The organism is Sinomonas atrocyanea, from assembly GCF_030811715.1.
Classification (GTDB): Bacteria; Actinomycetota; Actinomycetes; order Actinomycetales; family Micrococcaceae; genus Sinomonas; species Sinomonas atrocyanea_A.
In genome coordinates, this window is sequence record NZ_JAUSRH010000002.1 from 1 (window position 1) to 55,800 (window position 55,800).

Genomic DNA, 55,800 nt, shown 5'->3' on the forward strand with positions numbered 1-55,800 from the left:
CGGGTGCCGTGGCGGTGTTCTGTGCCTGGCCCTGGGCTCTGGGTGGGGTTGTGTGGGGGTGGGGGGGGGGGGGGGGGGGGGGGGGGGGGCCGGGCCCCCCCGCCCCCCCCCCCCGCCGCGGAAGGGTTTCAGGCGGCGGCCGGTGCCGTCTCGAGCTCGCCCTCCGGCCTCTCGGCGCGGGCGCTCCTGACGAGGAGCGTCGCGAGGGCCGCCACGACGAGCGGCACCGCGAGCGAGGCGAAATACCCGGACGGCCCGAGGCCGGTGAGCAGCAGGCCGCCGAGCGCGGAGCCGACGATCGAGCCGAGCCGGCCGATCCCGATGCCCCAGCCGGTCGCGGTGGCACGGAGCTGGGTGGGGTAGGCGTTGGCGATGAGGTAGTTCAGGGCCAGCTGCTGGCCGCCGACGCCGAAGCCCGCGAGGCCCATGAGCGTGAACACGAGCCCGAAGTTCGTCCCTGCGGCGCCGAGACCGAGGGCGATGAGGATGCCCGCGCCGAACATGCCCAGCAGCAGGGTGCGCGCGTTGACCCGCGGGAGGACGGCGGAGAGCGGGACGGCGAAAAGGATGAAGGCGCCGTTGACGGTCACCGTGCCCAGAGCGGCGGTTCCTGCGTCGAGCCCGAGGCCCTTGAGTGCCGTCGGCATCCACAGGAGCAGCAGGTACCAGGCGATCCAGTTGAAGAGGTAGATCGCCCAGACCGCGACGGTCGCGGTGCGGTACGCGGGGGAGAGGAGGGCCGCGACGGAGCCGCGCTTCTCGCCGGCGTCCTCGACCATGAGCACGGTGGCGTCGGGGACGGCCTGTCCGGTGGTGCGGGCGATGAGCGTGCGGGCGCGCCGGTCGCCCTCAGGCGCGCCCTTGGCGACGAGGAAGGCCTGCGATTCGGGCAGGAGGGCGATCACGGCGGCCAGGAGCACCACCGGGAGCGCGCCGCCGATGAGGAAGATGCCCCGCCAGCCGACCGCCGGAAGCCACGCCGCGGCGACGAGGCCGCCGATCATCGCCCCGCCGGGCAGGCCGAGGAGCACGAGCGTCATGAGGAACCCGCGGCGCCTGCGCGGGCTGAACTCGGCGGTCAAGGCGAGCAGGGCCGGGGTGGCGCCGCCCATGCCGAGGCCGATGAGGAAGCGCAGCGCCACCACCTGCCACGCGGTGGCGGCGAATGCGCCGGCCAGCGAGAAGGCGCCGAAGAGCGCGAGCGCCACGAGGATGGTGCGCTTGCGGCCGATCCGGTCCCCGAACGTGCCCAGCGTCATCGCTCCGACGGCCATGCCGATCGTGCTCGCGGTGATGACCCAGGTCATGTCGGTGGCGGAGAGCTTGAACTCGGCGGCGATGGCGGTGCCGATGAACGCGATCGACTGCGTGTCGAACCCATCCAGCAGCGCGACCAGGAAGCACAGGGCCACCGCAGCCCAGCGCCAGGGCCCCATGCGGGGATGGTCCATAGCGTCCTGGACGCTCAAGGTCTGTCTTGTCATCGTTGACTCCTCACAGCGGGGTGCGCGGAGGACGACGGCGTCCCCCGGGTTTGGCCTGCTGTGTGAGGCTATGGCGGGGGTCGGGGCGGAGAGAAATACCCGTTTGCGGGCTATTGATACGTGCCGACGATAGGTGCAAGACCTGCGCTAGTAAGCGGGGTGACCCTGGCGGTTCAAGAAGTCCGAATGGCTGACGGCACTGCTCTGAGGACCTCGGTCGTGGCGATGTTCATGCTTGCCTCGCGGTCGCGAAAGCTCTCCGCTCACAGGGCGCCTCTTCGCTCTAGCGGTTCAGCGTCCACGCCGGGGACTCCCAGGACGCCAACACCTGTGCGATTTGGGGGATGTCCTGCCGGCTAATGGCATTCGCTGACGAGCTCGACGCCTGCCGCTTTGAAGTCGCTCACATTGGTTGACCACAAATTCTCGATGAGCTGCTTCATTTTCGGGTCGGCATGATCAGCGACACCCATGAGCTGAGTCTGCAACGTGCGGAGCTTATCGATGTTGGCGGCGTCGGTGGCGTGACTCGAGGTAATCGTGCTGATGTATTGGTAGAGCGGCCCATCCTGCTTCGTCCCCGCTAGCTGGGCGCATGTTGCGAACGTCGATACGGTAAATGCACTCGGCGCGGGCGTTGGGGTCATAGTCGGCGACGGTGGCGCGCTTGTCACCGAAGACGTCGGTGAGGCGGCCGAGGTGGCGGTGGCGCTCGCGCAGGAACTCAGGGCGGCGGCAACGCCTAGGGCTGTCAGGCAGGCCGCAGTAGCCTTCAAAGCACTCCTCGCAGAATAAGAGGAAGCGTAGAAGGCTTCCGCAGATGAAAAAAGCATCTCATGCAAATGATGCTCAGGTGGTGGCGGCTCGTGGGTGAAGGAGCAACTCGCAGTCATTAGCCGACCTTTGTCCATGACGCACAGCCGGTAACTTCGAAGACCTGGCCATTTTCGAGGGTTGCCGTGGCAACACCAGACGTGATGTTGTTGTCGACTATGTCGGCTTTAGAGTCCGTCCCAGTCTTCCAAGCGTAGTAGCACCCTGCCCCGTTCGAGCCGTCTGGTCCGGTAGTCCTATAGACCCCGGGCTGGACGTCCCGGCCCACGACGTAGACGCCGCCGGTCATCTGGTTCTGAGAGACCACCGCTTGAGCCGACTTCAGCTCTTGTTCGCCTTGCGCGACCGCTGATTCTCGCGCCTGAATCGAAGCTTGCGCAGAGGCAATGGCGGCGCTCTGGGAAGCGGCAGCGTCCACTTGCAGCTGCAGGCTGTTCTGCTGCGATTCCAGCGAACCGATGCTTGCGCTCTGCGACGCGATCGTTGCGCTCTGGCTTGAGCTGGTGTCCCTCAGTGCAACATACGGCGTTGTAGTCGTGGGATCCGGCTGCACAGCCGCTGTAATGGCCCCGCCGATCGCCCCGCCCACGATAAGGGCACCGACAAGTGCCATGAGAGTTCGCGCTCCGAGGCGGTGTTTAGTGGCCACCGCATTGCCGATATCAGCCGCGTTGTAACCGAGTAGATCGGGGTCGTCAGCCGCAGGGGGAATTTCAAGAGCCGGATCGGGTTCGGGCAGGCGTGCGCTTTCCCCTGGGTTCTCTTCGTGGAGCTGGGTCATCTTCGGTTCCCTGAGTTCGATCGTGGTGCGCGGACGACTCGCATCTTGGTTCGCGAGCCCTCGACTGAGAGCATGATGTCAATTGGACATGTAAAATACAACCTTTGCGGAGGATCTTGCAGACTGCATCGCCCCGTCGGCCAGTGTGCTAGGGGAGCGCGGCGAGAGCGTTCTTCTCGATCGTGACCGCGTTTCCGTTTGCGGTCACGCCGAATACGTACGGTAGGTAAGTGGTTCCCCCGCTGGAGTTGGCGGTTTGAGGATCGAGGGTTAAGTAGTCGAAGTCCACACCGATCACCGCATTGCACCCCAACTCGTATGCCGCCTCTTTGAGTTCGGTTAGCGCCTTCCGCCTAATCTGGTCCAAAGAGGCCATCAGGCTCTTGCCCGTGTTCGTCGGTCGCCCAAACACGCCGTCCCGCCCGCGATCGATCTGCACCACCCCATCACCTGAGATGTAACCCGAATACTTCGTGATCGCGTAGCCCTCGAAGCCGAACCCCGAGGTCACAAGCATGCTGTCCAGCGACTGCTGCTTCAATTGCGCAGCTCGGTCCCGCTCCGCGTCCTCGCGTGCAGCGCGCTCTTGGTTCTGCAACTCGAACTGCTTGAAAGCGCCCACCATTTCTTCGATGCTCTGGGTGTCATCGACCTCAATGCCGCCCATCAGCCCGATCCTGTACTTGTATTCGGACTGTTTAATCCAGGTTTCAAACGAGGCGCCGTTGAGGTGGTGGTTCCTGACGATGTCTTTGGTCTTCAAGGTTGCCCTTCTGGGTGGGGGCCTGTTCAGTCAGGCCGAGTGCGGGTGCTGCGGCGAGCCGGCCAGAACCGAGGCGCCGGATGAGGAGCATGTCCCGCTCGCGGCCGAAGTCCGGCCTGGGCTGGGTGATCTGGTTGGGTGCCAACCTGCGCCGGTCTCAGTTGTACATGTCTATCAGAGGATGCCGACGCCAGCGCCGATGCTGTCGAGCCGGGCAGCGTGTCGCAGGAATGCGCGCGCAGTGCTGCTCGAAGAATCGAGTAATCTGCCTGTGGTGGCCTTGCATTGGGGGGCCCTTCACAGAAGAAGGTGGCAGCAGGAGTGGCCTCAGCGCGTCTGGGTTTCGAAGAGACCCTCATCGATCTCATCAAAGCCAGGAACCCCGTTCTTCTCGTGGAGACGCATGAGGCCGAACGAGTGCTGAAGCTGGTCCGGTCGGTAGCTCAGAACTCTGAAATCCGCCGCTCCCGGAGAGTCGCCACCTACACGCTCACGAACGGGCTTCAGGATGGTGTAGCGCCGGGTCGTCCTATGGCGCCCGACGCAGCCCTTTCGGAAGCAGCGAAAGTCACCGAGCCGACGATCTTTGTCTTCTTCGACCTTCATCACTATCTCGGTGCTGGCGGCCGTCCGGCGGAGCCCGGCGTCATCCGCTCCGTACTGGACGCGGCGCGCGAGTTCCGCGCCGGCCGGGTGCCACACACGCTGTTGATCGTTGCGCCTGCACTGCCCCTGCCCGCAGATCTCGAGAAGGAAGTGAGCGTCGTCGAACTTCCGCTTCCCGGCAAGGCGGAGATCGAGGCGGTGCTCGATGAAATCATCACGACCAACGCGGCCAACATCGTCGTGGACCTCTCTGCTGAGGACCGTGAGAGACTCCTCCAAGCGGCCCAGGGGTTGACCCTCGGCGAGGCGGAGAATGCCTTCGCGCGGGCGATCGCCTCGGACCGGCGGCTCGATGCCGATGACATCGACTTGGTCCTCGATGAAAAGCGGCAGACGATCAAGAAGTCTGGACTCCTCGAATTCATCGAACCCGCGGGCTCGATGGAAGACATTGGTGGGCTTGAGAATCTCAAGTCGTGGTTGGGGAAGCGCAAGGACTCCTGGCTGCCGGCTGCAAGCGAATGGTCGATCCCTGCTCCGAAGGGCGTTCTCATCACCGGTGTGCCGGGTTGCGGCAAGAGCCTGACTGCCAAGTGCATGTCTACGCTCTGGGGATTGCCGCTACTCCGGATGGATGTGGGCCGGGTCTTCTCGGGTCTCGTCGGTTCCAGCGAGCAGAACATGCGTGCTGTTCTGAAGCTTGCGGAGGCTGTTGCCCCGTCAATTTTGTGGATTGATGAAATCGAGAAGGGCTTTGGCTCATCGTCATCTGGCGACTCCGGGACCAGCCAGCGGGTCTTCGGCACCTTCCTCACCTGGATGCAGGAGAAGTCCAAGCCCGTCTTCGTTATCGCCACCGCGAATAAGATCGACGGTCTGCCCCCCGAGTTCCTGCGGAAGGGGCGGTTTGACGAGATCTTCTTCGTGGACCTCCCCACCCCCAAAGAGCTCAAGGAGATCTGGCGGCTCCAGCTCAGCCAGCGCTTGACTGATTCCTCGCGCGCCTCTGGCGGCCTTGTGTTGAGCGACGGCCTCCTCCAACGGCTGGCCGAGGAGAGCAACGGTTTCTCGGGTGCAGAGGTGGCTGAAGCTGTGGTGAGCGCGTGTTTCGACGCCTACTCACAAAGGCGCGCCGTGCAGGAGGCGGACCTCTTCCGCAGCATCCGCAATACGACGCCTTTGTCCAAGACCCAAGAGGAACAGATTCGACAAATTCGGGAGTGGGCAAGCGCACGTGCGGTTGCAGCGACTTCCCGGGAAGATTCCGGGGAACTCGCGCTCGTCGGTGCCTCGGCCGGACGTGACGTGACCTCATACCGCAGCGGCCGGCAGATCGAGTACTGACGATGAGCCTCGAAGTCCTCCTCATCCCACTGGGGATTGCCGCTATCGCGGCCATCAAGGAAGCACGCAGCAGCGATCTGTGCGAGAAGTGCAAGGCAACCCGGATCGAAGACCAGTCACTCCTAGTGGAAGCGCTCCAAGCACTCGGCGCGACGGACATCCAGCAAACCAACGGCAGACTGACAGCCAAGAGCCGGTTCGGGCAGCTCACTTTTGCCCGCGTGGGCAAGGCTTTTCTGGGGCGGGTGGATGGAGCCGAGAGTGCGACGCCGTCCATGCTGGCGGAACTCGATTCTGCGGTCGGTTCGATTCTCCAGTTCCGCACAGTCGAATCTGTGAGGGAACAGGCCGCGTCAATGGGACTGACCCTGATTACTCAGACTGCCCAAGACGGAACTGTCCAACTGGTCTTCGAGGAGCAGCGGTGAGCCGTCGCATCACAGTAAGCATCGGTCCAGACGGAACGATTAGCGCCGAGGTTTCGGGAGTGCCAGGGCCTGCGTGTCTTTCGTCTTACGACACGATCGGCAAACTCGTTCCTGGCGCCACAGTCGTCGACTCCAAGCTCACGAATGAGTACCACGCGACATCGATGGACTCCCCAGCGGTCCAGAATCGCATAACTGAGAACGAAAGGCTGTCATGACTCCCGAAGAGAAGCTCTGCTCGCGCTGGTGGCGCATCAGGAATTCTGCCGGGGTTCTCTGGCCCATCCTGACCGCCGGGGTCCTCGGCTGTGTGGTCTTCCTGTTCCGCGGCATCAAGTCAAAGACAACATCGTGGATCATCATGGGCGCCGTCTTCGGGCTGATCGATCTCGGCATCATGGTCGGGATGCAGTTCGTCGATATGGGGACCAAGAGCAACCCGGCCAAGACACCCGCCGCGAGCGTCATGTCCACCGTGGTGTTCGTGAACTGGGTGGCGAGCATGGTGATGGCCTTCGTGATCAACAAGAAGTGGCTTCTGTGGAAGGCCCGTCACGGTCAGCCGTGGTATGCGGGCACTCCCGCTGCACCAGCCGTCCGGACTACGTCGGCCGTCAACGCGGGCGGTCTGGCCAAAGCCTTTGACACTCCGACTGTTTCCGGGGGTCCCGCTCCTGTCGAAGTCGGACGTCCAGGCCCTGTCGACGTCAACGTAGCCTCATCCGGAGACCTCCAGCGGCTTGGCCTGGATGCACCGACCGCGGACCGCATCATTCTCACGCGGGACCAGAACCAGGGCTTTCCCAACTTTGAACAAATGGTCGCTGCCGTCGGCGTTCCGCCGCACCAACTCCTGGCTGTCCGTGAGCAGCTCGCCTTCGGTGCACGTCCCGCTGCATCCGAGCCCAGCCGTCGCCTGTTCGACTGACGATGGCAGTAATTAGGGTCTCCCGTATCCTCCACGCAACCACGGCGGAGGGGCCCGGGCTCAGGACTGCAGTTTGGTTCCAGGGCTGCAGCATCCGCTGCAAGGGGTGCATCAACCCGCACTTGTTCTCCGAACTCGGTGGCTTTGACATGGATCCTGAGAAAGTCGTGAGAGAAGCCGTAGGCCACAGGGTAGAGGGCCTCACATTCCTCGGCGGCGAGCCTTTCGACCAGGCGCCCGCTGCGGGAAATCTGGCGCGGTTGGCGCAGCAGGCGGGTCTGGGAGTCGTCTGCTTTTCGGGCTACCTCCATGAGGACTTGGCATCCCGCCCTGATGCGGACGAACTGCTGAACTGCACGGATCTCCTCGTCGATGGGCCCTACCGGGCCGACGAGCCAGAAGCGAACCGGGCTTTGGTCGGCTCGACGAACCAGCGCTTCATCCATTTCACGTCGCGATACGCAGACTTCGATCCCGTGCATACGCCTAACCGTCTGGAAATGCGGATTGCCCCGGATGGTTCGGTAGAGATGGCTGGCTTCCTGCAGCGGCGCGAACTTCAGGACTTGAGCGCCCGGCTGGGGACGAGTCGCGCGTGGCGGCGCAACACCGGCTGATCACACGTTCCGTCCCTACCCAGGGCCGGTGCACAGACCTCCCTCTTGGAAGAGGGAGCAACCGAGTTGGGGGAACACATTGAAGAAATCGCTTTCGGTTCTTGCCTTGCTGGCGATCATGGTGACTGGATGCTCAGCCACGAACCAGAGCGCGAAGCCTTCCGCCGAGCCGGCGGCGGCCACGTCTGCTCCGAGCAACGCTCCACTTCCTAATGAGGTCGGGAAGACTCTCGATAAGGCGAAGAAGGAGCTTGAAGGGCTGGGCTACAGGGTGAAGGCGACAGACACGGTCGAAGGCAAGGCGATCATCGTCAAGTCCAACTGGGAAGTCATCTCGCAGGACCCCGCAGCGGGGGCTTCCGCGCCTGAGGCCTCGACGGTCAACCTCGGAGTCAAGCATCTCAGTGCTACTCCGTCGCCGACGCCGACCCCCACACCCACCCCTACCCCCGACGTCGTGGTGGGCGTTGGCACGGGCGCGGACGTCGGAGCCGGCAACGGTTCGGTAGCGAACACCGGTGGCGGATCTGCTGAGGGGACCGGAACGTCCGGGGGCAGCAACCAGACCAACACTGATCCATACGTTGCACCAACTGTTCCGAAAGCCGGCACCATCATCTGCAAGGACGGCTACGTCTGGCCAGGGACAACACGCCAAGGCGCCTGCCATGGGCATAAGGGCATCGCGAACTAGATACGACGCAACCGCGACGCCGGTGACCCGCCCGCGTGGGCGAGTCGCCGACGTCGTGCGTGAAGCAGGAGAATTACGCCGCCGTCGACGCCCCGAGCAGCCCCGAGAGCGCGGCCGCGGAGGCCTTCAGATCGGTGACGTGCCGCCCGTCAGCCGAGGTGTCGAGGACGCCGACCGGCGCGACGAGGGCCAGCGTCGCGATGACGTTCCCGCCGGCGTCGAACACGGGGGCGGCAACGGCGGCGACCCCGTCGATCACGGCCTCGCTCACTGCAAAGCCTGCGCCAAGCGCCTCGGCGAGCTTCCGCTCAACGTCACCCCGCCCGGCGCCGAGCTTCGCCAGCGCCCGCTCCCGCGCCGCCGGTGAGCCCCACGCGAGGAACGCGAGCCCCTGCGCGGACTGCGGCCCGAGCGGCGCCCCGATCCGCACGGTCATGTTCACCGACTTCCCGGCCGGCTCCTTGGATGCGACGGCGACGGCGCTGGAACCGGTCCACAGCCCGAGCACCGCGGTCTGGCCCGTGCGCTCGGCGAGGGAGGCGAGGAGGGGCTCGGCCACATCGACGATCTTGGGCCCGGTCAGCATCGAGGCGGCGATGCCCATGATGAGGGGGCCGGGCCGGTAGTCGTTGTCGTTGATCCGCTGCAGGAAGCCCTCGGAGGCGAGGGACTGGAGGTAGCGGTGGGCGGAGGTCCGCCCGATCCCCAGCTCCTCGGCGACGTCGTTGATGCGCACCTCGTTGCGGTCCGAGCCGAACATCCGCAGGATCTGCGCGCTCCTGCTCACCACCTGCAGGCCGCCGGCCGGCGCGGCGTCGTCCCTCTCCGTTGGCATAGCCCACACTCTAGCCCGTGCCCCGCCCCGCACCGGCGCGGCCGTCACGGCTGACGCTCGACGGCGACCGTGTGCTCGGCGAGGTCGCGGTCCTTCGTCTCGGGTCCCCACAGCGCGCCGACGATGAGGCAGACGCCGCCGACGGCGAGCAGCACCGCCGGGGTGAGCTTCAGCGGCATGATCCCGGCGAGGGCGGCCATGTAGAAGGCGTAGAACGAGGGGATGATGAGCGCCAGGGAGTAGCCGACGCCGTAGCCGGTGGCCCGGATCTCCACGGGGAACCGCTCGGACATGTAGGCGCCGATGGCCCCGAAGGCCGGGATGCCGAGGAGCGCGATCGCGGTGACGGCCACGGTCGCGGCCCAGAAGCCCTTGACCGCCCCGGAGGCGAAGAGCACGAACAGCGGGATCGCGAGCAGGGAGCCGACGCCGCAGAGGACGAAGAACGCCCGGCGTCCGATCCGCTGCGAGAGCATCCCGAACAGCGGGTACGCCACGGACACCACGGCGAACGCGATGATCATCAGCGTCGAGGTCTGCACCGCGCTGAGGCCGGTGGTCGGGGCGATGGTGGGCGGCAGGATCACGATCGAAGCGTTGGAGGAGAACCACACGCCGGTCATGAGCAGGAACGCCTGCGCGAGCGGCTTGCGGTTGGGCCCGGCGAGGAGCTCCTTGAACGGGTTGACCCGCTTCGTGGAGGTGTTCTCCCAGGCCGGGCTCTCCTCGACGCCGCGGGCGTAGGCGATCGCGAAGCCGATCGAGATGACGGCGCCGACGATGAACGCGATCCGCCAGCCCCACTGCGAGTAGGCCGACGCCGGGCTGCCGGCCGGCGCGAACGTGAGCACGAGCAGGGTCAGCGCGGAGATGACCACGTAGGAGGACGGGAACCCGAGCGCGATCAGGCCCGCGTTGCGGCCCCGGTTCCGCTTCGCGGAGTGCTCCATCGCGAGCGGCACCGCGCCGGTGTACTCGCCGCCGAGGAACACCCCGCCGATGAATCGCAGCACGATCAGCGCGACCACCCCGGCGATCCCCACGCTCTGGTACCCCGGCAGCGCCGCGATGAGCCCGGTGGCCACCCCGGCGCCGGCGACGGCGACGACGGTCGCCTTCTTGCGCCCCACCTTGTCCCCGAGCCAGCCGAAGATCACCGACCCGAGGGGGCGGGCCACGAGGGTGGAGGCGAAGACGAGGCCGCCGAGGATCGCCGTCGTGGCCGGCCCGATCGAGGCGGGGGTGAAGAAGGCCATCGCCGGGGCGAGCGCGATCACCGGCAGGTAGATGTCGAACATGTCGATGAAGAAGCCGGCGCTCGCGCCGACCACCGCGCGGCGCTCGTGCCCGGATGCCGCAGTGCCCACGGCACCAGTGTGGCGGTCCATCGCGTGCGCGGTCACCGCTGGCCGCCCAGGGTGAGGGGCTCCTTGGCGCCCAGGTTGGCCACCCACGAGGTGAGGTGGGCGTAGTCGGCCCGCGGCGGGACGAAGATGTCGATGTTCACGCAGGGGCCGGAGGTCACGTCGATGTAGTGCTCCTTGCCGCGCTCCACCAGCATGAGGTCGTGCGGGCCCATGCGGTGCGCCACGCCGTCGACGTAGTAGTCGGCCTCGCCCTCGAGGATGAACACAAGCTGGTCGAAGTCCTCGTGCGAGTGGGGGCGGAGCTCGAGGCCCTTCTCCACGGTGTTCCACACGATCATGACCTCGTCCGTGGCGTAGGCCTTGCGGGTGATGCCCGGGCGGGCGACCTCGAGCGGGATGTCGTCGAAGCTGACGACTTCCGAGTAGAGCGATTCGTTGAGGGACACCGTGATCTCCTTTGACCTTGTGTTCCGATTTTCGGAACAGCTTGTGCGCAATGTGGAACGAGCGTAGCATCGTGATCACGGTCACTGTCAATGCCCCTCGAGGGGCAGAACTCCACGGAAGGACAGCAACGATGCTGAAGCCCGAAGGCCACGAGCCCGTCACCATCGACGACCCGGAGGTCGCCGCGATTCTGGACGGCGCCGTCGACCTGCACGTCCACCCGAGCCCCTCGCCGTTCCCGCGCCGGCTGCCCATCGCCGAGGCCGCATGGCAGGCGCACGAGGCCGGCTTCCGGGCGATCCTGGTCAAGAGCCACCACCACTCGATGGTCACGGACATCCGCGCCGCCTCCGAGGCGCTCGGCGGCCTGCCGATCCCGGTGCTTTCCGGGGTGGCGCTGAACAACTACGTGGGCGGCCTCAACCCGTACGCGGCCGAGCTCGCCCTCGCCCAGGGCGGCCGGATGGTCTGGTTCCCCACCATCTCCTCGCACGCCCACATCTGCGTGCACGAGGCCGAGGGCCAGAACATGCGCTTCCCCACCAACAACCTGGGTCTGCGCCACACCACCGAGATCGGCATCCTCGACGCCGAGGGCGCGCTCAAGCCCGAGGTTCTGGACATCCTCGAAGTCATCAAGGCGCACGACGCGATCATGTCCTGCGGCCACCTCGACGCCGACCAGACGGAGCGGCTCATCGAGCAGGCCTCGTCCATGGGGATCAAGCGGATCCTCGTGAACCATCCGAACTTCGTGATCGGCGCCGAGCCCGAGCGGGTGCGGCGCTGGGTGGGCCTCGGGGCGCGGATCGAGCACTCGATCTGCCAGTACGACGACCGCACCTCGTTCTACCAGTGGGGCCTCGACACCCTGCTCGGCTTCGTGAAGGCCGCCGGCGTGGAGAACACGCTCCTGGGCTCGGACCTGGGCCAGGCGAACAACCCGCTGCCGGTGGACGCCTACGCGCGCATGGTCCGCGGCCTGCTGGACGCGGGCGTGTCCAAGGAGGACGTGCGCCGGCTCATCGCGGACAACCCCGCCGACCTGCTGGGGATCTGATGGCCCTCCCTACCTCCCTGCGCGCGGTCATGGCCGAGCGCCCCGTCCTCGGCACGTTCCTGAAGATCCCGCGGTTCGAGATCGTGGACATCCTGGCCCTCTCCGGCTTCGACTTCGTGGTCTGCGACTACGAGCACTCGCAGATGTCGGTGGGGGAGGCGTGCGACGTCGTCCGTGCCGGCCGAGCGCGCGGCCTGCCGGTCCTGGTCCGGGTCCCCGCCCTGGACCGGGGCGACATCAACCGCCTGCTCGAGGCCGGTGCCGCCGGGATCCAGCTCGCCCGCGGCTCCGGCGCCGCGGCAGGGGAGCTGCGGAAGCTGGTGTCCTATCCGCCGCTGGGCACCCGGTCGGTGTCGCTGGCGCAGCCGGCGGCGGACTACGGGATGGGCGTGACCCTGGCCGGGCACTTCGAGCGGTCCAACTCGACCGTTCTGGCCGTGGGGCAGTTCGAGACCGCCGACTACGCCGACGGGATCGACGCCGCGATGGCGGCCCTGGACGTGGCGTTCATCGGGCCGGTGGACCTGTCCGTGGACCTGGGCACGCCGGGGGAGCTGGACTCCGCGCCCATGCGGGCCGCCGCCGAGGCGATCGAGGCGGCTGCTTCGGGCCGCGGGGTGCCGATGGGAATCTTCGCGGGCTCGGCGGAGGCCGCGGCCGACGCCGTGGCGCGCGGCTACCGCTATATCGTGGCGGGGTCGGACCTGACCATGGTCGCGGGCGGGGCGAGGCAGCTCAGCTCGCTGCTGGAGGCTGTCGGTTGAGCGAAGTCGGAACCGCGGACGACGGCGGGTGCCCGGCTCGCGTGGGCCGGGCTCGGCAGTTATATGGCGGGAGGGATAAACCGACGCAGATAGCTGCGAAGGGCGGGATCGCAGACGTAGACGTATGTGCCCCGCATTCCACGGGTGAGCAGAACGCCGTAGATATTGACGATGTATTCCAGTAGTTGCTCGTCTGAATACACGATGCCGAGACGAGGGTTGTTTTCCTTGCCTTTCTTGTCGTGATAGTTGCTGCGGTCGACCACGAAGCGCTGCATTGCAGGGTCATACGTCAGTTCGGGCCCAATGATCACACCCGCATAGTTGAGGTCGTACCCCTGCACCGTGTGGATTGATCCGACTTCGTTGACCGACTTCGGCGAGTTGATCCAGTCGCGGTCCGTCGAATTCCAGCGGAGCTGGCAGCCGTCAATCTCGATGTCGTAGGCTTTCGGGTTCTTCTTGCTCACCCATGGCCAGGCATACCCAGCTACTAGGCGCGCCAGATTGAACTCACGCTCCTTCTCGCGGATCTTCCCGAGCATGTCTGTCAGATCGTCGTAGAGCGCAAACTCATACTCGCCGAACCGCCGCGGCTGCGGCGCAGAATCAGTGAGCATCGACCTGACGTAGGCTACGTAGTCCTCACCCGTGTTGAGGCGCATCTGGGTCATCAGGCGGTACAGACGGTGGTCGTCCTTCGCCTCTGAGAGCAGCGATGTCATCCTCGCTCTAGGCAGGTCGGCGGGACGAACACTTTGGGCGGCGTCGACCAGGAAGATCTGGTGAGTGCTCTGCTTCCCGATCCAATCGAGCTGGGTGAGTGCGTCGTCGTCCGACCCGAACAGATGCTCGTTGATCGTCTGGAACTCCTTGTTGCGGACGCCCGAGGACTGATTCGCGCGCTGCGACAGTCGGTGGGCTTCGTCAACAATGAGCAGATCGTATGGTGTCTTGCTGGAGCCGACTTCGAACTGTGAGAGGACCATGTCCTTTGTCAGCCCAGGTGTCTTGGCGAAGACGTTCTGGATTGACTGGCGTAGTGATTGCTGAGGTACCACGAGTCCCACGCGGAAGTCGCGGAGAAGGTCGGGGTACCCTTCCAGAAAATACTCGGCGAAGATCGAGTCGCTCTCCACGACGTCTTCGTTGTGATGAGACCGGATGTCACTGAGCAGCTTCATGAGGTAGATCGCGACGATTGTCTTGCCCGTGCCGGGGTCACCTTGGATGACGGTAGTGCTCGGCCGACCATTCTCGAGGTCCTCGAAGAGGCCCTCGAGGATGTCGTTGACTGCGCCGGCCTGGTCTTGCGTCAGCGCCTTGAACGGCGACAGCTTAAAGAGGTCGCTGTTGACGATCTGAGGGATCGTCTGGCTGAACATGCCCTCCCTGCGGAGGGCCTCGAAGACCCGGTCGAATGTCTGCTGGTAGTGTCCCCGGTCGTAGTAATCGGCATCGGTGATGCCCTCGTTGCGGTTCTCCACCGTGAACTTGCCGTCGCCGGCGAAGAACCGAATGAGGTAGGACTCGAGATCGAGGCACGCTGACTTGTTGAAGCGGTCGTCCACGATGACTCGAACCGCATTGAGGGCGCCACGACCGTTCGCGATGTGTTGGTTCATGCGTGTTGCCGCGTTCAAGGACTCGCCGACGTAAATGCTGCTGTCGTTGCTGAGGGTGTAGACCACGGGCCAGTTGCGGTGGCGCGGGTCCCCGGCCGCCCAAACCTTGACGGACTCGTTTTCGAGCGTAAGGCGTTCGATCCTAAAGCTGGTCATGCTTGGTACTCCGCCCCCGGGAAAGCTCGACTGGATATCTGGCTCGAGTGATCTCGAGCTTCTCAAGCACGAGGGCCTGAGGGTCGAGACCGAGCCTGTCAGCTAGGAGCAAGCAGTAGGTCAGTACGTCGGCGAGCTCGTGACGCACGGAGGTGATCTCTTGCGGTGAGCCCCACTGAAAGCACTCGAGGAGTTCCCCAGCCTCGATGGAAATGCTCTTCGCGAGGTTCTCCGGTGAATGAAACTGCTCCCACTCTCGCTCGCGACAAACTCGCGGAGCTCCCCTATAATGCGTTCAATTCGATCTTGACTCACAGAGTCCACGCTACCAACGGCGTGCGACATTTCAGGCCAGTTGGAACACGTCGGTGCCGACTTGGGCTAGCTGAACAACCCGCTGCCGGTCGATGCCTGTGCGCGCATGGTCCGCGAGCTGCTGGACGCGCGTGCCCAAGGAGGACGTGCGCCGGCTCATCGCGGACAACCCAGCCGACCTGCTGGGGATCTGATGGTCCTCCCAACCTCGCTTCTCGTGGCCGGGTCGGCAGTTCGAGGCCGCCGACTACGCCGACGGCATCGACGCCGCCATAGGCGCACTAGACGTAAGCTTCATCAGCGTGCACCTCGGCACGCCGCGCGAGCTGCATCCCGCGCCACGCGCGCCGCGGAGGAAGTGACCGAGGCGGCCGTCGCCGCGCGCGAGGTGCCGACGGGTGTCTTCGCCAGCTCGGCGGAGGCCGGGGCCGACACCGTGGCGCGCGGCTACCGCTACATCGTCGCCGGCTCGCATCTGACGGTGCTCGCCAGCGGGGCGAGACAGTCCAGTTCGCTGCTGCCGCCGGCCCATTGGTGAGCGGAAGTCGGAGTCGCGGACGACGATGGATGCTCGGCTCGGGGGCCGGGCTCCGCCATCACGTGCCGCGCGGGATGAAGGGGCTTGTCAGGGGCTACTTGTTCACGACGACGTTGTTCAAGTAGGTGGAACAGTAGCTCAGAACGGACATGAATATGAATTTGTATCCTTGGTCGCGACCCCAGGCGCGTCGTGCTTCCTGGACCGTCGCCGCCCCGCCAGCAGGACCTTTGGAAACGGCCGGGCATGCGGATCGCGCTTGACTCAAGATGGCAGAGTCGGGATTGCCGGCAATGGTCGGAGCCACAGTTCGCAGCCTGTCGAGAATCGCGTCGTCACCGGTGCTTGAATCGGCCATAAATTCGGGACAAAACTCGACGGTCCCTGTACCGAAGATGAGCTGCAGGTCCGATTGGTACGCCTTGGGCAAGCCCTTGGCGGCAATATCGTAGGCCACCTCTTCGAAAAGCTCTCCGTCCTTCATTCGGTCGCACATTTTCTTCGCGGTTGAAATGACCTCGTCGTCGGTCTCTCGCGCCACGGTGCTTGTGCGACTTCGAACATACTCGACCCAGTCGGCCGATGCTGTGTTGGCTGTGGCAGCGGTTGTGATTCGCGGAGAGGGGCTGCTCGCGCTCGCATTCTCGGGCTGAACCGTCGGACTCGCGGTCGAGCTCGGTGGCGTCGAAGACGAGGTCGAAGTCCCAGCGCCGGCCGGTGCGGTCGTAACAGCGCCGGAGCAATTCGCCATGAGCGGCAGCAACACTGACATAGCGCAGATCGTCAGTGCTCGCCTTGCCCAGCTGCTCTCTTCGCCCCTCTTGCTTTCGCCATCTTTCTGGCCCACTGGCAGGACAATGCTGCCGTCAGCGTCGGACACTGTCAAAGCTCCGTTCCAAGAGTGTGGATTCCGACTTCATTTGACCTGATGCGAGAACCCGGAATTTGACCTGATGCGAGAGTTCGGATTCCAAGCATCATAGTGTCGCCCTACTATTCATTCTTCTCTCATGCCGCCTTTCAGTCACTTCTCGGGAACCCACGGTGCGTGCACCGGATCCCGAATCATCGCCGCCCCTTCTCGGGACATGGCGTCCAGGACTTTCCGCCGGGGGCGTAGCAGCGCGGCCCGACATAGCCGGGATATGGGTTGGTCGCAGTCGGTGCCTGCCCATAGCCCGGGGCCTTCTCGGGGCAAGGCGTCCAAGTCCGGCCGCCGGGGGCGTAACAGCGCGGACCGTAGTACCCGGGGTACGAATTTTGGGCTGGCGGCGCAACATTGCCTGGTGCCGAATACGTCGGTGCAGCCTCGGCACGGGCCCGGGCTTCCTCTTGGGCCCTCCTGGCCGCCTCAGTCGCGGCCTTGGCAGCCGCCTCCTCCGCCTTGCGCTTGGCCTCCGCGGCCGCCTTTGCCTTGGCTTCCTCGGCCCTGCGCTTCGCCTCGGCGGCGGCCTGTGCGGCACGCTTGTCCTCATCCGCCTTCACGGACGATGCACGCTTGACGAGGGCGTCGTGCCGGTCGTCTGCGGCGGCGAGTGCCCGCGTCAGCCGCCCCGTGGCGTCATTGAGCCCGTCAGCTCCGATCGCAGCGATGATGACCGCATCCCTCGCATCCTTCAACGCGCTCTCTCCGGAGCGCGCCGCAGTCACCGCGGTGAGCAGCGCGCCGGCAGCAGCCGTGATGTCCTTCGAGGATGCAGATGCCTCGGGATCGGTGGGGGCGGCGCTGAGGGTCGCGAGCTGTTCCTCGGCCACGGCCGCCGGGCTGCACGCGAGGTTATCCTGGAACAGGCCAACCTTGCGTGCCCGAGCCTCGTCCTGCGCGGCCTTCACCTGCTCGTAGTACTTCGTGTTGGGCGCGATCGAGATCGCGACCCCCAGGCCGGCACGGGCGATCGAGGCATTCACGAGCTCGTCGCCGAGGAACGTGGCCGCAAGCACCCTGTTGTACTTGTCAGTGCCCTCCTGGTCGAATCGCAGCTTGACCGTCTTCCCCGGGGGCAGCTTCTCTTCTAGGAAGCGGGTCGCCTCGGGCCCTTGGCATTCGACAATCTTGTTCGGGTGCTTCGTCTCCGGCGTGTCTACGTTCAGGAGGCGGACGGTCTTCGTCTGGCCGCCGTACTCGGCCTCGAAGGTGTCGCCGTCGACGACGCGGACCACCTTCGCATCGACGGAACCGTCAGACGAACAGGCGGCCAGCCCGGTCGCGGCGAGAAGGCCGACGAGGGCGAGCGGCAGGAGGGCGCGACGATGCGCCAGAGTGCGTAGCAAAGTGGATCCCCTAAGTGACACTTCGATCGGCCGCGGGTGCGAAGCGCAGCCGACATGACAGGTTCGATTGTACGTGCACAATCCGACAGCCCTTAGGGCTGAAAGACCCCTCCTGCGGCCCCACTGGGGACCGAGTCCGACCCCAAACCCGCCCAGACGCGCAGCGGGCCGCCCCTCCAAGGGGCGGCCCGCTGCGCGCCGAAAGGGGCGCAGCCTTGGCGGAGGCAAGAGCCCCGCTCAAACCCCCAGATAAACCGTCTTTCCCCACGTGTAGAACTCCACCGCACTGCGCCCCTGCTCCCGGAACGTGTTGGTCGAGGAGTCCTTCACCCCGCCGAACGGCACATTGAGGTCCAGCCCGGACGTGGGGCGGTTGACCTTCACCACGCCGGCCTGGGCGCGGGCCGCGAAGTCCGTCGCCAGCGCCAGCGAGTCGGTGCAGATCCCGGCCGTGAGCCCGTACCGGGACGCGTTCACGGCGGCCAGCCCCGCCTCGTAGTCGTCCACGCCGAGCACGGCGACCACCGGCCCGAAGACCTCCTCGGTCACGATCGGGTCGTCCTCCGCCATGCCAGCCAGCACGGCCGGCGGGAAGAAGAGCCCACCGGAGGGGTCGGCGTCGTGCGTCCCGGCGAGCAGCTCCGCGCCCCGCGAGACGGCGCCGCGCACCGCGTCGGAGTCCTGCGCGAACTGCGCCTCGCTCACCACGGCGCCCATCCGCGCCCCGTCGAGCCCGCCCCCGGGCGCGTACCCGCCGGCGAGCCGCACGAGCGCGGCCGTGAACGCCTCCCGCACGCCCGGGGTGACGTACACGCGCGAGGTCGCCGTGCACGCCTGCCCGGTGAGCCCGAACGCGCCGGCCGCGACCACCGCGGCGGCCGCCTCCGGGTCGGCGTCGTCGAGCACGAGCACGGCGTTCTTCCCGCCCATCTCGAGCTGCACCCGGGCCCGGCGCCCGTCCAGGATGCCCTTGAGGTGCAGGCCCACGGCCGTGGACCCGGTGAAGGACAGCCCGGCCACCCGCTCGTCGTGGGCCAGCGCCTCGCCCACCACGCGCCCGCGGCCGTGGACCACGTTGAACACCCCATCCGGCAGGCCGGCGTCCTTGAGGGCCCGGACCAGGTGCGTCGCGGACAGCGGGGTCAGCTCGGCCGGCTTGAGCACCACGGCGTTGCCGGAGATGAGCGCGGGCGCGGCCTTCCACGCCGGGATGGCGATGGGGAAGTTCCACGGCGTGATGAGCGCGAACACGCCCAGCGGCTCCCGCCGCGTGGTGATCGTGGTGCCCGGGGTACCGGAGGGCAGCACGTCCCCGGACGGGGCCCAGCCGAGCGAGCCGAAGAAGCGCAGCACGTCCGCGGCGCGCTTGACCTCGCCGCCGGCCTCGGCCAGGGTCTTGCCCTCCTCGCGCACGAGGTCCGCGGCGACCTGCCCGGCGCGCTCCTCGAGCAGGGTCGCGGCCTTGAGCAGGATCGCGCCGCGGGCCGGGGCGGGCAGCGCGGCCCAGGCGGGCTGGGCGCGCACGGCCGCGGCGACGGCGGCGTCCGCGTCCTCGGCGGTGCCGGCAGGGGAGAGGGCCACCACCTGGTCGGGGCGGGCGGGGTTGGTGCGCTCCGTGGTCGGGGTGCCGGTCCAGACGCCATCGATGAGGTGGCGGGCGACGGCGGGCTCGCGGCCCGCGCTCTCGGCTGCGGTGGCGCTGTGGTCAGTGGCGAGGGTGGTCATGGTGCTCCTTCAGAGAGGGACGTCAGGTCAGAGGCTGCGGATGAGGCCGCCGTCGCACCGCAGCGCGACGCCGGTGATGTACGAGGCGGGCGCGCCGCACAGGAACGCGGCGGCGGCGCCGAACTCCTCGGGCGTGCCGTAGCGGCGCGCGGGGATGGTCTTGCGGGACTCGAGCTGCACGTCCTCGACGGCCACGCCGCGGCGCTTGGCGGCCGCGGCGTCGAGCTCGGCCACCCGGTCCGTGGCGATGCGCCCGGGCAGCAGGAGGTTCACTGTCACGGCGTCCAGCGCCACCTCGGCTGCGAGGGTCTTGAGGTATCCGGCCAGGGCTGCCCGGCCCGTGTTGGAGACGGCGAGGTTGGGCAGGGGAGCGACCACGCCGCTGGACCCGACCGCGAGGATCCGGCCCCAGCGGCGCTCGCGCATGCCGGGCAGCACCCGGGAGACGAGGGCGTGCTGCGGGCGGACCAGGAGGTCGAACGCGCTCGCGAGCTCGTCCGCGCCCGTCGCCGCCGCCGCGCCGGGCCGGGGCCCGGGGCCGTTGAGCACGGCGATGTCCACGGGCGCCGCGAGCGCCTCCTCGGCCCGGTCCACGGCCGCGGCCGCGCCCTCGGGGCACGTGAAGTCCGCGGGGACGGCGACGGCGCCGGGCAGCTCCGCGGCGATCCGCGCGGCCTGCTCCTTGCGCCGGCCCGTGATGGCCACCCGCACCCCCTCCGCGGCGAGGGCCCGCGCGACGGCGAGGCCGAGCCCGCCCGTGGAGGCCGCGACGAACGCGGCCTTGCCCGAGATTCCGAGGTCCATCAGCGTCCTTCCGTCGAGCCGGCAGCGGCAGCCGAAACCGTGGCCATCAGGCGGCCCAGCTCCCCGAGCGCGGCGGCGAGCTCGTCCTGCAGGATGCCGGCGAGCTCCTCCGGGAAGGTAGCGGCGGGCGGGCGCACCGAGGCGTCCGCGATGAGGCCGCGCCGGCGGAACAGCTCCTTGCGCAGCGCGAGCGCGATGCGCGGCTGCTGCTCGAAGTTCACGAGCGGCAGGAACGGCGCGAAGACGGCGCGGGCCGCCTCCGGCCCGCCGTCGGCCGCGGCCCGCACGGTGGCGACGAGCGCCTCCGGCACCGAGAACCCGGTCATGGCCCCGGCGGCGCCGGCGGCGAGCTCGTCCAGCAGCCCCTGCCCGCCCAGCCCGCCGAACACGGGTACCGCGGCACCGGAGAGCCGGGCGATGTTCAGCGCAGTGGGCGGCGCCTCCGCCTTCACCGCGGCGATGAACGGGCACCGGCGCACGACGTCGGCGATCGCCGCCGCGGGCACGCTCACCCCGCTGGCGGCCGGGTAGTCCTGCAGCACGATCGCGGCGCCGGTGGCCCGGTGGATGCCCTCGAGGTGTGCGGCGAGGACGCCCGGGCTGGCCGTGTTCGCCTGCACCATGACCGCCGCGAGCCGGCCGCCGAGGGCCGCCCGGGCGGCGAGGACCTCGTCGATCGCCGGGCGGGTGCCCAGGGCCGTGACGCCGGCGACGATCGGCAGGGACGTCACCTCCGCCGCCGTCTCGAGGACGAGGGCCTTCTCCGCGATGCCGAGGGAGGCGGCCTCGCCGAAGACGCCGAGCAGGGTCAGGCCCACGGCGCCCACGGCCTCGTAGTGCTCCGCGAGCTGGGCGAGGCTGTCCGCGTCCACGTCCAGGGCGCTGCCGGCGAACGGCGTGGGGACCACGCCCCACACGCCGCGGTCCAGATGCTGCGTCATGTCCTTCTCCTAGTTCCCCGGCCACACGGGCGCGCGCTTCTCCTGGAAGGCGAGCACCCCCTCGGCCGAATCCTTGCTGTCCAGGGCCTCCATGAGGGCCGGCAGGCGCATGGCCCGGGCCTCGGCCGCGCTCAGGTGCGCGGTGCGGGAGACCATCTGCTTCACGGCCCGCACCGAGGTGGGGGCGCAGCTGCGGATCATGTCCAGCCACCGCTCCACGGCGGCGTCCAGCTCGGCGGCGGGGACCACCTCGTTCACGAGGCCCATCGCGGCCATCTCCGCTGCCTTGGCCTTGCGGCCGGTGAGCAGGAGGGACATGGCCTGCGTGTACGGGACGCGGCGCACGAGCTGGTGGATGCCGCCGTCGAGGGCGAGCCGGCCCACGCGCGGCTCGGGGAGCCCGAACTGAGCGCTCTCCGCCGCGACGACGATGTCCGCGCCCAGGACCATCTCCATCCCGCCGCCGAGCGCGTACCCGTTCACGCGGGCGATCACCGGGATGTCCAGCGTGGCGCGCAGGCTCAGGCCGCCGAACCCGTTCGGGTCCAGGTCCGCCCAGTACTCGAGCCCGGTCTTGTCCACCCCGGCGGCGGACATGTCCGCACCGACGCAGAACGCGCGCTCGCCGGCGCCGGTGATGACCACGGCGCGCAGCGACCGGTCGGCCTCGATCTGCGCCCATATCTCATTGAGCCTCGCGGTGGTGGGGCCGTCCACGGCGTTGAGCACGTGCGGGCGGTCGATCACCACCCAGGCGACGCCGTCGCGCACAGCCAGCCGCGCGCCGTCGTGCGCCGCCCCGCTGACCTCGGGAGCCGGAGCCTCGCTCATCGCAGGACCCCCAGCTCGCCCAGGCGCGCGATGGTCTCCTCGTCGAAGCCGTTCTCGCGCAGCACCTCCGCGTTGTGCTCGCCCAGCCGCGGGGCGGCGCGGCGCACGGTCGCCGGGGTCTCCGAGAGGCGGATGGGGGCGTTGAGCATGCGCACGGTGCCGGCGGTGGGGTGCTCGGCCTCGACGATCATGCCGTTGACCCGGGTCTGCTCGTCCGCGAGGGTCTGCTCGAGCGTGAACACGGGGGCGTTGAGCAGCCCCTCCTCCTCGAGCCGGTCCGTCCAGTACGCGGTGGACCGGGTCGCGAAGCGCTCGCGGAAGATGGCCTGCAGCGCGGGCTTGTTCTCGAACTGGTGCGGCAGGTCCGCGAACTCGGGCCGCTGCGTGAGGTCCTCGTCCAGGCCCAGGGCGCGGGAGATGTGCAGGAGCGGGTCCTTCGTGAAGCCGCCCACGAGGCACACCGCCCCGTCCGTGGTCTCGAAGACCCCGCTGAGCGGCATCGCGCCCCAGTTGACCTCGTAGCCGCGGTTGAGCTGCATGCATGCCTCCTGCATCTGCAGGTGCAGCATCGAGTCGTACATCGTCACCTCGACCTTCTGCCCGGTGCCGGTGGCCTCGCGGGTGCGCAGGGCGAGCAGGATGCCCTGGAGCAGGTGCATGCCGGTGATGTAGTCGCACAGCGTGGTCGGGTAGATCGAGGGCGGCAGGTCCTCGCGGTCGCGCCGCCACATTACGCCCGAGTAGGCCTGCGCGATCGCGTCCTGGCCGCCCTTGTGCGAGTACGGGCCCTCGGTGCCGAAGCCCGTGCCGGAGGCCCAGATCAGGCCCGGGTTGGTGCGGCGCAGCTCCTCGTAGCCGAAGCCCATGCGCTCCATCACGCCGGCGCGGAAGTTGCTCACCACCACGTCCGCGTCCGCGATCAGCCGGCCGATCACCGCCCGGCCCTCCTCGGTGCGGGTGTCCACGCTGATGCTGCGCTTGTTGCGGTTGATCGCCAGGAAGATCGGGTTGTCCTGGCCGTCCGGGTCCGGGAACGAGTTGCGGGAGATGTCCCCGGCGCCCGGCCGCTCGATCTTGATCACGTCCGCCCCGTAGTCGCCCAACAGCTGGGTGGCGCTGGGGCCCATGAACACCTGGGTGAAGTCCACCACCTTGATCCCGTGCAGGGGAGGCACGACGCCGGTGCCCGCCTCGGGCGCCTCGGCTGCGGCGAGCTTCTCGGCCACGGCGCTCATGCCCCGACCCCCGCGAGAGCCGCGGCGGACGCGGGGGTGAGGGAGCCGGCGTCGACCGTCGCGTTCGCGGCGGGGACGTCCCCCGGGTCGGCGCCGTGGCGGCGCATCCCGGCCTGGATGTCGCGGGAGTCCACGTCGCGGACGAGGAGGCCGTTCTCGGCGGCGAGGGCCGCGGCGACGCCCACGGCCTGGCCCATGGCCATGCACGGCGGGATCTCGCGGGACATCTTCTGCGCCTCAGGGGTGGCCGAGTAGTGCCGGCCGGCGACGAGGAGCTGGTCCACCTCGCGGGGGAGGAGGGAGCGGTAGGGGTAGTAGTAGTCGCGGCCGCGGGCCACGGAGTCCTGGAAGTGGCGGCGGGAGACCACGTCCTCCTTGGTCATGACGTACTCGCCCTGGAGCAGGCGGGTCTGGCGGACGCCCATCTGCGGGGCCGCGTCCAGGATGTAGGCGCCGGCGAAGCCGGGGAGGTGCTCCTTGACGTAGGCGACGGCCTCGGTGATGCGGTCGCGGGCGGCGAACTCGGCCTCGGTGAGGTCGGCCGGGTTGACGCCGTCGTAGCCGGACATGTGCGGGGCGTTGCACCACACCACGCCCTCGAGCGGGGTCTTGAGCCACCACAGCTCCCAGGCGCCGCCGAGGAGGCGCTTGATCTTGCGGTTGATGGCGCGGGCCTCCTTGGGGTTCTCCTGCTCGAAGCGCTCGGCCTCCGCGGTGTCCACGCCGCCGAGACGGAACACGAGCGTGGTGATGTAGGAGTCGTGGGCGTGGCTCGCGCCGGCGCGGGAGGCCACGTCGATGTCCCCGGTCGTGTCGATGACGATGTCGGCGAGGTAGGCCTGCGGGCCGGACTTGGTCTCGGCGACCACGCCCTTCATGACGCCGTCCTCGACGATGGGGCGGGAGAACCAGGAGTGCAGGCGCAGGGTCACGCCGGCCTCGCGGACCAGGTCGTTGGAGACGCGCTTCCAGCCGTCCGGGTCGAACGCGGCGGCGTAGCAGATGGGCTTGGGGGTCGCGTGGGAGTGGAAGTCGAAGGTGCCGAAGCGGCCCCACCGGTTCCACAGCTCCTGGGAGGCCTTCCGGTCCTCGGCCGGCGGGACCACGGCGAGGCCCAGGGCCTGCAGCCGCTCGACGTACTCGGAGACGATCCCGGTGACGGTGATCTCGGAGCCGTTGATCATGTCGTCCAGGACGAGGACCATGCCGCCGGAGGCCAGGCCGCCGAGGTAGGAGTAGCGCTCGAGGAGGGTGACGGAGGCGCCGGAGCGGGCGGCGGTGACGGCCGCGGCGACGCCGGCGGGGCCGCCGCCGACCACGAGGGCCTGGGAGCGGTTGACCACGGGGGCCGTGAGCTCGGAGGGATGGACGCGCAGATCGTGGGGGTGCATGGGGTTCCTTACTTGCCGACGTAGAGGCCGGACGAGCGGCGGGCGAGGACGTAGAACAGGACGCTGAGGGCCGAGAGGACGGCCACGTAGGTGGGGAAGATCCAGTCGGCGTGCAGGGACTGGAACCAGACGAGCAGGTAGGAGGCGGTGCCGCCGAAGAGGGCCACGCCGATGCCGTAGCCGAGGGCCACGCCCGTGCCGCGGATGCCCTTGGGCATCAGGGAGGTGCTGACCACGTTGTAGATGGTCATGTTCAGCACGAGGACGATCGAGCCGCCCAGGAGCACGGCCGCGAAGCCGCCGAGGCCCGGCTGGACGTAGAGCAGCATGAGGAAGACCGAGGGGATCGCGAGCAGGCGGGTGACCACGAACCAGCGGGACATCGCCTTGCCGTCCGTCAGCTTGCCCACGACCCAGCTGCCGAGAACGAGGATGGCGCCGAGCGCCGTCGTGAGCGCGAAGACCGCGGTGGGGTCCTCCTTGAAGTTGCTGCGGGCGGCGGTGGGCAGGCCGGTGTTCCAGGCGTAGTTGTAGGCCTGGGCGGCGCCGACCACGAAGATGATCGCGAGGACGGCGAGCCAGTGCTTGCGGATTCCGGTCCAGACGCCGGCGGTGGAGCTGCCGGCGATCTCCTCGGGCTGCAGGGTCTCGGGCAGGGAGCGGCGGAGGTAGAGGACCACGAGGCCGAACAGCGCGCCGATGACGAACGGGACGCGCCAGCCCCAGGTGCTCATCGCGGCGCCGCCGATCGTGAGGCTGCACAGGAAGCTCACGAGGGAGGCCATGAGGATGCCGAGGTTGACGTAGAAGCTCATGAGGCCGGCGACCATGCCCTCGCGGCCCTCGGGGGCCAGCTCCACCGCGTGCGAGGTGGACAGCGGGGCCTCGATGCCGGTGGAGATGCCCTGGATGATGCGGGAGGCGACGAGGATGATGCCGGACCACTGGCCGATCACCGCGTAGCTCGGGGTGACCGCGACGAGCAGCGTCGTGGCGGCCATGAGCATGATGGAGAGGAGCATGATCCGGCGGCGCCCGATCCGGTCCGCGAACGTGCCCAGGAGCACGCCGCCGAGGGGCCGGAACGCGAAGCCGACGGCGAAGACGGCGAGGGTGTTCAGCGTCGCCGAGAGCGGATCGTGGGAGGGGAAGAAGCTGGGCCCGATGTAGGCCGAGAGGAGGCCGAAGACCATCCAGTCGTACCATTCCAGGGCGTTGCCGAGGCCGAGTCCGAGGAGTCCTCGGCGGACTTCTGGGGTGAAGCGGCGGGAGGTCGAGGGGTCGGCGGTGACCACATTGTCGATCATGGGGGGTCCTTTGCTGCGCCGCTACAGGGCGCGCGAGGGTATGACGCATCGCGGGGCGGTGCGAAAGACAGGTGTGGAAGGGGGTCAGCCTGCCGGCGGCGTGCCCGGCTGTGCCGAGGGCGCCTAGGGGCTACCACGCGCGAGGGGCGCTGACCCAGATCGCTACGCAGGGCTCTTCGTAGCTGTTGGCGTACCAGTGGGGGATCTCGGAGTTGTAGGTGATGGAGTCGCCCTCACTGAGGCTGTAGCGGACTCCGTCCAGGTAGACGTCCTTCCGGCCCGAGATGACGAGGCAGAACTCCTCGCCGCTGTGGTGGAAGGGGGTGGCGCTCGTATCGTGGCCCGGCGGGGTGACGATCCACTGCACCTCGAGGGCGCCGTTGAGGCTCGGGGTGAGCAGCTCGTGCACTGCCTCGCCCACGGACTCGCGGGTGACGCCCTTGAGGTTGCGCCGTTCTGACTTCCTGACCACGGGGGACGCGCCGTCGGCCTGTCCTGCGAAGAACCGCCCGACGGGGATGTCCAGCCCGTGCGCCAGCTGCGCCAGGGTGGTGAAGGAGGGGTTGGCCAGACCGCGCTCGATCTGGCTGACGATCGCCTGGCTGAGGCCGGTGGCGTCGGAGAGCTGCGCGAGGGTCATGCCGAGCTCCTTGCGGCGGGAGCGGACCTTGGTGCCGACGGATGCCAGCAGTGCGCTCGTCGCCGCAGGGGTGCCGGGGATGCTCTCGGTAGTCATCTCTGCCTCTCCTGTGGTGACCTGACTCACACAACTATAGTGAAGATCTTCAGTGGATCAAGGGTTTGTCTTTATCTTCCTGAATTTCTTCACTCCGACCAGACGCAGCGACTCTAGTTGCACCCGAGAGCTGAGACATAGTCCATGCGGGCGGCTTCCGTGAGCCGGTCGCTCAGACGTAGGAGGACGGCGCCTGCCAGATGATGCTCCGCAGTGGTGCTCGGCCTGCCCGCCGCCCCGGCAAGGAGACTGGCTGAGCGGTCCTCGGCGTCCTCCGACGTGGCAAACACTTCAACGACCGCTGCGGGCGACTCCGGGTCACCGCCGGTGCGCAGATCGGTGATTCCGGCCGCGGAGGAGGGGATGAGGCGGGGTTCGACCGGGCGCGGCTCGGGATCGACTCGGACGACTTCCCTCGCCGAGTACACCGCGTTCTTGAGGCCCAGCGCGACACTCGACGCCGCATCGGCGGCGGCCGGGGCGGCGTACGAGCACGTGGTGCGAGCTGGCGAGGCCTGTGCGGCCCCAATGGTAGGCACAAGTGCGATCGTGCCGCCGATGACCAGCGTTCCGGCCGCCACAGCGGCCGTTATGGTCCAGTAGCCGGTGAGGCGCATGGGACCGTGTGGGTGGTTGTGGAGAAGGAAGTGGCGGGTCCGGGCAGACAGCGTCAGGCACAGCTTCAGCAGACCTGCTGAAACCAGGCACATGAGCGCGAAGGCGATCAGCGCTGTGCCGTCTGGGCCGCGGAAGATGCTGCCCGCACCCTGCCGCAGTCGCTCCGCACGCCAGCAGTGCGGTGAGTGCTGCCAGGAGCGTTTTCCACGCCATCCATGCCGTCGAGCCGGCAGCCAGGCGCATCGCGTTGCGCCGCACGCGGCCGAGTCTCGTTCCGCTGTTCGGAGAGCCGAATGCGGCCGCCCAAAGCCACCTCGCCTCTGGCGATAGGGCCCGCGCGTCACCATCGTCATCCAAGACGAAGAGCGCAACGGAGTCGGCCGAGGCACGCGACGCGAGTTCGTGAGCAGCGCTGTCCCGGACAAAGGCCACCGCGCGGGGAGCCTCGCCACGGAGAGGCAGGGAGCCGAGCAGGCCAACAGAGGCGGCGGATGAATCGGGCAGCACAATAGCAGGAACAACCGGCGTCGCCACCTTGCCTGCGCCGATCTCCTTGATATCGAAGGACCAGCGCACGCCGAGGTTCCTCAGCCACGTCTCAGCAACCCACTGTGCGTGCACCGGATCCAGAATCATCGGTTGAGCTCGTCTACTTCTTCGGGCATGGCGTCCAGGACTTCCCGCCGGGGGCGTAGCAGCGCGGCCCGACGTAGCCGGGGTAGGGGTTGGCCTGGGTCGGTGTCTGCCCGTAACCCGGGGCTTTTTCGGGGCACGGCGTCCAAGTCTGGCCGCCGGGGGCGTAACAGCGCGGGCCGTAGTACCCGGGGTACGAATTCTGGGCGGGCGGTGCAACATTGCCCGGCACCGAATATGTCGGGGCCTCCGTCTCGGCACGGGCCTGGGCTTGTTCCTGGGCCCGCTTGGCCGCCTCAGCCGCAGCCTTGGCAGCCGCCTCCTCGGCCTTGCGCTTCGCCTCCGCAGCGGCTTTGGCCTTGGCCTCCTCGGCCTTGCGCTTCGCCTCCGCAGCGGCTTTGGCCTTGGCCTCCTCGGCCTTGCGCTTCGCCTCGGCGCCCGCCTGTGCGGCGCGCTTGTCCTCATCCGCCTTCACCGACGATGCGCGCTTGACGAGGTCCTCGTGCCGGCCGTCTGCCGTGGCCAGTGCCCGCGTCAACCGTCCCGTGGCGTCATTGAGCCTGTCCGCTCCGACCGCTGCGACGATGACCGCGTCCCTCGCGTCCTTCAGCAGACTCTCTCCGGAGCGCGCCGCCGTCACCGCGGTGAGCAGCGCGCCGGCAGCAGCTGAGATGTCCTTGGAGGCGGCCGACGCCCCGGGATCCGCGGCGGCGGCGGCGTCGAGCGTGGCGAGCTGGTCCTCGGCGACGGCGGCCGGGCTGCACGCGAGATTGTCCTGGAACAATCCGGCCTTCCGCGCGCGGGCCTCGTCCTGCGCGGCCTTCACCTGCTCGTAGTACTTCGTGTTCGGAGCGATCGAGATCGCGACGCCGAGCCCGGCGCGGGCGATCGAGGCGTTCACGAGCTCGTCGCCGAGGAAGGTGGCGGCGAGGACGCGGTTGTACTTGTCCGTGGTCTCCTGGTCGAACCGCAGCTTGACCGTCTTCCCCGCGGGCAGCTTCTCCTCGAGGAAGCGGGTCGCCTCGGGCCCCTGGCATTCGACGACCTTGTTCGGATGCTTCGTCTCCGGCGTATCGACGTTCAGGAGTCGGACGGTCTTCGTCTGGCCGCCGTACTCGGCCTCGAAGGTGTCGCCGTCGACGACGCGGACCACTTTAGCGTCGACGGAACCATCAGAAGAACAGGCCGCCAGCCCGGTCGCGGCGAGAAGGCCGACGACGGCCAGTGGCAGGAAGACGCGACGATGCGCCAAGGCGTGCTGCAAAGTGAATCCCCTAAATATCACTTCTCGACCGGGCGCGGGTGCGAATCGCTGCCGGTAGGACACGTTGATTGTACGTGCACAATTCCTCGCGGCTTAGGGCTGAAAGGCCCCTCTGCGGCTGTACTGGGCGAGCCAGCGCGCAGGCGCCTTATCTGGAAGACGAAAACACTTGACGGCCGTCGGGTGCGGGTTCACTGTTGACTTTGCTCAAGCTCAATGGTGATCCCCGTGCAAGGTCTTCGGCGGCGTGAGTCTGCAAATAGCCAAGACTGCATCCATTGGGGGGAGCGATGAACGTAACGCGCAATTGGGGTCCGTCAACGTGGGTGGGTGCTTCGATAGCCGCACTGCTCCTCCTGCTGACCTTCTTCACCCCGGTACCGCTTGTATGGGTCTTCTTCCTTTTCGGCACCACGTTGGTGACGGCTCTCTACGCGCTCATCACGGGACGACATTCCTGGCTGCGATTCGGTGGCCGCAAAGTGGCGGCGATTGGGGTCGCCGCGTCCATCGTCCTCGGCTTCACGTCGATGGCCGCGGCCGCTGCCACCATGCCTGTACCGGCCGCAGTCAAGGCCTCTAGCAGCGATGCCAGCCCCCAACCCACTGCCAGCGCAGCCGCGGCACCCGCGCCCTCACAGACGATGCAACCGTTGCCCTCGCCGACGGCCACGCCTCAGTCTTCGACGATCGAGCCCACCACGACCGCGCCTTCGGCAGTGACCGCATCGCCTTCCTCGGTGCCGCAGATGGCCTATTCAGCCGCTGTGCGAGCTGCTGGCGGTGCAGTTCTTCCGGACAAGGCCACCACTCCTGGCGCCACAAACCCAGCGGTCACCCAATCCGCCATCGGCACAACCATCTGCGTGACGGGCTGGACGACGCAGGTCCGCCCACCTGAGGACTACACCTCGAGCCTCAAGGTCTCCCAGCTCGCCGGGGGGTACACGTATAACGGCGACACGAATCCAGCTGACTACGAAGAAGACCACCTGATTCCCCTCGAATTGGGCGGCGCTCCATCCGACGTCCACAATCTCTGGCCAGAGCCCTCCAACCTCGTCCCAGGAGGGGCGAAGTCGAAGGACGAGCTTGAGAACAAGCTCCACGAACTGGTGTGTGCCGGGACTCTGGGGCTCGGGACGGCCCAACAGGCAATCGCCTCGGACTGGTGGGCGGCTTACAACACCTACGTTGTGGCGCCGGCTCCGGCAGCACCAGCTCCAGCCGCTCCGGCCCCGGCTGCACCCGCTCCAGCGGCTCCGGCTCCGGCCCCAGCTGGAGGGCCGGCGGGAGCCACGGCACTGTGCGTAGACGGCACGTACTCGTATTCGGCGCACCACAGCGGAACGTGTTCGCACCATCATGGAGTCGCTGTCTGGTACAAGTAGCTCCGCGACCTACGTGGTCGAGGCCGCAATTGCCTCGCTCGGGCTCAGCATTCGCTCAGGAAAGCGTCAGAAAACGGGATCTGGGGGCGCACGCGCGAGCAGAATGGGGCCGACCACTCAGTCACCACCCGGGGGACCAAGACATGCCGCACCTGCACCGCCCGCGCTCAACCACCGCGAAGCGCCCGCTCGCGCTCTCCGCCTTCCTGGCTGCCTCCCTCGCCGTGGCGGGCCTCGCAGCGGCGACGGCCGCGCCCGCCCAGGCGGCCGGCGTGGTGCCTCAGACCACCACGACCACCTACACCGCCCCGAACCCGGAGCCGGCCTACGGCGCCGAGGCCGCGGCCCTCCTCGAGACGATCCCGGTCAAGGGCCGCGCCCCGAAGACCGGCTACGACCGCTCCCAGTTCGGACCGGCCTGGCTGGACGTGGACGGGAACGGCTGCGACACCCGCAACGACATGCTCAACCGCGACCTGACGGACATCACCTACGTCACGTCCGTCCCCTGCACGGTCGCCTCCGGCACCCTCGCCGACCCCTACACCGCCGCCACCATCGCGTTCCTCCGCGGGGTGGGCACGAGCGACGCGGTGCAGATCGACCACATGGTCGCCCTCTCCGACGCCTGGCAGAAGGGCGCCCAGCAGCTCACCTACTCCCAGCGTGTGGCCCTCGCCAACGACCCGCTCAACCTCCAGTCCACCGACGGGCCCACCAACGAGCAGAAGGGCGACGGCGACGCCGCCACCTGGCTGCCGCCGAACACCGCCTTCCGCTGCGCGTACGTCGCCCGCCAGGTCTCGGTGAAGGCCACCTACAGCCTGTGGGTCACGCAGGCCGAGCACGACGCCATCGCCGGGATCCTCGCCCAGTGTCCGGGGCAGCTGGCCCCCACGGACCAGTCCGACCCGTTGGCGCCGCAGGCCCCGGCCCCGGCGCCCGCGCTGCCCACCGTCACCCCCGGCGCGTACTGCAGCACCGCGGGCGCCCAGGGCGTGAGCTCCACGGGAGTCCCCTACACGTGCAAGACCTCGGCCACGGACACGCGGCTGCGCTGGCGGCAGTAGGGCGGGGCGCCGGAACGCGGGCGCAAGACGAGGGGGCCGCACGGACAACCGTGCGGCCCCCTCGTTCGGGAAGAAGCTACTTCACGTTCTTCGAGAAGCTCGCGTCCACGTACTTGGTGAGGTCGAGCGGCTTCGTGTACTTGATCGCCCCGGCGTCCATCCAGACCTTCTCCATGTCCGCCAGCTGGTCGGGCATAGGGGCGAGGTTGGGCAGCCAGGTGTAGAGCGGGACGGCCTTGACCTGTGCCGGCGTCTGGTTGGTCGCCTTCGCGATGGTCGCGACGTTCGCGTCCGAGTACCGCGCGTCGCCCTGGAGGTCCTTGGCGCCCTTGGCGAGCGCGTCGAAGAACTTCTGGGCCAGCGGCGAGGAGGCGAACTTGCCGCCGTAGACCACGCCGGTCCCGGAGACGCCCTTGGGCGGGACGGCGAAGGAGACGCCCGTGCCGTCCTTGATCGACTGCGAGGAGAAGGGCGCGCTCTCGAGGGCGGCGTCGACGCTGCCGTTCTTGAGCGCCGTCGGCATGTCCGGGTTGCCGAGGTTGACCAGGGTGACGTCCTTGAGAGTCAGCCCCGCGCCCTTGAGCGCGAGCGCCGTCAGGTACGCGCCGGTGCCGCCCGCGCCGCCGGCCACGGCGATCTTCTTGCCCTTGAGGTCGCCGATGCCCTTGACGGTGCCGGCGTCGACCAGCTTCTTGGCGACCACGAGGTCGGTGGGGGAGTTCTTCGTCCCGTCGGAGACGCCCATGGAGCCGACCACCTTGATGTCGAGCCCGGCCTCCATGGCGCTGAACATCCCGGCGGAGAAGCCGGCGACCACGACGTCGAGCTTCCCGCTCGAGGCGAGCGGAACGGCGTCCTGGCCGGACTTCACGTTCTGCAGGTTCAGCTTGATGCCCGCGTCCTTGAAGTAGCCTTTCGCGTCCGCGACGTACATCGGCGCGAAGATCGGCAGCTGCACCTGGCCCACGTTGACGGTCTGCAGCCCCGAAGCATCGGTGGCCTTCTGATCGGCTGCCGAGGATGCGCCGCATCCGGTCAGCGCGAGTCCTACAACAGCCGCGAGGGCCCCTAGCCTTGCCCTGATCATTTCTTGACCTTCCTGGTGGATCCGCCGGGCCGCCACGGAAGCAGCGCCCGTTCGAGCACGATGATGAGACCGGTGAGCAGCGCACCGAGGAGCGAGACGGTAATGAGCCCCACGTACATGTCCTGGGGCTGGAAGAGCTGCCACGAATTCCAGATGAGATAGCCGAGGCCGTCATTGGAGGCGACGAATTCGACCGCCGTGATCACAATGACGGACATGCCCGCGGAAACCCGCAGGCCCGTCATGATGGCCGGGATGGCGCCCGGAAACAGGATGTAGCGGAAGAGCCGCCAGCCCGTGGCCTTGTAGGCCCGCGCCGCCTCGAGGATGCGCGCGTCGATCTGCACGATGCCGGCCAGCGTGTTGATCTGCACCACGAAGAAGACCGAGATGACGACGGCGAGGACCTTCGGCGTCTCGGTTAGCCCGAAGATGAGCAGCAGGAGCGGCAGGATGGCGATCTTCGGCAGCGCGTAGAGGGCGGTGAACGTGGGCCCGAGCGCCGCCCGGACCGGGCGCCAGACGCCCATCGCGAGCCCGGCGACGACGCCGAGCGCGGAGCCGATCACGAACCCGGCCAGCAGGCGCGCCGTGGTGGACGCGATGTGCCCCCACAGCTCGCCGTCGGCGATCATCTGCGCCCCGCGCTCCACGATCTTCGTCGGCGGAGTGAACAGACGCGCATCGAGCAGGCCGCCGCGGGCCGCGGCCTCCCAGCACGCCAGGAGGACGATCGGCGTCAGGATGGACAGGAGCAGGTCGCGGGTGCGCAGCCGGCGCTCGCGGCGGTACTCGGCGGCGATGGCGGCCTCGAGCTCGGCCGAGGGCTGGAAGGCGTCGGTGCGCGCGGCCGGGGTGGTGGTGGGGGTGCTCATGAATACCTCAGAGATGCTTGGACTTCGTCGCGGAGCGACTCCCAGATGGCCTGCCGCATGTGCGCGAACTCCTCCGTGCCCTCGATCTCGACCTTGCGCGGCCGGGGGAACGGGACGTCGATGACTTCCTTGATGCGGCCCGGGCGGGCGGACATGACGACGATCTGGTCGCCGAGGAGCAGCGCCTCCTCGATCGCGTGCGTCACGAGGACCACGGTCTTGCGCTCGGCCTCCCAGAGCCGCACGAGCTGCTCCTGCATGAGCATGCGGGTCTGGGCATCGAGCGCCCCGAGGGGCTCGTCCATGAGGAGCGACGGCGACCCCGTGGCGAACGCCCGCGCGATGGCGATGCGCTGGCGCATGCCGCCGGAGAGCTGGTGGGGGTAGGCCTGCTCGAAGCCGGTGAGCCCCACCTCGGCGATCCAGTGCCGGGCGTGCTCCTCGCGCTCCTTCTTCCCGACCGCGGCCATCTGCTCGCCGAAGGCGACGTTCTGCAGGACATTGAACCAGGGGAAGACGCCGTGCTCCTGGAACACGAAGGCGGACTTCGGCACGGCGGAGGCGGCGAGATGGTTGGTGACGTGCCCCGAGGTCGCGGTCTCGAGATCGCCGAGGATGCGCAGCAGCGTCGACTTGCCGCAGCCCGAGGGCCCGACAATGCAGGTGAACGAGCCCGTCTTCAGGTCGAGATTGATATTCGCCAGTGCTTGGACCGGGGTCTTGCCGACGAACACCTTCGAAACATCGTTGATTTCGAAGGCATTGGTCCCGGTATTCACGGGCAGTGCGGATGTGGTCACATGAACTTCCTTTTCCCCAATGGCGGTCAACGCCACGTCGCGATCCTACTGGCGGGTTCACTGGGCTCTCGGCCCATATGTCAGCCTGTCGTCACATGCGTGACGGGAGGCGAGAACATCGGCGGCTCGGGGGAGGAGAAGACGCCGCCGATGCAGCGCCGGTCCCACTCGGATCCCTGGGCTGCCCCGGACGCGTCGGTGGGGAGCTCGCCGGCGTAGGCCTCGGCGTCGTCCTCGGGGAAGAAGCCGATCGCCCGGCCCCCGTCGGGGGAGAGATAGCCGCGCGTGTTGCGGGAGACGCCCCACACGATCCGGAAGCCCTTGGCCGCCTCGGAGAGGGCGGCCTCGAACAGGCGGCCGGCGTCGGCGGGGGAGAGCCAGGTGCTGAGCATGCGCTCGTTCTCGGGCCTGGCGAACCGCGAGGCGATCCGCAGGCAGATCACGTCCAGTCCGTGCCGGTCGGCGTAGAGGCTGCCGAGCGCCTCTACCGCGGCTTTGGAGACCCCGTAGAAGGTGTTCGGGCGGACGGGGACGTCGTCGGGGAGGAGGTCCCCGTCCGCGGGCACCGGGGTGTAGCCGGTGGCGTGGATCGAGCTCGCGAGCACCGCCTTGGGCACGCCCGCGGCGCGCGCCGCCTCGAGCACCGACTGGGTCCCGTCGATGTTCGTCCGGGAGATCTCCTCCCAGCTCGCCTCGAGGGGGATGCCGGCGAGATGCACGACGGCGGTGCAGCCGGCGAACGCTTCCCGGAGACGGTCGGCGTCGTGGATCGAGCCGATGACCCACTCGCAGCCCATCGGGTCCGCAGGCTCGGCCCGGTCGAGGCACACCACCTCGTAGCCGCAGCGGATCAGGTGGGGGATGATGTCCCGCGCGAGGCTGCCGGCGGCGCCGGTGAGGGCGATGCGGCCGCGGCGGGCGGGTGTTCGTGCAGTCATCAGATCAGGGCTCCTTGCTGGGAAAGCAGGTCGCGGACGGCGGGGAGGTCGTGCCGTCCCGAGTTCGCGTATACGGCCGCGGCGACGCCGGCCGCGTGCCCCGTCGCGAAGGCCGTGCCCATGACGCGCAGGGACGCGAAGGCGCGCCGGTCGGCGCTGACCAGTCTGCCAGCGGCCCACAGGTTCTCGAGGGAGGCGGAGCAGATGCTCCCGTAGGGGATGTGGTACCAGCCCTTGTCCCGGATGCCGTTGTACTCGGTGACGCCCGGAACAGCGTGGTCCTCCATGGGCCAGCCGCACCGGGCGATCCCCTCGGCGCCGCGCTTGCGTCCGGCCGCGACGTCCTCCGCCGCCACGGTCTCGCGGCCCTTGAGGCGCCGCCCCTCGCGGATGCCCAGCTGTGGGCCCGTGGCGGCCAGGACGGACGCCTCCCAGCCGGGGAGGAAGAGCCGGAACGCCTCGAGGTAGTGCCAGGCGAGGCGGCGCCCCTCGACCTCGGCCGCAGAGAGGTCCTGCACGTCGAAGACGTCGCGGTGCTGGTCGGCGAGCAGCAGCATGACCTCGCCCGAGATCGGCATGCGGACGGCGATGCCGTGGTCGCGGGTCAGGGCCGTGCCGGTCAGGGACTCGTACCGCCGGACGGCCTCCGCCATCCCGCCCGCCGAGAGGTCCGCCTCGGGGGGAACGCCGCCGACGCGCATGACGAGGGTGCTGGCCTGCCGCTCGTCCACCGCGGAGACGAGCGCCTCGGCGTCGGACGCGGCGATGAGCGCGCCGTCTCCGCTGGCGTCGACGAAGGCCCGGGCGTGGACGCGCACGCGGCCGCCGCGGTGGGAGACGTCGACCGCGTCGAGGCGACCGTCCCGCGTGGCCGCGCCGACGAGGTGGCTGTGGAGCAGCAGGGTGATGCCGGCCTCGGCGACGAGCTCGTCGAAGACGGTCTTGGTGGTCTCGAGGTCGAGCAGCACCACGGTGTTGCCCGATGCCTGGAAGGTCTCGGTGCGGTAGATGTCCCGCTTCTGCAGCGCGTCCAGGAACTGCTGGCCGACGCCGGCCACCACCTGCTCGCGCGTCTGGTCGAAGAAGCCGCAGTGGGTCAGCACAGAGCTCACGGTCGCGGCTCCGCCGAGGAAGCCGTACTGCTCGATGAGGCAGACCGAGGCTCCGGACTGGGCGGCGCCGACGGCTGCGGCCACCCCCGCCGCGCCTCCACCGACCACGGCGACATCGACGTGGAGGCCTTCATCGGCATTGAGGTCTTTCGATACTTGTGTCATCCCCCTCATCGTGACCCGGATCACGGCATGTCACAATTGCCCCTTGGGCTCGGGTCCCATGCTTGCCGGGCATACCATGGCCCCATGGAGCTCAGGAGCCTGCACTACTTCTCGACGGTCGCCGAGCTCGGCTCCATCAGCAGGGCCGCCGTCGCCCTCCACCTGACCCAGCCCTCGCTCAGCCGCCAGCTGGCGGCCCTCGAGCGGGAGCTCGGGCACGAGCTGTTCACCCGCACCTCGCGCGGCGCGCAGCTCACCCCGGCCGGGCGCGGCCTGCACACCCACCTCCGGGTGGTGTTTGCCGAGGTGGACAGGATCCCCGAGGTGCTCCGCACGGCGAGCGAGAGCAAGGAGCTGGTCCGGGTCGGGCTGCCGCCGGGGGTGCCGCACGGCTGGCTCTCCGCCGTGGTCCGGCGGGCGCAGGACGCCATCCCGCAGGCGGACATCTCCCTGCACGAGGCGAGCAGCGACGAGCAGCGGCTCATGCTCAAGGACGGCCGCCTCGAGGTCGGGCTGCTCCACCTCGCGCCCCCGGAGCACCCCTCGGAGCGGGTGCTCATCCAGAGGATCGGCGTGGCGCTCCCGCCCGGCTCCCCGCTCGCCTCCCGGCGTTCCGTCCGGTTTGCCGACCTTGCTGGGCTGCGGGTCATGGCCCACGCCAACGGCGAGGTCGCGGGGGAGGAGACGCGCCTCCGTGCCGCCTCCAAGGCCGCCGGCGTCACGACCGACTGGATCTTCCGGAGGTTCTCCCAGCACAGCGAGCTCATCGCGATGAGCTCGCGGGCGGACGCCGCGCTCATGACCGAGGCGTCCGCGACCCACAACATGCCCAGCTGGCGCTGGGTCGAGGTGAAGGAAGTCGATGCCGAGGGGCACCCGTTGACCGTCGAGACGTGGGCCGCCACGAGCAGCGGCGGCCACCCCTATGTGCAGCGGTTCATCGAGCTGCTCCGGGCGGAAGGGCTGGGCAGCCGTGGCTGAGCGCACGATCGTGCTCGTCGGCCCCACCGGGGCCGGGAAGTCCGCCGTCGGGGCCGCCCTCGCGCGGGTCCTCGGCGTGCGCTTCTTAGACAGCGACCAAGCGCTGGCCGCCGCGCTGGGCCCCGTCCCGGAGCTCTACAGGTCACTGGGGGAGGAGGCCTTCCGCCGGGCCGAGGCGTCCACGGTCGCCTCCCTGCTCGCGGACCCGGGCCGCGCGGTGCTCTCGCTCGGGGGCGGTGCCGTGCTCGACGGCGGTACGCGCCGCCTGCTCGCAGCCGGGACGGTGGTGTGGCTCGACACCGATCTGGCGACCGTCCTGCCGCGGATCGAGGGAGGGCGGCCGCTCTTCGGCGGCGACGTCGCCGAGGCCTGGCAGCGCAACTACGACCGCCGCCGGCCCCTCTACGAGGAGGTGGCGAGCCTCCGGATCGACGCGCGGACCGGGACGCCGGAGGAGCTGGCCGCCGAGATCGCCGCCGGTCTCCGCGACCGGGCGTGACCGCCCTCCCCGGCTCACGCCGCCTGCCGGAGGAACCCCTGGAACGCGGAGAGGATGGCCGCGGACGGGTGGTGCAGGGCGCCGTGGCCCGCGTGCGGGACGACCATGCTCGTGCTGCCCGGGAGCGACGCCGCGAGCCCCGCGGCGATGCTCCGGAAGTACGCGGGGCTGTGCGCCCCCGCGAGGAGCAGGAGGGGGATCGCGATGCCGGCGTACTCGGCGAGGGCCCGCCTGCTGTCCAGCAGCGCGAGCTCGTGCGCCAGGGAGGGGACCAGCTCCTCCCACGCGTGCCCGTCCTTCGTCAGGTGGGCCGCCGCCCACACGAGTGCCCGGGCGGCCGCATCCGGCAGCGGCACCCTCGCCAGCAGCGGGTCCATCTCCCGTGAGAAGACCGTGACCGCGCCGACGTGGTCGCCCCTGTCGGCCGCGGCCGCCAGCGCGGGGAGCGTGCGCGTGGGGAGGCAGCCGTCGATGTTGACGGCGGGATCGTAGACGGCCACCCGGCTCACCGCCAGGCGGAGCGCGGCCTCCAGCGCAATGCCCCCGCCGAAGCTGTGCCCGAGGACCACCGAGCTGCCCGTCGCCTCGAGGACCGCCTCGAGGTCCTCGAGCTCGGTCTCCATCGAGTAGCCGGCCGGCTGCGGGCCCGAGCCGCCGCGGCCCCGGCGGTCGTACAGGTGGACCGGGATGGTGGCCGAGAGGCTGCTGGCGAATCTACCGTAGGCGGCGGTGCGGGTCAGACTGCCCGCGGCGAGCACCGCGCCCGGCCCGGTGCCGAAGCTGTAGACGCGGAGGGAGCCGCCGTCTGCGGTCCTGATGGAGCGGAGCTTGATGGCGACCACGGCGGGCTTCTTCCTCGACTGCTGCGCCCCAGCCGCGCCTTTGTGTGGACATGGTAGGACTGGACGGCCGTGAGCCATAGAGCCGGCCGTCACCAGCCGCTGCGCGTGGGCGTGTGCCCCTCTCTGGCCTCGGCGGGCATGGCCAGCTCCGCCCGCAGCCCGAGGAGCCGGATCGGCCGGCCGGGCTCGATCGAGGCGGTGAGCTCGAGGGCGCGGGCGAGGACCTCGCCCTGGTCGGAGGTCTCGGGGATCTTCTTCCCGTGCGTCGTGGTGTCGAACGGGGCATACCGGACCTTGAGGGTCAGCCCCACCACGGGCCGCCCCTCGGCGGCGACGTCCTCGAGGACGCGCGCCGCGAGCTCCCGCACGGCACCGTCCACCTGGGCGGGGTCGGTCAGGTCGCGCTGGAAGGTGGTCTCGCGGCTGTGTCCGCGCGCCACCCACGGGGTGCTGTCCACCGTGCTGCTGCCGTCACCGCGCCCGAGCTGGGCATACCAGGGACCCATCTTGGGGCCGAACTCCGGGACCAGGTCCTGGGGGTCGGCCGCGGCCAGCTCGGCGACCGTGCGGATGCCGAGCGTGGCCAGCCGGGCCGACACCCTGGAGCCGACGCCCCACAGCTCCTTGGTGGGCCGGCCGCCCATGACCTCGAGCCAGTTCCCGGCGGTGAGGCGGAAGACGCCGGCCGGCTTGCCGAAGCCCGTGGCCACCTTGGCCCGGACCAGGGTGTCGCCGATGCCCACGCTGCAGTGCAGCCGCGTCCGCTCCAGGACCGCGGCCTGCAGCCGCCGCGCGTAGGCCTCCGGGTCCTCGCTCTCTACGCCCACGAAGGCCTCGTCCCAGCCGAGCACCTGCACGGTCGCGCCGGGCTGGGCGCGCAGGGCGGCCATCACGGCGTCGGACGCCTCGAGGTAGGCCTCCCGGTCCACGGGGAGGATGACGGCGTCCGGCACCTTCCGGGCGGCGATCCGCAGCGGCATCCCGGAGCGCACGCCGTAGGCCCGGGCCTCGTAGGAGGCGGTCGAGACCACGGCCCGCTCGGTGGGGTCGCCCCGGCCGCCGACGATGACCGGCCGGCCGGCGAGCTCGGGCCTGCGCAGCACCTCGACGGCCGCGAGGAACTGGTCGAGGTCCACGTGCAGCACCCACCGGCTTCCGCTCATCCCACCAGTGTGCCCCGGAAGTGCCTGGGCCATACTGGCGGATCTGGCGGACCGCAGCGCCAGATGGCGCCAGGGTTCATTTCTTCCAGGCCGGCCCCGGGGTCTTGGACAGGCCGGCGGCCACAGCCACCGCAACGGCCACCTGAGCCACCCCAATGAGCCGTGTCAGGCCCGGACGCTCCTTGAACCAGCCCATGAGCGGAGCCCACGGCCCGAACTCCCACCGTGCGCAATGCTCTACAGGGAACAACGCGGTCAGCACCCCGTCCCCGATCTCCGCCATGACCAGCGACTCCACGACCCGAACATCCATGAGATCCCCTCCCACACACCTGGTCCGATCCCGGCCGATAGGACCGTGGAAAAAGTGTGCCCTTCCCGACCACAGCGGCTTAGTGCTGAAAGCCCTCAGTTCACCGCCGAGGAGGTCCGGCGGCTTTGATGCGCCTCGGACAACTGCCCCGAGCCGACGGGAAGGTCCCCGAGCAGCTTTCGGAACTGCGCAGCACCTCGATGGAGCAGGCCGACGACGGCGGGCCGGCCCGCCGTCGTCGGTGTCGCCTCAGTCTCGCATTAGGCGCGGACCCACGCGGTCGCCTCGCCGGGGAGCCTGCCGCCCTCGACCGGGGCGCTGGCCAGGAGCACCTCGCCCTCGGGCAGCGCGACGGGCGCCTCGCCGAAGTTGGCCACGACGTGCCAGCCGCCCGGGCGCGCGAAGTGCAGGACGTCGCCGGACGAGGCCTGCCACTCGAGCTCCTCGGCCCCCTGGAGCGCCCGGCGCAGCTCGAGCGCCGTCCGGTAGAAGGACAGGGTCGAGCCGGCGTCGGCGGCCTGGACGCTCGCCGCGTAGTCCCGGAACCAGGCGGGCTGGGGGAGATGGGACCCGCCGGCGCCGAAGCCGAACGACGTGCCGGTGGGCTCCCACGGAAGCGGGACGCGGCAGCCGTCTCGGCCCACCTCGTTGGCCCCGTTGCGGAAGTAGATGGGGTCCTGGCGGTCCGCGGCCGGGAGCTGGCCCACCTCCGGCAGGCCCAGCTCCTCGCCCTGGTACATGTAGGCCGAGCCGGGCAGTGCGAGCATGAGCAGCGTCGCTGCCTTGGCCCGGCGCAGGCCCCGCTCGGCGTCCACCTGTCCAGGGTCGCCGCCGGCGAGGAGCCAGTCGAGGCCATCGGTGCCCTGCCCGCGGCGCCCGGTCCCGTTGGGCAGGCCGTAGCGGGTGGCGTGCCGCACCACGTCGTGGTTGGAGAACACCCAGGTGGAGGAGGCGCCCGACGCGGCCGCCAGCGCCAGGTTGTTCTCGATCACGGCGCGGAACTGGGCCGGGTCGAAGTCCGCCTTGAGCAGGTCGAAGTTGAATGCCTGCCCCAGGCCTTCCGCGGACGCGTATCGGGGGACCCGGTGCGGCGCGACCCAGACCTCGGCCACCGCCATGCGGGGCGGGGTGTACTCGTTGAACACCTTGCGCCACTCGGCGTAGACCGTGTGGACCTCGTCCCGGTCCCAGAGCGGGTGCTGGCCCCCGCGCAGGACCTCGTCGGGGTCCGTGGTCCACAGCCCGTTCTGCGCCGCGGCCATGTCCTTCTTCAGCCCGTGCGCGACGTCCACGCGGAAGCCGTCGACGCCGCGGTCGGACCAGAAGCGCAGGGTGGCCAGGAAGTCCTCGTGCACCTCGGGGTTGTCCCAGTTCAGGTCCGGCTGCTCCTTGGCGAAGAGGTGGAAGTACCACTGGCCGGGCGTCCCATCCGGCTCCGTGACGCGCTCCCAGGCGCTGCCGCCGAAGAGGGACTGCAGCCCGTCCGGCGGGAGTGCGCCGTCCGGACCGCGCCCGTCCCGGAAGATGTACCGGCCGCGGGCGGGGGAGTCCTTGGGGGACGCGAGCGCCTCCGCGAACCACACGTGACGGTTCGAGGTGTGGTTGGGCACGATGTCGGCGATGACCCTGATCCCCGCGGCGTGGAGGGCTGCGGCCATCTGGTCGAAGTCGGCCAGCGTGCCGATGCGCCGGTCCACGTCGCGGTAGTCGTCGACGTCGTAGCCGCCGTCGGCGAGGGCCGAGGGGTAGAAGGGGCTGAGCCAGACGGCGTCGATCCCGAGCGCGGCCAGGTAGGGGATCCTGGAGGTGATGCCGTTGAGGTCGCCGATCCCGTCGCCGTTGGAGTCGGCGAAGCTGCGCGGGTAGATCTGGTAGACGGCGGCCTGGCGCCACCAGTTGGGGTCTGCGCCGGCGAGCAGCCCGGCGTCGAAGGGCTGGGTCTCTGTCATGGGTCCTTCAGTGTGTGTGTCTGTGTGTGTGGGCGGGCGGGCTGGAGGTCAGCCCTTGACGGTGCCAGCAATCATGGCCTTGATGAAGTGGCGCTGGAAGAGGAGGAACACGAGGATCGTCGGCGCCATGATCAGCAGGGACCCGGCGTTCAGGAGCACGACGTCGGTGGAGTGGAGGCCGACGAAGTTCTGCAGCGCCCCGGCCATGGTGCGCTGGCTGGGGTCGTCGACCAGCACGATCGCCTCGAGGAAGGTGTTCCAGGTCCAGAGGAACAGCAGCAGGCACAGCGAGGACACGGCCGGGACGGCGAGCGGCGCCTGGATGCGCAGGAAGCTCTGCCAGGCCCCCGCTCCGTCAATCGCGGCGGCTTCGCCCAGCTCCTTCGGCATGGTGAGGAAGTGGGCGCGCATCCAGAAGACGGCGAACGGCATGAACTCGCCGATCAGCACGAGGGCAAGGCCCAGCCGGCTGTTGAGCAGCCCCATGTCCCGCATCTGGTAGTAGAGCGGGACGATCGTCGCCTCGCGCGGGAGGGTCAGCCCGAGCAGGAGCAGGACGAAGAAGACCGCGCCGCCGGGGACCCTGAGCTGGCCGAGGCCGTAGCCTGCCATGGTCGCGATCAGGGCCGCGGCGGGGACGACTGCCGCGACCAGGAGGAGGCTCGAGAGGAGCAGCGGCGTGACGTTCGCGACGTTCCAGGCGTCCACGAAGTTGTGCCACTGGGGATCCGCGGGCCATTCGATCCCCACCGGCACCGTTCCCTGTGGGTGCAGCGCCGCGGTGAGCATGCTCGCGAGCGGGATGACGGAGAAGAGCATGGCGGCCAAGAGCAGGACCAGGCCGGGAAGCCGTTCCTTCAGTGGTGCCCTCATGGTCAGTCCTCCGTCCTGAAGAGCCGCTGGAGGGGCAGGACCACGGCCAGGATCAGGACCGTCAGCACGAGCGCGAGCGCCGAGGCCAGGCCGACCTGTGACTCGGTGAAGCCGAGCTGGTACACGAGCACCCCCGGCACCATCGTGGCGTAGCCGGGGCCGCCCTGGGTGGACATGAAGATGATGTCGAAGCTTGCCAGCGCGGAGATGATCGTCACGGTGATGCACACCCCGAGTTCCTGCTTGAGCCCGGGGAGGGTCACCGAGGCGAGGGTCCGCCCGAACCCGGCCCCGTCAAGGCGCGCGGCCTCGTAGATGGAGGCGTCGATCTTCCCAATCCCGGACAGGAGCAGGATCATGCAGAAGCCGAGGTTGATCCAGGTGCCGATGAGCCCCACGGCCGGCAGGGACCAGGTGAAGTCTCCGAGCCACGCGCGGGCGATGCCGCCGAGGCCTACCGCGGAGAGGACCTGATTGGCGGTCCCGCTCGAGGAGAACATCCAGACCCAGGCGATGGCCGCGGCCGCACCGGGGATGATCTGCGGCAGGAAGAGGACCGTCCGGGCCACGGTCCCGAAGGCCTTGGCCCGGATCTCGCGCAGGAGCGCCGCCATGAGCAGGCCGCCGGCCACGGGCAGGACGGTGAAGAAGATGATGAGGAAGAAGGCGTGTGCAATGCCGGAGAGCAGCTGCGGGTCAGTGAGGACGCGGACGTAATTGGCGGAGCCGACGAAGGTCGCCACCGTGATCCCGTTCCACCGGTAGAACGAGTACTGGATCGCCGCGGTGAGCGGCTTGAGCACGAACACGCTGTAGAAGACGAGGGCGGGGAGGACGAACAGCCATCCGCCCCAGCTCCTGAGCGAGCGCCGCGGCCGGCGGGACGCAGCCGCCGCGGCCCCCGAGCGGGTCTCGGGGGCCGCAGTGCGGAGGGCGGTCACTTGTTCAGGTCCTGCTGGTACTGGGTCTGGACGGCCTTGAGCGCCTCGGCGGGCGAGGTCTTCCCCGCCGCGAGCAGCTGGATCTGGGCGGTCCAGACGCTGTTGGCGCCGCTGCTGGCGTTCTGGACGTACTGGACCTGCCCGTCGGCGGCGACGAGGGCGGAGAAGGCCTTCTGGATCTGGCCGGAGAGGGCGTTCTTCGTGGCGGGGACGTCCCCGGAGCCGCTGGGCGCGAAGCCGTTGTCCACCGCGATCTGACGCGCCTCGGGCGAGGTGAGGAAGTTCAGGAAGGCCGCAGCGGCGTCCTTGTTCTTGGACTTGGCGGGGACGCCGAAGTTCGACGCCGGATCGGACATGGCCAGGACCTTCCCGCCGGCCTGGGCCACCGGCGGGAGCACGAACCCGACGTTGTCCCCCATCTGCTTCTCGAGCGAGGAGGAGTCCCAGTTGCCCGAGGCGTAGAAGAGCGCCTCGCCGCGGGCGAACCGCCCGAGCGCGTCGCTGGCCTGGGTGCCGTTGGTGTCGGCATTGAAGTAGCCGTTCGCGGCCCAGTCGGCGACGCTCTGCGCCGCGGCGGTGGCCTCCGGGGTGGCGATGCTGGCGCCCGGCTGGTCGAAGATCCACGCGTTGAGCTGCTTCTGGCCCACGCTGTTGTTGAGCGCGAACTGCAGGGCCGTGGCGACCTGGCCGTTCTGGTTCCCGGCCATGATGCCGGTGATCCCGGCGGCCTTGGCCTTCTGCAGGTCCGCCTCGAGCTCCGAGGTCGTGGCGGGCGGCTGGGCGATGCCCAGGCGGGAGAGCAGGCCCTTGTTGTAGTACAGGCCGGTCACGGTGAAGCCGGAGGCCACGGTGTACTGCGCTCCGGTGCCGCGAACGCCCTCCGGCGTCGAGGTGTACTGCGCGAGCTGACCGCCGGGCAGCTTGTCCCAGTGGTACGCCGACGCCCACGGGCCCAGATCGGTGAGCAGTCCGTTCTTCGCCGTGTCGCCCAGAGCGCCGATGCGGGCGATGTCGGGCGGGGTGTCCGAGGAGAGCACCCGCGGGGCGTTGACCGCCTGGACATTGTCCGGGTCGAACCGCGTGGTGATCTTCACGTTCGGGTGCTGCTTAGTGAACGCCCCGATGAGCGCATCGTCGATCGGCTTGAGCCCGGCCCCGTCATAGAGCGTGAGCGTCACGGGCTGCGAGCCGAGGTCCGTGCTGGCTGTCGAGGGCGCGGCGGCCGCGGCGGAGCTGCTCCCCGGCGGGCTGCAGGCGGACAGGAGGCCGGCGGCGAGGGCGGCAGTCGTGGCGAGTGCGGCGGCCGCGGCGCGGGTGCGGGCGGGACGGGGACGGGACAGGCCCATGGGTAATTTCCTCCATTGGGGGGACTGGCGCTCCACCTTCGGAAGCGCTTCCGAAAGTGTTGTCGGAAGCGCTTCCGAAGTCAAGGGGTCTCCGGGGTAGGATCGCCCTGTGAAGTCCCAGACGGCGCCGAGCCTCGCCGATGTCGCCCGCCGTGCCGGGGTCTCGCTCTCCACGGCGTCGCGGGCCCTCAATGACGCCTACGGGGTCTCCGCCGCCACGCGTGCCCGGGTCCTGGACTCGGCCGCAGCGCTCGACTTCGTAGTCTCGCCCGACGCGCGCCGGCTGGCCATCGGGACCACCGGACGGGTCGCGGTGGTGGTGCCCCACATCGAGCGATGGTTCTTCGGCCAGATGGTCAGCGGGATCGAGCGTGTGCTCTCCGAGGCGGACTTCGACATCCTCCTGTACCACGTCGACGACGCCGAGGACCGCCGCGAGTTCCTGGCCAGGCTGCCCGCGCGCCGCAAGGTGGACGCCGTCGTCGTCGTGGCGTTCCCAGTCGGCGAGGCCGAGCGCGAGAGGCTCGAGCTTATCGGGGCCAAGATCGTCGCCGCGGGCGGCCAGTCGGCGGCCTACCCCTACGTCTGCATCGACGACTTCCAGGCGGGCCGCCTCGCCCTGGACCACCTGACGTCCCTCGGCCACCGCAGGATCGCGATGATCGCCGGGAGCGACCCCGACCAGCCCGGCTGGCCGGCGATCCCCGGCCGGTCGAGGGCCTACGAGAGCGCACTCGGGGCCCTAGGGGTCGACGTCGATCCCGCCCTCGTCCGGGACGTCGACTGGAACCCGGTCAACGCAGCCAAGGCCATGGCGGACATCCTCGATGCGGCGGGGGAGCCCCCGACGGCGGTGTACGCCCACGGCGACGAGCTCGCCTTCGGCGTCCTCCACACGCTCCGGCACCGCGGCTACCGGGTCCCCGAGGACATCTCCGTGGTCGGCATCGACAACCACCCCTTGTCGGAGCTGCTCGACCTGACCACGGTCGCGCAGGACGTCGGGGGGCAGGGGGCCGCGGCCGCGCGCCTCGTGCTCCAGGCCCTCGGACGCGAGCAGGACGAGCCCGGCGCGGACCCCGGAGCTGGCGTCGTCGCCCCGGTCCACCTGATCGAGCGCGCCAGCACCGCCCCTCCCAGGACCTGAAGCGCCTGGGCCATACTGGCGCCCATGCGCACACTCATCGCCTGGGTCTTCTTCTACTCCCTCGACGGGCTCCTGGCCGAGGAGGGCACCGACTTCTGGGACGTCCGCTTCCCGCTGCCCTTCGAGCCGGACCACCTCCAGGAGCAGATCGACCTCTACAGCAGCGCCGACCTCCACCTCATGGGCCGCTCCGCCTACGAGGGCATGTCCGCGAACCTCCCCGGCTCCGACCACCCCTTCGCCCGGTTCATGGACGCGGCGCCCAAGGTCGTCTTCTCGCGGACCATGGCCGGCGCCGGCTGGGCCAACACCACGGTCGTCTCCGGCGACACGGCAGAGGAGGTCCGGCGGCTGCGGGAGGGCGGCGACGGGCACGTCATCGTCTGGGGCGGCGTGCGGCTGTGGCGCTCGCTCCTGGAGCTGGACCTCATCGACGAGCTCCACGTGGACCTCCACCCCTACGTCTCCGGGAAGGGCACGCGCCTGTTCGACGGCGACCCTGCTAACTACGCCCTCGAGCTCGTGGGCAGCACCCCCTACGCGAACGGGACAGTCAACCTCCACTACCGCCGGCCCCGGTAGAGTCCACCCATGCCCACCTCCGAATCCACCGCGACCCTCGAAGCCCTCCTCCCGGAGGGCCGAGTCCTGACCTCGGAGGCGTCCTTCGCCGGCTACCTCCACGACGAAGGGGAGTGGGCCGTCTACGGCACCCCACGCGCCGTCGTGCGTCCCGAGACCGCCGAGGAGGTGGCCGAGGTGGTGCGCTGGTGCGCGCGGACGGGCACGCCGCTCGTGGCGCGCGGGGCCGGGACGGGGCTCTCGGGAGCGGCGAACGCGATCGAGGGCTGCGTGGTGGTCTCGTTCGAGCGGATGAACCAGGTCCTCGAGGTCAACGAAGCCGAGCGCTGGGCCCGCGTCCAGCCCGGGGTGGTCAACGACCACCTGCGCGCCCACGTGGCCCGGCACGACCTCTGGTACCCGCCGGACCCGGCCTCGTCGCCGTGGTCCACGATCGGCGGCAACGTCGCCACCAACGCCGGCGGCATGTGCTGCGTCAAGTACGGCGTGACCCGGGACTACGTCCTCGAGCTCGAGGTGGTCACCGGCACGGGCGAGGTCACGCGGCTGGGCACCCGGACCGCGAAGGGCGTGGCCGGCTACAACCTCGTTGGCCTCATCGTCGGCTCGGAGGGCACGCTCGCCGTCGTCACCGAGGTGGTGGTGCGGCTGCGGCCCCTGCCGCCAGCGCCGATCACGGTGGCCGGCATGTTCGACTCCCTCGTGGACGCCGGCCGGGCCGTGGCGCTCGTGGCCGAGTCCGGGATCAGCCCCTCGACCCTCGAGCTCGTGGACCGCCACTGCCTCAAGGCCGTGGACGACTGGAAGCACATGGGCCTGTCCACGGACGCGAACGCCGTGCTGATCGGCCGCACGGACGCGCGCGGGGAGCAGGGCCAGTTCGAGGCCGCCGAGCTCGAACGCTGCTTCGAGGAGGCCGGGGCGAGCTTCGCCGCCGTCTCGGCCGACGAGCAGGAGTCCGAGGCGCTCTACGCCGCCCGCCGGCTCGCCTACCCCGCGCTCGAGCGGCTCGGCCCGGTCCTCACCGAGGACGTCTGCGTCCCCAAGTCCAAGGTCCCCGAGGTGCTCGCCCGCATCGAAGAGATTGCCGCCGCGCACGAGGTGCTGATCGCCAACATCGCCCACGCCGGCGACGGCAACCTCCACCCGCTCATCATCACCCGGCCCGGGGACGAGGCCGGGAAGGCCCGCGCCCACGCGGCGTTCACCGAGATCATCGACGCCGCCCTCGCCGCCGGCGGCACCGTCAGCGGCGAGCACGGCGTCGGCACCCTCAAGCTGGACGGTCTCGCCAAGGAGCTCCCGCCCGCGAGCCTGGCCCTCCACCACGCGGTCAAGCACGCCCTTGACCCGCACGGGATCCTCAACCCGGGCCGCGCGATCCCGCCGCTCGGGTAGCCGGACGCGCCCTCTGCAAGGCTTGTGCGAGTTTCCCCCAAGATCGCCCTGCCCGGCCCCTACCCGTCCGTAGCGTGGTGTGCGGAGCTGGCCGTCGGCCAGCGTCAACGCACCCGCGGCAGGCCCTGGACCCCCTGCCGCGCACCACGTCCAAAGGGGGCGGTCCTCATCAGGAAGCTACTCTCCGCCGCAGGAACGGTGCTGCTCGTCGCGGCAGCGCTCGCCACCGGCGCCACGGCCGCGACCGCGGCACCACCGGCCGCCAAGGCAGCCAGCCACTCGGTCAAGGTCTGCTCCGACGCGCGTCCCGGCGAGGCCGCATGCGCCGCCCGTGCCGCCACCGACCCGGCCGGCAAGCGCATCACCAGCAACGCCCTGCCCCCGGCCAGCGCCCTCACGCCCGCCCAGCTGCGCTCGGCCTACAGGCTCACCGGGACCGCGTCCGGCGGCAGGACTGTGGCGATCGTGGACGCGTACGGCTACCCGAACCTCGAGCGGGACCTCGCCGCCTACCGGAAGCAGTTCGGCCTGACCGCCTGCACCTCGGCGAGCGGCTGCCTCAAGGTCCTGAACCAGACCGGCGGCACGAGCCTGCCCACATTCAACCTCGGCTGGGCGCAGGAGCAGGCCCTCGACGTCGACGCCGTCTCCGCCGCCTGCCCCGACTGCAAGATCGTGGTCCTGCAGGCCAAGTCGGCGAGCTTCACGGACCTCGGCACCGCCGTCCAGACCGCGGCCAAGCTCCCCGGCGTCGTCGCCATCTCCAACAGCTACGGCGGCTCCGACGCCTCGGACGCCAGCTACGGGAAGTACTACAACTTCCCGGGTATCGCGGTCACGGCCAGTGCCGGCGACAACGGCTACCAGGGCGCCTCCTACCCGGCGGCCTCCTCCTACGTCACGGCGGTGGGCGGCACGAGCCTCAACCAGGCCTCCAACGCGCGCGGCTGGACCGAGTCCGTCTGGTCCGGCACCGGCTCGGGCTGCTCGGCCTACAACGCGCCGCTCGCCGCGGCGGCAAACTCCGGCACGGGCTGCGCGAAGCGGGCGATGAACGACGTCGCCGCAGCCTCCGACCCGTCCAACGGCGGCCTCGCGGTCTACTACCCGACCTCGAGCACCAGCTCCACGTGGGGCCAGTTCGGCGGCACGAGCGAGGCGTCCCCGATCATCGCCTCGGTCTACGCCCTCTCCGGCAACACCGGCTCGAAGACCACCGGCACCTACGCCAACAGCATCCCGTACGCCCACACCGCGTCCCTGTTCGACGTCGCCTCCGGGGCCAACGGCACCTGCACCACCACGCAGTGGTGCACTGCCCGCACCGGCTGGGACGGGCCCACCGGGCTCGGCACCCCGAACGGCACCGGCGGCTTCTGACCGCTCGGCGCAGTCGCAAGGCAACCGCCCACAGGCTCTGGCGGCCCGGGCCCGCGTTTCTCATGGGGGGACGCGGGACCGGGCCGCCGGCGTTGTGCGCGGTGTTGCTGCGGTGCTTCCGGTGTCGCGTGTTGCTGCAGCGTTATCGGTGTTTGCTCCGGGCAACCTGTGCGTTCCACCATGGGTCGGCGAGGAATCTGGGGCCCCGCATCACAGGGTCGGACTCTGTCCGGCCATGGCGAAGAGCGGAAGGCACCCTCATGCACCCCCAGAGCTCCTCCTCCCCAGCGGGCACGATCATGGTCCTCGGCGGCGACGGCTACCTCGGCTGGACGCTGGGACTGGCCCTGGCCAGCCGCACCGGCCGCCCAGTAGTCCTCGTGGACAACCTCATCAAACGCCGGTGGGAGAAGGAGGCCGGGGCGAAGGTCCTCGTGCCCCTCAAGACCCCCAAGGCGCGCATCGCCGAGTACGAGCGGCTCTACGGCGGCCAGAACCTCTCCTTCGAGAAGGTCGAGCTCCTGGACCCCGGGGCCGTGGAGCGGGTCATCGCGAAGTACCGGCCCGCCGTCGTCATCAACGCCGCCCAGCAGCCCTCGGCCCCGTTCTCCATGAGCAGCGCCAAGAACGCCGCAGCCACCTTCTCGAACAACATCGTTGGCCACCTCAACGTCCTCTGGGCCATCGCCGGCCTGAGCAAGGCGACCACCTACATCAAGCTCGGCTCGGCCGGCTGCTACATGGGCACCGACACCGACTACATCCCGCTCGAGAAGAAGGACTTCACCTTCGAGGACCACGGCGCGCAGCACCAGGTCCTGCAGGGCTTCCTGCCCATGCAGGCCACCGACTTCTACCACCAGTCCAAGATCACCGACCTGCTGATCGACGACCTCTGCTCCAAGATCTGGGGCCTGAAGGTGATCACCGTCCAGCAGGCCACGATCTTCGGCGCGACGATCCCGGAAAACCACCCCGAGGAGTGCGCCGGCCTCGCGGCCCGGTTCAACTACGACTCGGTCTTCGGCACCGTCTTCAACCGCTTCATCTGCCAGATGGTGATCGGCCACCCCCTCACCGTGTACGGGGACGGGAGCCAGAAGACGGGCCTGATCAGCCTCAACGACACGGTCGAGAACTTCCTCGAGTTCACCGACCTCGACGTCGCCCCGGGCGAGCACCAGGTCCTGCACAACTACACGCACCGGCTGAGCATCAGCGAGATCGCCCAGCGGCTCGCGGCCATCGACCCGTCCACCCAGATCAGGCACCTCGCAAACCCCCGGCAGGAGCCGGTGGGAAGGCTGGACCCCCACGTCGAGGTGCACGGCGCGATCGCTGCCCGGCACGCCGACAAGGAGGCCAGGCTCCAGGCGGACATGGCGGCCATGCTCGAGTTCACCTGCCGCTACCGGGACAACATCGATCCCTCGATCATCCTGCCCACGGTGGACTGGTCGGTGGAGGAGGCCGAGGCCCCCGCCCCCGCGCGCCGGGAGCCGGGCGTCCGGCCGGCGCCGGCCTTCTACCGCGAGGTCGCTGAGGGTTAGTTCCGCGCCCCGTCCAGGAACTCGCGGGTGTGCCGGGCGAGGACCTCGACGTCCTCGAGGGTGGACTCGTGGATGAAGGACATCCGCGCCACGTCCTCGACGACCTTGATGTAGACGTTCCGGTCCTGGAGGTATTCGGCCAGGGCGGCCGGATCATCGGCGCGCATGGAGACGATGTTGCTCTGGCGCGTGCCGTGGTCGATGAAGTCGATCCCGTGCTCGCGCAGGATCGCCTTGATCCCCTCCAGCAGCGCGAGGTTCTTCTCCTGGACGGCGTCCATGCCGAGGGCGTTGAGCTCGCGCAGCGAGGCGTGCAGCGCCGCGAGACCGGTGACGTTCTGGGTGCCGTCCTGGAAGCGCGCTGCCGTGTCCTTGAGGACGTAGGACTCCTCGTCGAAGCTCGCCATGCTCCGGATGCCCACCCGGCTGTGGCGCAGGGTCGGCATGAGACCCCGCCGCACGTACATGAACCCGATGCCCATGCCGGCGCGCAGGTACTTCTGGCCGCCGCACACGAGGAGGTCCACGGGCGTCTCCGCCAGGTCGATCGAGCGCACGCCGATGTGCTGGACGGCGTCGATGACGAGGAAGATGCCCCGCTCGCGGCACAGGCGCGAGAGCAGGGCCAGGTCCGGCATGAACCCGTCGTAGCGCTGGGCCGAGGACATGCTGATGGCCCTGGTCCTGGGGCCGATGGCCTCGAGCAGGCGGTGGAAGGCGGCCTCGTTGTCGCGGCCCGTCACGACCCTGACCGTCACGCCGTCGTGCCGCTTGCGCAGCCAGGGCAGCAGGTTGGCCGGGTACTCGTTGCCGAGGACCAGCACCTCGTCGCCGGGATCGAGCGGCAGCACCTCGCTGGCGATGATGATGCCCTCGGTCGTGTTCTTCAGGTACGTGATCTCCTCGGGCGCGCAGTGGAGCAGCCGCGCGGCCTCGTCGGCCATCTCCTCGGCGAGCCGGTCATAGCGGTAGAGCACCTCGGGCGGGCCGTACTGGTAGAAGTCCGCCATGAAGTCCCGGGCGGCCTCGTAGGCGGTCCGGCTCATCGGGGCGACGGTCGCGTAGCTGAAGAAGGTCTTCTCGGAGATCGGCTTCATGGTGCTGCGCAGCCTACTGGATCGGTGCTGCCGCAGGGGAGAGGTGCCGATCGGCGAGCCGGGTAAGGGTTGACATGCTCACACGCCGTTCGCAGCGTTAATCAGGCGGTTTCCCGCAGGCTCAATGCGATACGGTCGGTAGCGGTCGGGCACGGCGGCGTGGCGCCTTTCGGCCCTCGTGCCGCACCGTCCTGGGACACACACTTACCCCATGACGAGGGTGAGGAGGGTTGTGGGCTTCGGCTGCTACGAGTTCGTGGCGTCGGTCGCGATCGGACGGCCGGCGACGGAAGTCTATGCCTTCCTGGCCGACGTGCAGGATGCCAAGCCCCTTCCGCGGCGGCCTAGGGTGTGGATGGTGAAGGAACCGGACGGCCCGACCGGCGCTGGAACCCGGTGGCATGAGCGCGTGGGCGTGCTACCCGGCGTGTGGATGCGTGTGGAGAGCGTGGTGACCGAGGCCGATGAGCCGATTCGGCTCGGCATGGATTTCAGAAGCCCCTGGTTCGCCGGCCACACCGTCTACGAGCTGACGCCGACCTTCGGTGGGTGTGTGTTGCGCCATCGTGAGGGGATCCGGCCGATTCCGCCTCTGGCCGTGCTCTGCGCGGTTCTAGGGCGCAGTCGTCGCCAGCACGTGGAAGAGCGGCTTGCAGACATCAAGGCCGTGCTGGAGGGCGAGGGATCGAGGGGATCAATGAAGTGGAGCAGGGGTCATGAGTAGCGCGTCGTCCCTTTTGCCCGAGGCGTGCGACGTGCGCCCGGCAGCAGGGCGAGCGTGCTGGCGGAAGCCTCATGGATCAAGCTGACCCGCTACCTGAACGGGCGGCACTGGATTCCGTCGGTGTTCCAGCCGGGACGGACCCTCTGGGCCGGCCGTGGCGCACCGCGTTCCACGTCCGGTCCGCAGCGAACTGCTTGCCGCCCTCTACGCTGCCTCGCACTCTCCATAGCCGCGGCGATCGTCATCACCTGCCACAGGCGCTACCGTCGGTCCTTGCTGGACCCGGCTTGGTGGCCGCGTTCTTGCTCCCATACGGAGGTCAGTGCCCGCAGGGGATCGGCCAAGCCCTCGACGGCCCAGGCCGGGGCTTGGGCGAGTAGGGCATCTTCGAGGGCGAGCTGGGCGGGAATCACCTCGTCCACGAGCGCGGCGCCCGTGTCGGTGAGGACGAGCAGGGACGAGCGGCCGTCGGCCGGGTTGGCCGTCCGGCTCAGCAGTCCGCGACCCTGGAGGGCGTTCAGCCGCATGGTGATCGCGGAGCGAGGGGCAAGCAGCGTGTGGGCCAGCGTCGTCGGGCTCAGAGGTTCGCGCGTACGGCGCAGCGCGGAGAGCACGTCCAGCTCGCCGCGGGTGAGCCCGTAGTCGGCGAGGAAGGCGTCGCTGGCTTCGAGGATGAGGCGGGAAGCGCGCAGTACGCGGTGGATCACCCCGAGGCTGGCGAAGCTCAGGTCCGGGCGCAGCCGGGCCCACTCACGCTGCATCCGGTCCACGACGTCGCCATGAGCGGGCAGGCCGTCCGCGTCCTGGTCCATCCGGCTCCTCCGCGCCCCCGTGGCCGTCGCCTCGGTCAACCCAACAGTAGTTCATAGCTGTAGTAACCTCGAAGTACTTCATTCCTGAACCACCCCTGAAGGACAAAATGATCCAGGCCACCCCCACGCGGTCTTGGTGGGCGGCAGTCTTCGACCTGGGCCCGCATGCCGGCGCCCACTGGACCGCGCTGCGCGCAAGCCTGGCGATCTTCGTGCCCTTGGTGGCCTGCATGGCTTCCGGTCGCGGCGACCTACTGCTGTATGCGGCGATCGGTGCCTTCACCGCCCTGTACGGGCGACACGAGCCGGCTCGGGCACGCCTGGCCATGCAGGCGCAGGCGGGCGTGGTGCTGGTGGTCGGCGTCGTCGTCGGCGCGACAGTGGCGACCGTCCCGTTCCGGCTCTGGCTGCTCGTCCCGGCCGCGGCCGCCTGGGCCGCCGTCGCGGTAGTGCTGGCCGAGCTGGGCCGATGGCATCCGGCCGGAGCTCTCAACCCGGTCTTCGCCCTCACAGCCTCGGCCACGGTCCCGACCGCGCTGGGCACGGTGCCCGCAGCCGCCCTCGCTGCGGCCGGCGCGGTCGCCTTCGCGCTGCTGCTCGCCCTCCCGGGTCGCACCACCCGCGACGGCGGCGACCCGGTGCGGCATCGGCTGTCGTGGCGCGGCCTACACCCGTCCGCCCCGGTGGGCCGCCATGCCGCCCGCTATCTGCTCGGTATCGCCGCCGCCGGCCTCGCCGTCGCGACCAGCGGCATCGGCCACCCCTACTGGACCTTCGTCACGGCATCCGTCCCCATGTCGGCACCCGACCTGCACGCCCGCCTCACGCGCGCCGCCCAGCGGGTGATCGGCACCGCCGCCGGCCTCGGCGTCGCAGCCCTCGTCCTGGCCGCCCACACCAGCAGCTATGCCGCGATCATCGTGATCGCCGTGCTCCAGGCGTGCACCGAGCTGACGACCGGGCGCAACTACAGCCTCGGCCTGGTCTTCTTCACCCCGATGGCCCTCCTGCTCGGCGACCTCATGCTGCCAGCCTCGATCGGCACTCTCCTGACCCAGCGCGCCCTCGAGACCGCCATCGGTCTCACCATCGCCCTGGCCGCCACCGTCATCACCCACGAAAGGCGCACTCCTACGAGCCGGACCCCGCCGCGCGATCATCTGCCCGACCACGTGTAAAGGCGCCCTGCCACGGCGAGGTTTCTTCCAGCTACTGCCCAGTTGCCCTACTGCGCAGGGCCGAGGGCACCTACCCTCGTAGCAAGGGCTGGCCGTCGCCAGCGACTAGGGCAGATGCGGCAGGCAGGTTGTCCGCCTGCGGCGTCCGGACGCCAGGAGGAGCCCCCCATGATCAGCAAGCTACTGTCCGCCGCCGGGGCCGGACTGCTCGTGGCGGCGGCGCTCACCGCCGGCGCCCCCGCAGC

At 69.4% G+C, this 55,800-nt stretch carries 55 protein-coding genes and 1 pseudogene (1 of these 56 only partly in view); 21 read left to right on the forward strand and 35 right to left on the reverse strand.

The window, feature by feature from the left end; all coding sequences use genetic code 11:
- Positions 1-128: 128 nt before the first annotated feature.
- The 4 genes from J2W21_RS02925 to J2W21_RS02940 form a co-directional block, all read right to left on the reverse strand.
- On the reverse strand, positions 129-1,484 hold the full coding sequence (locus tag J2W21_RS02925; protein WP_307113017.1) for an MFS transporter: 1,356 nt from the start codon (positions 1,482-1,484) through the stop codon (positions 129-131).
- 356 nt (positions 1,485-1,840) lie between these two features.
- Positions 1,841-2,131 (reverse strand): hypothetical protein, encoded by a 291-nt coding sequence (locus J2W21_RS02930; RefSeq protein WP_307113018.1) that lies wholly within the window; start codon positions 2,129-2,131, stop codon positions 1,841-1,843.
- Between the two features lie 245 nt (positions 2,132-2,376).
- Entirely contained in the window at positions 2,377-3,099 is a 723-nt protein-coding gene (locus J2W21_RS02935) for a hypothetical protein (RefSeq protein ID WP_307113019.1), read from the reverse strand.
- Between the two features lie 148 nt (positions 3,100-3,247).
- Entirely contained in the window at positions 3,248-3,862 is a 615-nt protein-coding gene (locus tag J2W21_RS02940) for a heavy metal-binding domain-containing protein (protein WP_307113020.1), read from the reverse strand.
- A gap of 309 nt (positions 3,863-4,171) precedes the next feature.
- Here J2W21_RS02940 and J2W21_RS02945 point away from each other — a divergent pair, with 309 nt between their 5' ends.
- From J2W21_RS02945 to J2W21_RS02965, 6 genes are all read left to right on the forward strand, one after another.
- On the forward strand, positions 4,172-5,812 hold the full coding sequence (locus tag J2W21_RS02945; RefSeq protein WP_307113021.1) for an AAA family ATPase: 1,641 nt from the start codon (positions 4,172-4,174) through the stop codon (positions 5,810-5,812).
- A gap of 2 nt (positions 5,813-5,814) precedes the next feature.
- A complete protein-coding gene (locus J2W21_RS02950; RefSeq protein ID WP_307113022.1) occupies positions 5,815-6,240 on the forward strand; it encodes a hypothetical protein in 426 nt (141 codons plus the stop codon).
- On the forward strand, positions 6,237-6,458 hold the full coding sequence (locus J2W21_RS19760; protein WP_373423056.1) for a DUF2997 domain-containing protein: 222 nt from the start codon (positions 6,237-6,239) through the stop codon (positions 6,456-6,458). The genes J2W21_RS02950 and J2W21_RS19760 overlap by 4 nt, the downstream gene beginning before the upstream one ends.
- Positions 6,455-7,168 carry a ComEA family DNA-binding protein gene (locus tag J2W21_RS02955; protein ID WP_307113023.1) on the forward strand — a complete coding sequence of 238 codons (714 nt, stop codon included), beginning with the start codon at positions 6,455-6,457 and terminating at the stop codon, positions 7,166-7,168. The genes J2W21_RS19760 and J2W21_RS02955 overlap by 4 nt, the downstream gene beginning before the upstream one ends.
- A 2-nt stretch (positions 7,169-7,170) precedes the next feature.
- The gene (locus tag J2W21_RS02960) at positions 7,171-7,785 is read left to right on the forward strand and encodes a 4Fe-4S single cluster domain-containing protein (protein ID WP_307113024.1); all 615 of its coding nucleotides are present in this window, start codon (positions 7,171-7,173) and stop codon (positions 7,783-7,785) included.
- A 79-nt stretch (positions 7,786-7,864) separates the two neighbouring features.
- A complete protein-coding gene (locus J2W21_RS02965) occupies positions 7,865-8,479 on the forward strand; it encodes a PASTA domain-containing protein (RefSeq protein ID WP_307113025.1) in 615 nt (204 codons plus the stop codon).
- A 73-nt stretch (positions 8,480-8,552) separates the two neighbouring features.
- On the opposite strand, the gene J2W21_RS02970 is transcribed toward J2W21_RS02965, so the two are convergent.
- Genes J2W21_RS02970 through J2W21_RS02980 form a run of 3 tightly spaced genes read right to left on the reverse strand, consistent with a single transcriptional unit; the run spans position 8,553 to position 11,127 of the window.
- Positions 8,553-9,314, reverse strand: coding sequence for an IclR family transcriptional regulator (locus J2W21_RS02970; RefSeq protein WP_307113026.1), 762 nt, complete (start codon positions 9,312-9,314; stop codon positions 8,553-8,555).
- A gap of 44 nt (positions 9,315-9,358) precedes the next feature.
- Positions 9,359-10,681, reverse strand: coding sequence for an MFS transporter (locus J2W21_RS02975; protein WP_307113027.1), 1,323 nt, complete (start codon positions 10,679-10,681; stop codon positions 9,359-9,361).
- 32 nt (positions 10,682-10,713) lie between these two features.
- Positions 10,714-11,127 carry a cupin domain-containing protein gene (locus tag J2W21_RS02980; RefSeq protein WP_307113028.1) on the reverse strand — a complete coding sequence of 138 codons (414 nt, stop codon included), beginning with the start codon at positions 11,125-11,127 and terminating at the stop codon, positions 10,714-10,716.
- Between the two features lie 131 nt (positions 11,128-11,258).
- Here J2W21_RS02980 and J2W21_RS02985 point away from each other — a divergent pair, with 131 nt between their 5' ends.
- Both J2W21_RS02985 and J2W21_RS02990 read left to right on the forward strand, forming a co-directional pair.
- A complete protein-coding gene (locus J2W21_RS02985; RefSeq protein ID WP_307113029.1) occupies positions 11,259-12,188 on the forward strand; it encodes a DUF6282 family protein in 930 nt (309 codons plus the stop codon).
- Positions 12,188-12,952 carry an HpcH/HpaI aldolase family protein gene (locus J2W21_RS02990; RefSeq protein ID WP_307113030.1) on the forward strand — a complete coding sequence of 255 codons (765 nt, stop codon included), beginning with the start codon at positions 12,188-12,190 and terminating at the stop codon, positions 12,950-12,952. Before J2W21_RS02985 ends, J2W21_RS02990 begins: the two co-directional genes overlap by 1 nt.
- A gap of 59 nt (positions 12,953-13,011) precedes the next feature.
- Here the strand turns inward: J2W21_RS02990 and J2W21_RS02995 are convergent, their stop codons facing one another.
- The gene (locus J2W21_RS02995) at positions 13,012-14,733 is read right to left on the reverse strand and encodes a DUF2075 domain-containing protein (RefSeq protein ID WP_307113031.1); all 1,722 of its coding nucleotides are present in this window, start codon (positions 14,731-14,733) and stop codon (positions 13,012-13,014) included.
- Positions 14,720-15,078, reverse strand: a pseudogene (locus tag J2W21_RS19765) (nucleotide pyrophosphohydrolase). Before J2W21_RS19765 ends, J2W21_RS02995 begins: the two are co-directional and overlap by 14 nt.
- A gap of 328 nt (positions 15,079-15,406) precedes the next feature.
- Between J2W21_RS19765 and J2W21_RS03005 the strand changes: the two are divergent.
- Positions 15,407-15,586, forward strand: coding sequence for a hypothetical protein (locus J2W21_RS03005; RefSeq protein ID WP_307113032.1), 180 nt, complete (start codon positions 15,407-15,409; stop codon positions 15,584-15,586).
- A 94-nt stretch (positions 15,587-15,680) separates the two neighbouring features.
- Here J2W21_RS03005 and J2W21_RS03010 read toward each other — a convergent pair whose 3' ends face one another.
- The 12 genes from J2W21_RS03010 to J2W21_RS03065 form a co-directional block, all read right to left on the reverse strand.
- Entirely contained in the window at positions 15,681-16,127 is a 447-nt protein-coding gene (locus tag J2W21_RS03010) for a DUF732 domain-containing protein (protein WP_307113033.1), read from the reverse strand.
- 524 nt (positions 16,128-16,651) lie between these two features.
- Complete coding sequence (locus J2W21_RS03015) at positions 16,652-17,857, reverse strand: thermonuclease family protein (protein WP_307113034.1); 1,206 nt, start codon at positions 17,855-17,857, stop codon at positions 16,652-16,654.
- 237 nt (positions 17,858-18,094) lie between these two features.
- Positions 18,095-19,582, reverse strand: coding sequence for an aldehyde dehydrogenase family protein (locus J2W21_RS03020; protein WP_307113035.1), 1,488 nt, complete (start codon positions 19,580-19,582; stop codon positions 18,095-18,097).
- 27 nt (positions 19,583-19,609) lie between these two features.
- The gene (locus tag J2W21_RS03025) at positions 19,610-20,386 is read right to left on the reverse strand and encodes an SDR family oxidoreductase (protein WP_307113036.1); all 777 of its coding nucleotides are present in this window, start codon (positions 20,384-20,386) and stop codon (positions 19,610-19,612) included.
- Positions 20,386-21,327, reverse strand: a complete 942-nt coding sequence (locus tag J2W21_RS03030; RefSeq protein ID WP_307113037.1) for a dihydrodipicolinate synthase family protein — start codon at positions 21,325-21,327, stop codon at positions 20,386-20,388. Before J2W21_RS03030 ends, J2W21_RS03025 begins: the two co-directional genes overlap by 1 nt.
- A 9-nt stretch (positions 21,328-21,336) precedes the next feature.
- Positions 21,337-22,158, reverse strand: coding sequence for an enoyl-CoA hydratase-related protein (locus J2W21_RS03035; RefSeq protein ID WP_307113038.1), 822 nt, complete (start codon positions 22,156-22,158; stop codon positions 21,337-21,339).
- Positions 22,155-23,393: a CaiB/BaiF CoA transferase family protein gene (locus J2W21_RS03040; protein ID WP_307113039.1), complete on the reverse strand. Its 1,239-nt coding sequence runs from the start codon at positions 23,391-23,393 to the stop codon at positions 22,155-22,157. The genes J2W21_RS03035 and J2W21_RS03040 overlap by 4 nt, the downstream gene beginning before the upstream one ends.
- Positions 23,390-24,784, reverse strand: coding sequence for an FAD-dependent oxidoreductase (locus J2W21_RS03045; protein ID WP_307113040.1), 1,395 nt, complete (start codon positions 24,782-24,784; stop codon positions 23,390-23,392). Before J2W21_RS03045 ends, J2W21_RS03040 begins: the two co-directional genes overlap by 4 nt.
- A gap of 8 nt (positions 24,785-24,792) precedes the next feature.
- Positions 24,793-26,091: an MFS transporter gene (locus tag J2W21_RS03050; protein WP_307113041.1), complete on the reverse strand. Its 1,299-nt coding sequence runs from the start codon at positions 26,089-26,091 to the stop codon at positions 24,793-24,795.
- Between the two features lie 130 nt (positions 26,092-26,221).
- Positions 26,222-26,827 carry a helix-turn-helix domain-containing protein gene (locus J2W21_RS03055; RefSeq protein ID WP_307113042.1) on the reverse strand — a complete coding sequence of 202 codons (606 nt, stop codon included), beginning with the start codon at positions 26,825-26,827 and terminating at the stop codon, positions 26,222-26,224.
- 113 nt (positions 26,828-26,940) lie between these two features.
- A complete protein-coding gene (locus tag J2W21_RS03060) occupies positions 26,941-27,444 on the reverse strand; it encodes a hypothetical protein (protein WP_307113043.1) in 504 nt (167 codons plus the stop codon).
- Positions 27,445-28,094: 650 nt separating this feature from the next.
- Positions 28,095-29,342: a thermonuclease family protein gene (locus J2W21_RS03065; RefSeq protein WP_307113044.1), complete on the reverse strand. Its 1,248-nt coding sequence runs from the start codon at positions 29,340-29,342 to the stop codon at positions 28,095-28,097.
- Positions 29,343-30,091: 749 nt separating this feature from the next.
- Here J2W21_RS03065 and J2W21_RS03070 point away from each other — a divergent pair.
- On the forward strand, positions 30,092-30,733 hold the full coding sequence (locus J2W21_RS03070; RefSeq protein ID WP_307113481.1) for a DUF3761 domain-containing protein: 642 nt from the start codon (positions 30,092-30,094) through the stop codon (positions 30,731-30,733).
- A 143-nt stretch (positions 30,734-30,876) separates the two neighbouring features.
- Positions 30,877-31,803, forward strand: a complete 927-nt coding sequence (locus J2W21_RS03075) for an HNH endonuclease family protein (protein ID WP_307113045.1) — start codon at positions 30,877-30,879, stop codon at positions 31,801-31,803.
- Positions 31,804-31,879: 76 nt separating this feature from the next.
- On the opposite strand, the gene J2W21_RS03080 is transcribed toward J2W21_RS03075, so the two are convergent.
- From J2W21_RS03080 to J2W21_RS03100, 5 genes are all read right to left on the reverse strand, one after another.
- Complete coding sequence (locus tag J2W21_RS03080) at positions 31,880-32,890, reverse strand: ABC transporter substrate-binding protein (RefSeq protein ID WP_307113046.1); 1,011 nt, start codon at positions 32,888-32,890, stop codon at positions 31,880-31,882.
- Positions 32,887-33,765 (reverse strand): ABC transporter permease, encoded by an 879-nt coding sequence (locus J2W21_RS03085; RefSeq protein WP_307113047.1) that lies wholly within the window; start codon positions 33,763-33,765, stop codon positions 32,887-32,889. The genes J2W21_RS03080 and J2W21_RS03085 overlap by 4 nt, the downstream gene beginning before the upstream one ends.
- Positions 33,762-34,565: an ABC transporter ATP-binding protein gene (locus tag J2W21_RS03090; protein ID WP_307113048.1), complete on the reverse strand. Its 804-nt coding sequence runs from the start codon at positions 34,563-34,565 to the stop codon at positions 33,762-33,764. Before J2W21_RS03090 ends, J2W21_RS03085 begins: the two co-directional genes overlap by 4 nt.
- 80 nt (positions 34,566-34,645) lie before the next feature.
- Positions 34,646-35,503 (reverse strand): NAD-dependent epimerase/dehydratase family protein, encoded by an 858-nt coding sequence (locus J2W21_RS03095; RefSeq protein ID WP_307113049.1) that lies wholly within the window; start codon positions 35,501-35,503, stop codon positions 34,646-34,648.
- On the reverse strand, positions 35,503-36,780 hold the full coding sequence (locus J2W21_RS03100) for an FAD-dependent oxidoreductase (RefSeq protein WP_307113050.1): 1,278 nt from the start codon (positions 36,778-36,780) through the stop codon (positions 35,503-35,505). Before J2W21_RS03100 ends, J2W21_RS03095 begins: the two co-directional genes overlap by 1 nt.
- An 84-nt stretch (positions 36,781-36,864) precedes the next feature.
- Here J2W21_RS03100 and J2W21_RS03105 point away from each other — a divergent pair, with 84 nt between their 5' ends.
- Together J2W21_RS03105 and J2W21_RS03110 are read left to right on the forward strand one after the other, a co-directional pair.
- The gene (locus J2W21_RS03105; RefSeq protein ID WP_307113051.1) at positions 36,865-37,761 is read left to right on the forward strand and encodes a LysR family transcriptional regulator; all 897 of its coding nucleotides are present in this window, start codon (positions 36,865-36,867) and stop codon (positions 37,759-37,761) included.
- Entirely contained in the window at positions 37,754-38,260 is a 507-nt protein-coding gene (locus J2W21_RS03110; RefSeq protein WP_307113052.1) for a shikimate kinase, read from the forward strand. Before J2W21_RS03105 ends, J2W21_RS03110 begins: the two co-directional genes overlap by 8 nt.
- Positions 38,261-38,274: 14 nt before the next feature.
- Here the strand turns inward: J2W21_RS03110 and J2W21_RS03115 are convergent, their stop codons facing one another.
- From J2W21_RS03115 to J2W21_RS03145, 7 genes are all read right to left on the reverse strand, one after another.
- Complete coding sequence (locus J2W21_RS03115) at positions 38,275-39,102, reverse strand: alpha/beta fold hydrolase (RefSeq protein ID WP_307113053.1); 828 nt, start codon at positions 39,100-39,102, stop codon at positions 38,275-38,277.
- A gap of 89 nt (positions 39,103-39,191) precedes the next feature.
- A complete protein-coding gene (locus J2W21_RS03120) occupies positions 39,192-40,265 on the reverse strand; it encodes a DNA polymerase IV (protein ID WP_307113054.1) in 1,074 nt (357 codons plus the stop codon).
- 76 nt (positions 40,266-40,341) lie between these two features.
- Positions 40,342-40,563, reverse strand: coding sequence for a hypothetical protein (locus J2W21_RS03125; protein WP_307113055.1), 222 nt, complete (start codon positions 40,561-40,563; stop codon positions 40,342-40,344).
- Between the two features lie 275 nt (positions 40,564-40,838).
- On the reverse strand, positions 40,839-42,527 hold the full coding sequence (locus tag J2W21_RS03130; protein WP_307113056.1) for a glycoside hydrolase family 13 protein: 1,689 nt from the start codon (positions 42,525-42,527) through the stop codon (positions 40,839-40,841).
- Between the two features lie 48 nt (positions 42,528-42,575).
- The gene (locus J2W21_RS03135) at positions 42,576-43,400 is read right to left on the reverse strand and encodes a carbohydrate ABC transporter permease (protein WP_307113057.1); all 825 of its coding nucleotides are present in this window, start codon (positions 43,398-43,400) and stop codon (positions 42,576-42,578) included.
- 2 nt (positions 43,401-43,402) lie between these two features.
- Entirely contained in the window at positions 43,403-44,341 is a 939-nt protein-coding gene (locus tag J2W21_RS03140; RefSeq protein WP_307113058.1) for a carbohydrate ABC transporter permease, read from the reverse strand.
- Positions 44,338-45,687, reverse strand: a complete 1,350-nt coding sequence (locus tag J2W21_RS03145) for an ABC transporter substrate-binding protein (protein ID WP_307113059.1) — start codon at positions 45,685-45,687, stop codon at positions 44,338-44,340. The genes J2W21_RS03140 and J2W21_RS03145 overlap by 4 nt, the downstream gene beginning before the upstream one ends.
- A gap of 109 nt (positions 45,688-45,796) precedes the next feature.
- Here J2W21_RS03145 and J2W21_RS03150 point away from each other — a divergent pair, with 109 nt between their 5' ends.
- The 5 genes from J2W21_RS03150 (at position 45,797) to J2W21_RS03170 (ending at position 51,744) form a co-directional block, all read left to right on the forward strand.
- Positions 45,797-46,834 carry a LacI family DNA-binding transcriptional regulator gene (locus J2W21_RS03150; protein ID WP_307113060.1) on the forward strand — a complete coding sequence of 346 codons (1,038 nt, stop codon included), beginning with the start codon at positions 45,797-45,799 and terminating at the stop codon, positions 46,832-46,834.
- Positions 46,835-46,858: 24 nt separating this feature from the next.
- A complete protein-coding gene (locus tag J2W21_RS03155; protein ID WP_307113061.1) occupies positions 46,859-47,416 on the forward strand; it encodes a dihydrofolate reductase family protein in 558 nt (185 codons plus the stop codon).
- Positions 47,417-47,425: 9 nt separating this feature from the next.
- On the forward strand, positions 47,426-48,814 hold the full coding sequence (locus J2W21_RS03160; RefSeq protein WP_307113062.1) for an FAD-binding oxidoreductase: 1,389 nt from the start codon (positions 47,426-47,428) through the stop codon (positions 48,812-48,814).
- A gap of 198 nt (positions 48,815-49,012) precedes the next feature.
- The gene (locus tag J2W21_RS03165; RefSeq protein WP_307113063.1) at positions 49,013-50,194 is read left to right on the forward strand and encodes a S53 family peptidase; all 1,182 of its coding nucleotides are present in this window, start codon (positions 49,013-49,015) and stop codon (positions 50,192-50,194) included.
- 260 nt (positions 50,195-50,454) lie between these two features.
- Positions 50,455-51,744 (forward strand): NAD-dependent epimerase/dehydratase family protein, encoded by a 1,290-nt coding sequence (locus J2W21_RS03170; protein ID WP_307113064.1) that lies wholly within the window; start codon positions 50,455-50,457, stop codon positions 51,742-51,744.
- On the opposite strand, the gene J2W21_RS03175 is transcribed toward J2W21_RS03170, so the two are convergent.
- Positions 51,741-52,841: an aminotransferase class V-fold PLP-dependent enzyme gene (locus J2W21_RS03175; RefSeq protein WP_307113065.1), complete on the reverse strand. Its 1,101-nt coding sequence runs from the start codon at positions 52,839-52,841 to the stop codon at positions 51,741-51,743. The two genes, J2W21_RS03170 and J2W21_RS03175, sit on opposite strands and share 4 nt — an antisense overlap.
- Positions 52,842-53,052: 211 nt before the next feature.
- Between J2W21_RS03175 and J2W21_RS03180 the strand changes: the two genes are divergently transcribed.
- Positions 53,053-53,565 (forward strand): SRPBCC family protein, encoded by a 513-nt coding sequence (locus tag J2W21_RS03180; RefSeq protein WP_307113066.1) that lies wholly within the window; start codon positions 53,053-53,055, stop codon positions 53,563-53,565.
- 260 nt (positions 53,566-53,825) lie between these two features.
- Here J2W21_RS03180 and J2W21_RS03185 read toward each other — a convergent pair whose 3' ends face one another.
- The gene (locus J2W21_RS03185; protein WP_307113067.1) at positions 53,826-54,377 is read right to left on the reverse strand and encodes a MarR family winged helix-turn-helix transcriptional regulator; all 552 of its coding nucleotides are present in this window, start codon (positions 54,375-54,377) and stop codon (positions 53,826-53,828) included.
- Positions 54,378-54,484: 107 nt separating this feature from the next.
- Here J2W21_RS03185 and J2W21_RS03190 point away from each other — a divergent pair, with 107 nt between their 5' ends.
- Together J2W21_RS03190 and J2W21_RS03195 are read left to right on the forward strand one after the other, a co-directional pair.
- Positions 54,485-55,555 carry an FUSC family protein gene (locus J2W21_RS03190; protein WP_307113068.1) on the forward strand — a complete coding sequence of 357 codons (1,071 nt, stop codon included), beginning with the start codon at positions 54,485-54,487 and terminating at the stop codon, positions 55,553-55,555.
- Positions 55,556-55,723: 168 nt separating this feature from the next.
- Positions 55,724-55,800, forward strand: the beginning of a protein-coding gene (locus J2W21_RS03195; protein WP_307113069.1) for a S53 family peptidase. It continues 1,168 nt past the right edge of the window; only the first 77 of its 1,245 coding nucleotides appear in the window; it begins with the start codon at positions 55,724-55,726; the stop codon falls past the right edge of the window.

Bases quoted from the DNA above. Each gene is read 5' to 3' on its own strand.
- J2W21_RS03170 (WP_307113064.1), top strand. From the start codon at position 50,455: ATGCACCCCCAGAGCTCCTCCTCCCCAGCGGGCACGATCATGGTCCTC.
- J2W21_RS02985 (WP_307113029.1), top strand. From the start codon at position 11,259: ATGCTGAAGCCCGAAGGCCACGAGCCCGTCACCATCGACGACCCGGAG.
- J2W21_RS02930 (WP_307113018.1), bottom strand. From the start codon at position 2,131: ATGACCCCAACGCCCGCGCCGAGTGCATTTACCGTATCGACGTTCGCA.
- J2W21_RS03130 (WP_307113056.1), bottom strand. From the start codon at position 42,527: ATGACAGAGACCCAGCCCTTCGACGCCGGGCTGCTCGCCGGCGCAGAC.
- J2W21_RS02935 (WP_307113019.1), bottom strand. From the start codon at position 3,099: ATGACCCAGCTCCACGAAGAGAACCCAGGGGAAAGCGCACGCCTGCCC.
- J2W21_RS03070 (WP_307113481.1), top strand. From the start codon at position 30,092: ATGGCCTATTCAGCCGCTGTGCGAGCTGCTGGCGGTGCAGTTCTTCCG.
- J2W21_RS03190 (WP_307113068.1), top strand. From the start codon at position 54,485: ATGATCCAGGCCACCCCCACGCGGTCTTGGTGGGCGGCAGTCTTCGAC.
- J2W21_RS03095 (WP_307113049.1), bottom strand. From the start codon at position 35,503: ATGACTGCACGAACACCCGCCCGCCGCGGCCGCATCGCCCTCACCGGC.
- J2W21_RS03160 (WP_307113062.1), top strand. From the start codon at position 47,426: ATGCCCACCTCCGAATCCACCGCGACCCTCGAAGCCCTCCTCCCGGAG.
- J2W21_RS02950 (WP_307113022.1), top strand. From the start codon at position 5,815: ATGAGCCTCGAAGTCCTCCTCATCCCACTGGGGATTGCCGCTATCGCG.
- J2W21_RS02995 (WP_307113031.1), bottom strand. From the start codon at position 14,733: ATGACCAGCTTTAGGATCGAACGCCTTACGCTCGAAAACGAGTCCGTC.
- J2W21_RS03145 (WP_307113059.1), bottom strand. From the start codon at position 45,687: ATGGGCCTGTCCCGTCCCCGTCCCGCCCGCACCCGCGCCGCGGCCGCC.
- J2W21_RS03155 (WP_307113061.1), top strand. From the start codon at position 46,859: ATGCGCACACTCATCGCCTGGGTCTTCTTCTACTCCCTCGACGGGCTC.
- J2W21_RS03035 (WP_307113038.1), bottom strand. From the start codon at position 22,158: ATGAGCGAGGCTCCGGCTCCCGAGGTCAGCGGGGCGGCGCACGACGGC.
- J2W21_RS03055 (WP_307113042.1), bottom strand. From the start codon at position 26,827: ATGACTACCGAGAGCATCCCCGGCACCCCTGCGGCGACGAGCGCACTG.
- J2W21_RS03025 (WP_307113036.1), bottom strand. From the start codon at position 20,386: ATGGACCTCGGAATCTCGGGCAAGGCCGCGTTCGTCGCGGCCTCCACG.
- J2W21_RS02970 (WP_307113026.1), bottom strand. From the start codon at position 9,314: ATGCCAACGGAGAGGGACGACGCCGCGCCGGCCGGCGGCCTGCAGGTG.
- J2W21_RS03085 (WP_307113047.1), bottom strand. From the start codon at position 33,765: ATGAGCACCCCCACCACCACCCCGGCCGCGCGCACCGACGCCTTCCAG.
- J2W21_RS02960 (WP_307113024.1), top strand. From the start codon at position 7,171: ATGGCAGTAATTAGGGTCTCCCGTATCCTCCACGCAACCACGGCGGAG.
- J2W21_RS02955 (WP_307113023.1), top strand. From the start codon at position 6,455: ATGACTCCCGAAGAGAAGCTCTGCTCGCGCTGGTGGCGCATCAGGAAT.
- J2W21_RS02990 (WP_307113030.1), top strand. From the start codon at position 12,188: ATGGCCCTCCCTACCTCCCTGCGCGCGGTCATGGCCGAGCGCCCCGTC.
- J2W21_RS03175 (WP_307113065.1), bottom strand. From the start codon at position 52,841: ATGAAGCCGATCTCCGAGAAGACCTTCTTCAGCTACGCGACCGTCGCC.
- J2W21_RS03040 (WP_307113039.1), bottom strand. From the start codon at position 23,393: ATGAGCGCCGTGGCCGAGAAGCTCGCCGCAGCCGAGGCGCCCGAGGCG.
- J2W21_RS03080 (WP_307113046.1), bottom strand. From the start codon at position 32,890: ATGATCAGGGCAAGGCTAGGGGCCCTCGCGGCTGTTGTAGGACTCGCG.
- J2W21_RS03135 (WP_307113057.1), bottom strand. From the start codon at position 43,400: ATGAGGGCACCACTGAAGGAACGGCTTCCCGGCCTGGTCCTGCTCTTG.
- J2W21_RS03060 (WP_307113043.1), bottom strand. From the start codon at position 27,444: ATGCGCCTCACCGGCTACTGGACCATAACGGCCGCTGTGGCGGCCGGA.
- J2W21_RS03050 (WP_307113041.1), bottom strand. From the start codon at position 26,091: ATGATCGACAATGTGGTCACCGCCGACCCCTCGACCTCCCGCCGCTTC.
- J2W21_RS03045 (WP_307113040.1), bottom strand. From the start codon at position 24,784: ATGCACCCCCACGATCTGCGCGTCCATCCCTCCGAGCTCACGGCCCCC.
- J2W21_RS03030 (WP_307113037.1), bottom strand. From the start codon at position 21,327: ATGACGCAGCATCTGGACCGCGGCGTGTGGGGCGTGGTCCCCACGCCG.
- J2W21_RS03180 (WP_307113066.1), top strand. From the start codon at position 53,053: ATGACGAGGGTGAGGAGGGTTGTGGGCTTCGGCTGCTACGAGTTCGTG.
- J2W21_RS03100 (WP_307113050.1), bottom strand. From the start codon at position 36,780: ATGACACAAGTATCGAAAGACCTCAATGCCGATGAAGGCCTCCACGTC.
- J2W21_RS03020 (WP_307113035.1), bottom strand. From the start codon at position 19,582: ATGACCACCCTCGCCACTGACCACAGCGCCACCGCAGCCGAGAGCGCG.
- J2W21_RS03075 (WP_307113045.1), top strand. From the start codon at position 30,877: ATGCCGCACCTGCACCGCCCGCGCTCAACCACCGCGAAGCGCCCGCTC.
- J2W21_RS03185 (WP_307113067.1), bottom strand. From the start codon at position 54,377: ATGGACCAGGACGCGGACGGCCTGCCCGCTCATGGCGACGTCGTGGAC.
- J2W21_RS03120 (WP_307113054.1), bottom strand. From the start codon at position 40,265: ATGAGCGGAAGCCGGTGGGTGCTGCACGTGGACCTCGACCAGTTCCTC.
- J2W21_RS03105 (WP_307113051.1), top strand. From the start codon at position 36,865: ATGGAGCTCAGGAGCCTGCACTACTTCTCGACGGTCGCCGAGCTCGGC.
- J2W21_RS02925 (WP_307113017.1), bottom strand. From the start codon at position 1,484: ATGACAAGACAGACCTTGAGCGTCCAGGACGCTATGGACCATCCCCGC.